At 67.3% G+C, this 57286-nt stretch carries 51 protein-coding genes, 1 tRNA gene and 2 pseudogenes (1 of these 54 cut by a window edge); 38 read left to right on the top strand and 16 right to left on the bottom strand.

Features of this window, described 5'->3' with window-relative positions; genetic code table 11:
* The 5 genes from A5747_RS12145 to A5747_RS12125 form a co-directional block, all read left to right on the top strand.
* Positions 1-5079, top strand: partial view of a non-ribosomal peptide synthetase gene (locus A5747_RS12145; RefSeq protein WP_076124496.1) — the 3' portion only. Its footprint begins 81 nt before the window's first position; 5079 of the gene's 5160 nt are visible here — the last part of the coding sequence; its start codon lies beyond the left edge, outside the window; the stop codon is at positions 5077-5079.
* Positions 5076-9422 (top strand): non-ribosomal peptide synthetase, encoded by a 4347-nt coding sequence (locus A5747_RS12140; RefSeq protein WP_198938175.1) that lies wholly within the window; start codon positions 5076-5078, stop codon positions 9420-9422. Before A5747_RS12145 ends, A5747_RS12140 begins: the two co-directional genes overlap by 4 nt.
* Complete coding sequence (gene mbtG, locus A5747_RS12135; RefSeq protein ID WP_076124411.1) at positions 9419-10720, top strand: NADPH-dependent L-lysine N(6)-monooxygenase MbtG; 1302 nt, start codon at positions 9419-9421, stop codon at positions 10718-10720. The genes A5747_RS12140 and mbtG overlap by 4 nt, the downstream gene beginning before the upstream one ends.
* A gap of 96 nt (positions 10721-10816) precedes the next feature.
* Entirely contained in the window at positions 10817-11359 is a 543-nt protein-coding gene (locus tag A5747_RS12130) for a hypothetical protein (RefSeq protein WP_076124408.1), read from the top strand.
* Positions 11360-11449: 90 nt separating this feature from the next.
* A complete protein-coding gene (locus tag A5747_RS12125; protein ID WP_076124405.1) occupies positions 11450-11971 on the top strand; it encodes a hypothetical protein in 522 nt (173 codons plus the stop codon).
* On the opposite strand, the gene A5747_RS12120 is transcribed toward A5747_RS12125, so the two are convergent.
* The 3 genes from A5747_RS12120 to A5747_RS12110 form a co-directional block, all read right to left on the bottom strand.
* The gene (locus tag A5747_RS12120; RefSeq protein ID WP_076124403.1) at positions 11965-12843 is read right to left on the bottom strand and encodes a sigma-70 family RNA polymerase sigma factor; all 879 of its coding nucleotides are present in this window, start codon (positions 12841-12843) and stop codon (positions 11965-11967) included. The two genes, A5747_RS12125 and A5747_RS12120, sit on opposite strands and share 7 nt — an antisense overlap.
* Complete coding sequence (locus A5747_RS12115) at positions 12840-13448, bottom strand: carboxymuconolactone decarboxylase family protein (protein WP_076124400.1); 609 nt, start codon at positions 13446-13448, stop codon at positions 12840-12842. Before A5747_RS12115 ends, A5747_RS12120 begins: the two co-directional genes overlap by 4 nt.
* Positions 13449-13525: 77 nt before the next feature.
* Positions 13526-13840: a type II toxin-antitoxin system VapB family antitoxin gene (locus A5747_RS12110; protein WP_076064663.1), complete on the bottom strand. Its 315-nt coding sequence runs from the start codon at positions 13838-13840 to the stop codon at positions 13526-13528.
* A 153-nt stretch (positions 13841-13993) separates the two neighbouring features.
* Between A5747_RS12110 and hrcA the strand changes: the two genes are divergently transcribed.
* The 3 genes from hrcA to A5747_RS12095 are packed head-to-tail and all read left to right on the top strand — an operon-like array spanning position 13994 to position 17017.
* On the top strand, positions 13994-15025 hold the full coding sequence (hrcA, locus tag A5747_RS12105; protein WP_076124397.1) for a heat-inducible transcriptional repressor HrcA: 1032 nt from the start codon (positions 13994-13996) through the stop codon (positions 15023-15025).
* A 58-nt stretch (positions 15026-15083) separates the two neighbouring features.
* Positions 15084-16232: a molecular chaperone DnaJ gene (gene dnaJ / locus A5747_RS12100; protein ID WP_076124395.1), complete on the top strand. Its 1149-nt coding sequence runs from the start codon at positions 15084-15086 to the stop codon at positions 16230-16232.
* 23 nt (positions 16233-16255) lie between these two features.
* Positions 16256-17017 (top strand): 16S rRNA (uracil(1498)-N(3))-methyltransferase, encoded by a 762-nt coding sequence (locus tag A5747_RS12095; protein WP_076124393.1) that lies wholly within the window; start codon positions 16256-16258, stop codon positions 17015-17017.
* 76 nt (positions 17018-17093) lie between these two features.
* On the opposite strand, the gene A5747_RS12090 is transcribed toward A5747_RS12095, so the two are convergent.
* Positions 17094-17837 (bottom strand): maleylpyruvate isomerase family mycothiol-dependent enzyme, encoded by a 744-nt coding sequence (locus A5747_RS12090; protein ID WP_076124390.1) that lies wholly within the window; start codon positions 17835-17837, stop codon positions 17094-17096.
* A gap of 115 nt (positions 17838-17952) precedes the next feature.
* Here A5747_RS12090 and A5747_RS12085 point away from each other — a divergent pair, with 115 nt between their 5' ends.
* The 6 genes from A5747_RS12085 (at position 17953) to era (ending at position 22784) form a co-directional block, all read left to right on the top strand.
* Entirely contained in the window at positions 17953-18567 is a 615-nt protein-coding gene (locus A5747_RS12085) for a TetR/AcrR family transcriptional regulator (RefSeq protein WP_369805074.1), read from the top strand.
* A 105-nt stretch (positions 18568-18672) separates the two neighbouring features.
* Positions 18673-19719, top strand: coding sequence for a PhoH family protein (locus A5747_RS12080; protein ID WP_076124386.1), 1047 nt, complete (start codon positions 18673-18675; stop codon positions 19717-19719).
* A gap of 7 nt (positions 19720-19726) precedes the next feature.
* Positions 19727-20260 carry an rRNA maturation RNase YbeY gene (gene ybeY / locus A5747_RS12075; RefSeq protein WP_076064668.1) on the top strand — a complete coding sequence of 178 codons (534 nt, stop codon included), beginning with the start codon at positions 19727-19729 and terminating at the stop codon, positions 20258-20260.
* On the top strand, positions 20257-21555 hold the full coding sequence (locus A5747_RS12070) for a hemolysin family protein (protein ID WP_076124385.1): 1299 nt from the start codon (positions 20257-20259) through the stop codon (positions 21553-21555). The genes ybeY and A5747_RS12070 overlap by 4 nt, the downstream gene beginning before the upstream one ends.
* Positions 21548-21868 carry a cytidine deaminase gene (locus A5747_RS12065; protein ID WP_076124383.1) on the top strand — a complete coding sequence of 107 codons (321 nt, stop codon included), beginning with the start codon at positions 21548-21550 and terminating at the stop codon, positions 21866-21868. Before A5747_RS12070 ends, A5747_RS12065 begins: the two co-directional genes overlap by 8 nt.
* 16 nt (positions 21869-21884) lie before the next feature.
* Positions 21885-22784 (top strand): GTPase Era, encoded by a 900-nt coding sequence (era, locus tag A5747_RS12060; protein ID WP_076124380.1) that lies wholly within the window; start codon positions 21885-21887, stop codon positions 22782-22784.
* 6 nt (positions 22785-22790) lie between these two features.
* On the opposite strand, the gene A5747_RS12055 is transcribed toward era, so the two are convergent.
* Positions 22791-24263 (bottom strand): amidase, encoded by a 1473-nt coding sequence (locus tag A5747_RS12055; RefSeq protein WP_076124377.1) that lies wholly within the window; start codon positions 24261-24263, stop codon positions 22791-22793.
* A 61-nt stretch (positions 24264-24324) separates the two neighbouring features.
* Between A5747_RS12055 and recO the strand changes: the two genes are divergently transcribed.
* The 3 genes from recO to A5747_RS12040 are packed head-to-tail and all read left to right on the top strand — an operon-like array spanning position 24325 to position 26460.
* A complete protein-coding gene (gene recO / locus A5747_RS12050; RefSeq protein WP_076124375.1) occupies positions 24325-25122 on the top strand; it encodes a DNA repair protein RecO in 798 nt (265 codons plus the stop codon).
* Positions 25115-26032 (top strand): decaprenyl diphosphate synthase, encoded by a 918-nt coding sequence (locus tag A5747_RS12045; protein ID WP_139333394.1) that lies wholly within the window; start codon positions 25115-25117, stop codon positions 26030-26032. The genes recO and A5747_RS12045 overlap by 8 nt, the downstream gene beginning before the upstream one ends.
* Positions 26032-26460 (top strand): hypothetical protein, encoded by a 429-nt coding sequence (locus A5747_RS12040; RefSeq protein ID WP_076124370.1) that lies wholly within the window; start codon positions 26032-26034, stop codon positions 26458-26460. The genes A5747_RS12045 and A5747_RS12040 overlap by 1 nt, the downstream gene beginning before the upstream one ends.
* Here the strand turns inward: A5747_RS12040 and A5747_RS12035 are convergent.
* From A5747_RS12035 to A5747_RS12025, 3 genes are all read right to left on the bottom strand, one after another.
* Positions 26457-27440 carry an alpha/beta fold hydrolase gene (locus A5747_RS12035; RefSeq protein WP_076064676.1) on the bottom strand — a complete coding sequence of 328 codons (984 nt, stop codon included), beginning with the start codon at positions 27438-27440 and terminating at the stop codon, positions 26457-26459. The two genes, A5747_RS12040 and A5747_RS12035, sit on opposite strands and share 4 nt — an antisense overlap.
* A 100-nt stretch (positions 27441-27540) precedes the next feature.
* Positions 27541-27933, bottom strand: a complete 393-nt coding sequence (locus A5747_RS12030) for a Fur family transcriptional regulator (RefSeq protein WP_076064677.1) — start codon at positions 27931-27933, stop codon at positions 27541-27543.
* Positions 27930-28328 carry a metalloregulator ArsR/SmtB family transcription factor gene (locus A5747_RS12025; protein ID WP_076124367.1) on the bottom strand — a complete coding sequence of 133 codons (399 nt, stop codon included), beginning with the start codon at positions 28326-28328 and terminating at the stop codon, positions 27930-27932. The genes A5747_RS12030 and A5747_RS12025 overlap by 4 nt, the downstream gene beginning before the upstream one ends.
* Before the next feature lie 186 nt (positions 28329-28514).
* On the opposite strand from A5747_RS12025, the gene A5747_RS12020 reads away from it, so the two are divergent.
* The 3 genes from A5747_RS12020 (at position 28515) to A5747_RS12010 (ending at position 31624) form a co-directional block, all read left to right on the top strand.
* A complete protein-coding gene (locus A5747_RS12020; RefSeq protein ID WP_198938174.1) occupies positions 28515-29912 on the top strand; it encodes a glycine--tRNA ligase in 1398 nt (465 codons plus the stop codon).
* Between the two features lie 150 nt (positions 29913-30062).
* Entirely contained in the window at positions 30063-31274 is a 1212-nt protein-coding gene (locus A5747_RS12015; RefSeq protein WP_076124365.1) for a PPE family protein, read from the top strand.
* A gap of 71 nt (positions 31275-31345) precedes the next feature.
* On the top strand, positions 31346-31624 hold the full coding sequence (locus A5747_RS12010; RefSeq protein ID WP_083700363.1) for a hypothetical protein: 279 nt from the start codon (positions 31346-31348) through the stop codon (positions 31622-31624).
* A 12-nt stretch (positions 31625-31636) separates the two neighbouring features.
* Here A5747_RS12010 and A5747_RS12005 read toward each other — a convergent pair whose 3' ends face one another.
* The gene (locus A5747_RS12005) at positions 31637-33586 is read right to left on the bottom strand and encodes a TPM domain-containing protein (protein ID WP_076124363.1); all 1950 of its coding nucleotides are present in this window, start codon (positions 33584-33586) and stop codon (positions 31637-31639) included.
* Positions 33587-33605: 19 nt separating this feature from the next.
* Between A5747_RS12005 and A5747_RS12000 the strand changes: the two genes are divergently transcribed.
* Genes A5747_RS12000 through dnaG form a run of 3 tightly spaced genes read left to right on the top strand, consistent with a single transcriptional unit; the run spans position 33606 to position 37449 of the window.
* Positions 33606-34874, top strand: a complete 1269-nt coding sequence (locus tag A5747_RS12000) for a deoxyguanosinetriphosphate triphosphohydrolase (RefSeq protein ID WP_076124360.1) — start codon at positions 33606-33608, stop codon at positions 34872-34874.
* 27 nt (positions 34875-34901) lie between these two features.
* Positions 34902-35507 carry a superoxide dismutase family protein gene (locus A5747_RS11995; protein ID WP_076124358.1) on the top strand — a complete coding sequence of 202 codons (606 nt, stop codon included), beginning with the start codon at positions 34902-34904 and terminating at the stop codon, positions 35505-35507.
* Between the two features lie 25 nt (positions 35508-35532).
* On the top strand, positions 35533-37449 hold the full coding sequence (gene dnaG, locus A5747_RS11990; protein WP_076124355.1) for a DNA primase: 1917 nt from the start codon (positions 35533-35535) through the stop codon (positions 37447-37449).
* On the opposite strand, the gene A5747_RS11985 is transcribed toward dnaG, so the two are convergent.
* On the bottom strand, positions 37424-37702 hold the full coding sequence (locus tag A5747_RS11985) for a hypothetical protein (protein ID WP_076124353.1): 279 nt from the start codon (positions 37700-37702) through the stop codon (positions 37424-37426). The two genes, dnaG and A5747_RS11985, sit on opposite strands and share 26 nt — an antisense overlap.
* 149 nt (positions 37703-37851) lie before the next feature.
* Here A5747_RS11985 and A5747_RS11980 point away from each other — a divergent pair.
* Both A5747_RS11980 and A5747_RS11975 read left to right on the top strand, forming a co-directional pair.
* Positions 37852-37924: transfer RNA gene (locus tag A5747_RS11980), tRNA-Asn, on the top strand.
* 602 nt (positions 37925-38526) lie between these two features.
* Positions 38527-38835 (top strand): hypothetical protein, encoded by a 309-nt coding sequence (locus A5747_RS11975; RefSeq protein ID WP_076124350.1) that lies wholly within the window; start codon positions 38527-38529, stop codon positions 38833-38835.
* Between the two features lie 197 nt (positions 38836-39032).
* Here A5747_RS11975 and A5747_RS11970 read toward each other — a convergent pair whose 3' ends face one another.
* Genes A5747_RS11970 through cysK form a run of 3 tightly spaced genes read right to left on the bottom strand, consistent with a single transcriptional unit; the run spans position 39033 to position 42318 of the window.
* On the bottom strand, positions 39033-40679 hold the full coding sequence (locus tag A5747_RS11970) for an NAD-dependent malic enzyme (RefSeq protein ID WP_076124348.1): 1647 nt from the start codon (positions 40677-40679) through the stop codon (positions 39033-39035).
* Positions 40680-40699: 20 nt separating this feature from the next.
* Complete coding sequence (cysE, locus tag A5747_RS11965) at positions 40700-41383, bottom strand: serine O-acetyltransferase (RefSeq protein ID WP_076124345.1); 684 nt, start codon at positions 41381-41383, stop codon at positions 40700-40702.
* A gap of 2 nt (positions 41384-41385) precedes the next feature.
* On the bottom strand, positions 41386-42318 hold the full coding sequence (gene cysK / locus A5747_RS11960) for a cysteine synthase A (RefSeq protein ID WP_076124343.1): 933 nt from the start codon (positions 42316-42318) through the stop codon (positions 41386-41388).
* 681 nt (positions 42319-42999) lie between these two features.
* Between cysK and A5747_RS11955 the strand changes: the two genes are divergently transcribed.
* From A5747_RS11955 to A5747_RS11905, 11 genes are read left to right on the top strand one after another with little or no spacing between them, the layout of a single operon-like run.
* A complete protein-coding gene (locus A5747_RS11955) occupies positions 43000-43767 on the top strand; it encodes an ABC transporter permease (RefSeq protein ID WP_076124341.1) in 768 nt (255 codons plus the stop codon).
* On the top strand, positions 43764-44612 hold the full coding sequence (locus tag A5747_RS11950) for an ABC transporter permease (RefSeq protein WP_076124338.1): 849 nt from the start codon (positions 43764-43766) through the stop codon (positions 44610-44612). Before A5747_RS11955 ends, A5747_RS11950 begins: the two co-directional genes overlap by 4 nt.
* Positions 44613-44617: 5 nt before the next feature.
* Positions 44618-45883: an MCE family protein gene (locus A5747_RS11945; RefSeq protein ID WP_076124336.1), complete on the top strand. Its 1266-nt coding sequence runs from the start codon at positions 44618-44620 to the stop codon at positions 45881-45883.
* 11 nt (positions 45884-45894) lie between these two features.
* Positions 45895-46911 carry an MCE family protein gene (locus A5747_RS11940; protein ID WP_369805073.1) on the top strand — a complete coding sequence of 339 codons (1017 nt, stop codon included), beginning with the start codon at positions 45895-45897 and terminating at the stop codon, positions 46909-46911.
* Positions 46908-48083, top strand: coding sequence for an MCE family protein (locus A5747_RS11935; protein ID WP_142245538.1), 1176 nt, complete (start codon positions 46908-46910; stop codon positions 48081-48083). The genes A5747_RS11940 and A5747_RS11935 overlap by 4 nt, the downstream gene beginning before the upstream one ends.
* Positions 48084-48085: 2 nt before the next feature.
* Entirely contained in the window at positions 48086-49402 is a 1317-nt protein-coding gene (locus A5747_RS11930; RefSeq protein ID WP_142245537.1) for an MCE family protein, read from the top strand.
* Positions 49399-50520 (top strand): virulence factor Mce family protein, encoded by a 1122-nt coding sequence (locus tag A5747_RS11925; protein ID WP_076124331.1) that lies wholly within the window; start codon positions 49399-49401, stop codon positions 50518-50520. Before A5747_RS11930 ends, A5747_RS11925 begins: the two co-directional genes overlap by 4 nt.
* The gene (locus tag A5747_RS11920) at positions 50520-51989 is read left to right on the top strand and encodes an MCE family protein (protein ID WP_076124329.1); all 1470 of its coding nucleotides are present in this window, start codon (positions 50520-50522) and stop codon (positions 51987-51989) included. The genes A5747_RS11925 and A5747_RS11920 overlap by 1 nt, the downstream gene beginning before the upstream one ends.
* 15 nt (positions 51990-52004) lie before the next feature.
* Positions 52005-52568: an Mce protein gene (locus A5747_RS11915; RefSeq protein WP_076124326.1), complete on the top strand. Its 564-nt coding sequence runs from the start codon at positions 52005-52007 to the stop codon at positions 52566-52568.
* Positions 52565-53155 (top strand): hypothetical protein, encoded by a 591-nt coding sequence (locus A5747_RS11910; RefSeq protein WP_142245536.1) that lies wholly within the window; start codon positions 52565-52567, stop codon positions 53153-53155. The genes A5747_RS11915 and A5747_RS11910 overlap by 4 nt, the downstream gene beginning before the upstream one ends.
* Positions 53156-53165: 10 nt before the next feature.
* Entirely contained in the window at positions 53166-53672 is a 507-nt protein-coding gene (locus tag A5747_RS11905) for a CAP domain-containing protein (RefSeq protein ID WP_076124324.1), read from the top strand.
* Positions 53673-53688: 16 nt separating this feature from the next.
* Here the strand turns inward: A5747_RS11905 and A5747_RS11900 are convergent, their stop codons facing one another.
* Positions 53689-53970 carry a hypothetical protein gene (locus tag A5747_RS11900; RefSeq protein ID WP_076124322.1) on the bottom strand — a complete coding sequence of 94 codons (282 nt, stop codon included), beginning with the start codon at positions 53968-53970 and terminating at the stop codon, positions 53689-53691.
* Between the two features lie 100 nt (positions 53971-54070).
* Between A5747_RS11900 and A5747_RS11895 the strand changes: the two genes are divergently transcribed.
* A complete protein-coding gene (locus tag A5747_RS11895) occupies positions 54071-54538 on the top strand; it encodes an LppP/LprE family lipoprotein (RefSeq protein ID WP_076124481.1) in 468 nt (155 codons plus the stop codon).
* A gap of 23 nt (positions 54539-54561) precedes the next feature.
* On the opposite strand, the gene A5747_RS11890 is transcribed toward A5747_RS11895, so the two are convergent.
* On the bottom strand, positions 54562-56505 hold the full coding sequence (locus tag A5747_RS11890) for an acyl-CoA dehydrogenase (RefSeq protein ID WP_076124320.1): 1944 nt from the start codon (positions 56503-56505) through the stop codon (positions 54562-54564).
* A 94-nt stretch (positions 56506-56599) separates the two neighbouring features.
* Between A5747_RS11890 and A5747_RS25465 the strand changes: the two are divergent.
* A pseudogene (locus tag A5747_RS25465) lies at positions 56600-57019 on the top strand (VIT1/CCC1 transporter family protein); the annotation flags it as partial.
* A 26-nt stretch (positions 57020-57045) separates the two neighbouring features.
* Here the strand turns inward: A5747_RS25465 and A5747_RS25760 are convergent.
* A pseudogene (locus A5747_RS25760) lies at positions 57046-57237 on the bottom strand (VIT1/CCC1 transporter family protein); the annotation flags it as partial.
* Positions 57238-57286: the final 49 nt, after the last annotated feature.

Here is a 57286-nt window from a genome sequence, read left to right as displayed (position 1 = left end):
CTTGCGTCCGACACCGAAGACACCGGCAGCAGTACCGACGACCAACTCTCCGACGGCCAGGCCCGGATGTGGTTCGTCCAGATGGCCGACCCCAGTGGCGCGCTGCTCAATGTCTGCGTCTCGTATCGGATTACCGGCGATATCGATCTCGCCCGGCTGCACGATGCCGTGGACGCCGTGTCGCGCCGCCACCGGATCCTGCGCACCACCTACGCGCTCAGCGACGAGGGGGATCCCCGGCCGACGGTGCACGACGATCTCCGTCCGGCGTGGGCGCAACACGACTTGACCGGGCTGTCGGAGCAGGCACGCCGGCTTCGCCTCGAAGTGCTGGCTCAACGCGAATTCACGGCGCCCTTCGACCTTTCCGCCGACGCACCACTGCGGATCACCGTCGTGCGCACCGCCGCGGACGAACACGTCCTGCTGTTCGTGGCCCACCACATCGCCTGGGACGACGGCTCGTGGCGCGTCTTCTTCGCCGATCTCACCAAGGCGTACGGCGGCGCCGACCTCGGACCGGAACGTTCCCTGCCGGCCCCATCCGGACCGGACACCACTGAGGCCGATCTCGACTACTGGCGCGCCGTCATGGCCGATCCGCCGGAGCCACTGGAACTCCCGGGGCCGGCGGGCACGACCATGCCGACCAGCTGGCGCGCCGCCCGTTGCACGATGCGATTGTCAAGCGACACCGCCCAACGAGCGACGGCGATGGCCCGCGACACCGGCTGCACCCCATACATGGTCCTGCTGGCCGCTTTTGGCGCGCTGGTGCACCGCTACACGCACAGCGATGACTTTCTGGTGGCCGCACCGGTGCTCAACCGCGGCGCCGGAACCGAGGACGCCATAGGCTATTTCGGCAACACGGTGACGATGCGGCTGCGGCCGCGCCCGGCGATGAGCTTCCGCGAGTTGCTCAAATCGACGCGCGACATCGCCACCGGGGCGTTCGCGCACCAACGGGTCGGCCTCGACCGCGCGGTGCGCGAACTGAACCCCGACCGCCGGCACGGCGCCGAACGGATGACCCGGATCAGCTTCGGATTCCGCGAGCCCGACGGGGGCGGATTCCGTCCGCCCGGTGTCGACTGCGTCCGCTACGACCTGCGCAGCAACCTCACCCAGCTGCCGCTGGGTTTCATGGTCGAGTTCGACGGCACTGGCGCGCTGGTCGAGGCCGAACACCAACTGGACATTCTCGAACCCGCCCTTGCGCGTCAGCTGTTGGAACACTTCGCCGTGCTGCTCGACGACGCGCTCGCCCGGCCGGAGCAGTCGCTGGCCGGGCTGGCGCTGACGGGCGAGGCCGACGCCGAGTGGCTACGCGAGGTGTCCCGCGGCGAGGCGTTCGGCACCCCACCCAGAACGCTCGCCGACCTGGTGTCCGAGCAGGCCGCGCGCACTCCTGAGGCGATCGCCGTCAGCTACGAGGGCCGCCGGCTCACCTATCGCGACATCAACGAGCAAGCAAACCGGTTGGCGCACTGGCTGATCGGGCGGGGGATAGGCAGCGAGGACCGCGTCGCCGTCCTGCTCGACAAGTCGCCGGATCTGGTCGTCACCGCGCTGGGGATCGCCAAGTCCGGCGCGGTGTACGTGCCCGTCGACCCCACCTACCCGAGGGACCGGCTGGAGTTCATCCTCGGGGACTGCGACGCGAAGCTGGTGCTGCGCGAGCCGGTGACCGACTTGGTGGCCCAGCCCGTGCACGACCCGACGGACGACGACCGGCTGCGGCCGCTGCGGCCGGACAACACCGCGTATCTGATTTACACGTCGGGGACCACCGGAGTGCCCAAGGGCGTCGCGGTGCCGCACCGCCCCGTCGCGGAGTACTTCGTCTGGTTCAAGGGCGACTACGGGGTCGACCACACCGACCGGCTGCTGCAGGTCGCCTCGCCGAGCTTCGACGTGTCGATAGCCGAGATCTTCGGCACACTGGCCTGCGGCGCGCGAATGGTGATCCCACGCCCCGGCGGACTCAACGACATCGGTTATCTCACCGCCCTGCTGCGCGACGAGGGAATCACGGCAATGCATTTCGTGCCGTCACTCCTCGGCCTGTTCCTGTCGCTGCCGGGCGTCAACCAGTGGCGAACGCTGCAGCGGGTGCCCATCGGCGGCGAGCCGCTGCCCGGAGAGGTGGCCGACAAGTTCCACGCCACATTCGACGCGCTGCTACACAACTTCTACGGTCCGACCGAAACCGTGATCAACGCCAGCCGCTACAAAGTGGAAGGCCCGCAGGGCACCCGCATCGTGCCGATCGGCCGGCCCAAGATCAACACCACGATGCACCTGCTCGACGACTCGCTGCGACCCGTGCCCGTCGGTGTGATCGGCGAGATCTACCTCGGCGGAACGCATCTCGCGCATGGATACCATCGCCGGGCCCGGCTGACCGCCGAACGATTCGTCGCCGACCCATTCAATCCCGGCGCCCGGATGTACCGATCCGGGGACCTCGCACGCCGCAACGCCGACGGCGACGTCGAGTATGTCGGTCGCGCCGACGAACAGGTCAAGATCCGCGGTTTCCGGATCGAGCTGGGTGACGTCGCCGCGGCCATCTCGGTCGACCCCACGGTCGGACAGGCCGTCGTGGTCGTCAGCGACCTGCCACGGCTGGGCAAGAGCCTCGTCGGCTACGTCACCCCCGCGGTGGGAACGTCCGAGGTCGATCTCGACCGCATCCGAGCCCGGGTGGCGGCGGCTTTGCCCGAATACATGGTGCCGGCGGCATACGTTGTGCTCGACGAGATTCCGATCACCGCGCACGGGAAGATCGACCGCGCGGCGCTGCCCGATCCTGAGGTCGGCTCCGGCGTCGAATTCCGCGAACCGGAAACCGCCACCGAGCGAGGCGTCGCCGAACTGTTCGCCCTGCTGCTCGGCCGGGACCGGGTCGGCGCCGACGACTCGTTCTTCGAGCTCGGCGGTCACTCGCTGCTCGCGACGAAATTCGTTGCGGCGGTGCGCAATGCGTTCGGCATCGAAATCGGAGTGCGGGAGATCTTCGAACTGGCGACGGTAGCGCGCATCGCCGCGCACCTCGACGCCACGGAATCGCCGGATTCGGCGAGGCCGCGATTGGCGGCGACAGTGCATGACGGGCCGGTGCGGCTGTCCTCGTCGCAGCTGCGAAGCTGGTTCACCTATCGCTTCGACGGACCCAACGCCGTCAACAACATCCCGTTCGCCGCGGCGCTTCGTGGCCCCTGCGACACCGAGGCCCTGGCGGCCGCCATCACCGACGTGGTGGCGCGGCACGAGATCTTGCGCACCACCTACCGCGAAATCGACGGCGTGCCACACCAGATCATCCACCCGCCCGCCGACGTGCCGGTCCGGCGCGCCGCCGGACCCGACCAGGACTGGCTGCAGGCCGAACTGGACGACGAGCGGCGCCACGTCTTCGATCTCGAGAACGAATTGCCGATTCGGGCGGCGTTGCTGAGGCTGCCGGACCGGAACGTCTTGTCCCTGGTGGCGCACCACATCGCCGGCGACCACTGGTCCGCCGGGGTGCTGTTCACCGATCTGCTGACCGCCTACCGGGCCCGCAGCGGCGGGCAGCCGCCGTCCTGGGAACCGCTGCCGGTGCAGTACGCGGACTTCGGCGTGTGGCAGGCGGCGCTGTTGGACGACAGCGCGGGCATCGCGGGCCCGCAACGCGACTACTGGATCGGCCAGCTGCAGGGGTTGCCGACCGACAGCGGCCTGCGCCCGGACTTTCCGCGCCCGGCGCTGCTCAGCGGCTCCGGGGACGCCGTCGAGTTCAGTCTCGCGCCGGCGACCCGCGCGAAGGTCAAGGACCTGACGCGCGATCTCGGGATCACCGAGTTCATGCTCCTGCAAGCCGCCGTCGCGGTGGTCCTGCACAAGGCCGGCGGCGGCGCGGACATCCCTCTCGGCACCCCGGTTGCCGGTCGCAACGAATCCGAACTCGACCGGCTGATCGGGTTCTTCATCAACATCCTGGTGTTGCGCAACGATCTGAGCGGAAACCCGACGCTGCGCGAGCTGCTGCGGCGGACCAGGGACATGGCGTTGGCGGCCTACGCGCACCAGGACCTGCCGTTCGACCAGGTGGTGGACGCGGTCAGCCCGGCGCGGTCACTGTCGCGCAATCCGCTGTTCGACGTCGTAGTGCACGTGCGGGACCAACTGCCACAAGACATCGTTATCGACAGCGGCCCGCGCGGTGACACCACTTTCAGCGCTTTAGAGCCGACGTTCGACGTCGCCCACGCCGACATGTCCGTCAACTTCTTCGCATCCGACGACGGCTACCGCGGCCACGTCATCTACCGCCCGGAACTGTACAAGCGCAGCACCGCGCAACGATTCGCCGACTGGCTGATCCGCGTCGTGGAAGCTTTCGCGCACCGACCCGATCAACCCCTGCGCGAGGTGGAGATCGCCAGTGCGCAAGAGCGGCAGCGCATTCTGGGCCGGTCCAACGCGGACGACGTATACCTGCTGGACGCCGCGCTGAACCCCGTCCCGACGGGCGTGGTGGGCGATGTTTACTACGGCGGCGGCCCGGCCGTCAACGCACGGCTGGCGCGACCCTCGCCGACCGCGACCCGTTTCATTGCCGATCCCTTTGCCGCGCAGCCCGGTTCGAGGCTCTACCGCACCGGCGAGCGCGGCGTGTGGGACGACGACGGACAACTGGAACTGTTGGGCGGCCGCGAAGCGGCGGTACGGCCCGCGCAGGCGGCGGACACACCACCCACCGAACCGCCCGCCACCGCCACCGAGCGCGCACTGGCGGCCATCCTCACCGAGGTTCTCGATGCCGGATCGATCGGGCGGCACGACGAATTTTTCAACCTCGGCGGGGACAGCATTTCCGCGGTGCGCGTGGCCGCACGGGCGCGGGATGCCGGAATGCCGCTCACCCCGCGGATGGTCTTCGAACATCCCGTGCTGCGGGAGCTCGGCGCCGCCCTCGACGCCAAGTCCGAAACCGAGCCCGCCGACCGGCATTACGCGCCGATGAGCGCGTCCGGACTTTCCGCCGACGAACTGGCGGCCCTGACGTCGTCATGGGACCACCAGCCGTGACGCGAGCCGACGAGCGACCGGCCATCGAAGACGTGATGGCGCTCAGCCCCCTACAGCAGGGGCTGTTCTCGATGGCCGCGCTGACGGACGAATCCGGTGCCGCCGACCCGTACGTCATCGCGATGGCCGCCGACGTGACGGGCCCGCTCGACGTGCCCCTGCTGCGCGAGTGCGCCGCGGCGATGCTGACCAGGCATCCCAATCTGCGCGCCAGCTTTGTCCATGGCGATCTGAGCCGGCCCGTGCAGGTGATTCCGAGCATCTTCGAGCTGCCGTGGCGGTGTGTGCGCGCCGATCCCGCGGAGGTGGCGGCGCTGGAAGCCGAGGAGCGCCGACGCCGTTTCGACCTGGGCCGCGGCCCGCTGATCCGCTTTCTCCTCATCGAATTGCCGGACCAGCATTGGCATCTGTCCGTCGTCGCGCACCACATCGTCATCGACGGGTGGTCGTTGCCGCTGTTCGTCTCCGAGCTGCTCGCCCTGTATCGGGCCTCCGGCGACATCGAAGCGCTGCCGCCGCCACCGCGCCCGTACCGGGACTACATCGGCTGGCTGACGGGCCGTGATCAGACCTACAGCCGCGCGGTTTGGGCCGAGCACCTCAGGGGCGTGGACGGACCGACGCTGCTGTCGCCGGCGCTGACCGACACCCCGGCGCGGGCCGGCATCCCGAGTCGAACCACGCTGCGGCTGGACCGCGATGCCACGACCGCTCTCGCCGAGGCCGCCCGCAGCCGCGGGGTCACGCTGAACACCCTCGTTCAAATAGCCTGGGCGATAACGCTTTCGGCGGTGACCGGCCGCCGCGACGTGACGTTCGGGGTGACCGTGTCCGGCCGGCCCGGCGAATTGCCCGGCGTCGAGACGATGGTCGGCCTGTTCATCAACAGCGTTCCGTTGCGGGTACGACTGGATCCCCGCGAGACGGTCGGGACGCAATGCGTTGCCCTGCAACGTGAATCCGCCGCATTGCGGGACCACGGCTACCTGGGGCACGCCGAATTGCGTTCGATCGCCGGCGTCGGAGAGCTGTTCGACACGCTGCTGGTATACGAGAACTTCCCGCCCGGCGAAGTCGTGGGGGCCAGTGAGTTCGTCGCGAACGGGGCGACCTTCCGCCCGGTGGCGCTGGAGAGCGTGTCGCATTTCCCGGTGACCATCGCCGCGCACCTGAGCGCCGGCCAATTCACCGTATTGGTCGAGGTGCTCGACGGCGCGCTGGGTGCGCTGACCCCGACGGACCTTGGCGGCCGGCTGCTGGCCGTGCTGCGTCGCTTGGTGGACAACTGGGACCGGCCACTGCGTGAGGTCGACATCCTGCACGACCGCGAGCGCGACTCGACGGGCTCGCCCGCCGCGGGCACAACCGGCGTCGCGGTGCACACCCGATTCGACGAAATCGCTGCGGCCCAACCCGATTCGATCGCGATCAGCTGGGTCGATGGTCGGCTGACGTACCGCGAACTCGACGCGCTCGCCGACCGGCTCGCCACGGGCCTGATCGGGGCCGGCGTGGGCGGCGAGACTCCCGTGGCCATCATGTTGCCGCGGGGTCCCAACTACGTCGCCGCGATGCTGGGGATCCTCAAAGCCGGCGGCATGCTCGTGCCGCTGGACCCGGCGATGCCCGACGAGCGGGTGGCCGAGATTTTGCGACAGACGTCCGCCACGATCGTCGTCGACGACGAGTTGTTCGCCGCTTTTCTCGCCGGGCCCGCCGACTACCGGGCGGCCGCCGTGGCATCCGACCATGCGGCCTATGCCGTCTTCACCTCGGGCACGACTGGCACGCCGAAGGGCGTCGTCGGCACCCACCGAGCGCTTTCGGCGTACGCCGACGACCACATCGAGCGCGTTCTTCGGCCGGCGGCCAGGCGACTCGGGCGGCCGCTGCGCGTCGCGCATGCGTGGTCCTTCACCTTCGACGCGGCATGGCAGCCGCTGGCGGCGTTGCTCGACGGCCACTCGGTGCACATCGTCGACGACGTCGTGCAACGCGACGCCGAGGCGCTGGTCGACGCCATCGCCCGGTTCGGGCTCGACATGATCGACACCACGCCGTCGATGTTCGCCCAGCTGTACAGCGCCGGGCTGCTGAGGCGGGTTCCGCTGGCGGTCCTCGCGCTCGGCGGCGAAGCCCTGCGCACCGCCGAATGGCAAGCGATCCAAGCGGAATGCGCGCGCACCGCGATGAGCGCCTTCAACTGTTACGGGCCCACCGAAACCACGGTTGAGGCGGTCGTCGCCGCCATCGAAGAACACGCGCGGCCGGCCATCGGGCGTCCGACCCGCACCACCCGCGCCTACGTCCTGGACCCCTGGCTGCGGCCCGTGCCCGACGGCGTCGCGGGCGAGTTGTATCTCGCGGGCGATCAGCTGGCCCGCGGCTACCTCGGACGCGCCGCCGAGACCGCAGCGCGTTTCGTCGCCGATCCCGACGGCCGCGGCGGGCGGATGTATCGCACCGGAGACGTGGTGCGCCGCATGCCCGACGGCGGTCTCGAATTCCTCGGGCGCGCCGATGACCAACTGAAGATCCGCGGTTTCCGCGTCGAGCCGGGCGAGATCGCCGCGGTGCTCAACGACCACGACGGGGTACGCGGCGCGCACGTGACGGCCCGCAACCACGCCCACGGGCCGCGCCTCACGGCGTATGTCGCGGGCGGGCCCAACCCACCGGCGGCGGCCGAACTGCGTTCGATGCTGGTCGATCGGCTGCCGCGCTACCTGATCCCGCATCACATCGTCGTCCTCGACGAGCTGCCGCTGACGCCCCACGGCAAGATCGACGAAAACGCCTTGGCGGCAAACGATTCCGTCGACGGTCCGGTGGTCCCGCCGGAAACGCCGACCGAGAAGGCGCTGGCCGACGCCTTCACCGATGTGTTGGGAACCGCCGACGTCGACGTCACGGCCGGCTTTCTGCAACTGGGACTGGACAGCATCGTGGCCCTCTCCGTCGTCCAGGCCGCCCGCCGCCACGGCATCGCGCTGCGGGCCAGGTTGATGATGGAGTGCGACACCATCCGCGAACTCGCCGCGGCAATCGACTCCGACTCCGCACGGCACACAGCTATCGATGACGCCGGTGAACCCATCCCGGTGTTGGCCGGCGTTCGTTGGCTCTACGAGTACGGCGAACCGCGCCGGCTCGCGCAGACCGAAGTCATCCGGCTACCCGGCACGATCACGCGCGAAGGCCTGGATGCGCTGCTGTCCGCCGTCATCGACGGGCACGAAGCGTTGCGGTGCCGGCTCGACCGCGACGCGATGACCCTTGTCGCACAACCGAAAACGGACATCCTCAGCGAAGCACGGGTCACCGGCGATCCCGCCGACGAGGTCGCCAAGCACACCCTCGACGCGTTGGAGCGGCTCGACCCGCAGGCCGGTCGATTGCTGTCGGCAGTATGGCTGCGCGGGCCCGACGGCCCGGGGGTGCTCGTGTTGACCGCCCACGTGCTGGCGATGGACCCGGCCTCGTGGCGCATCGTGCTCGGTGAACTGGACGCGGGCCTGCACGCCCTGGCCGCCGGACGCCGACCCGCGCCGGCGCGTGAGCACACCAGCTATCGGCAGTGGTCACGGCTGCTACACGAACGGGCCGCGGCCCTGGACACCGAAGGCTTCTGGGCCGCCGAACTCGAGGGCGCCGACCCGCCATTGGGCGCCCGCAGGCTGCGGCCGCGGACCGACCGGGCCGGTGACGTGGCGGTCAGCATCTCGACCTGCGAGACCGATCTCACCGCCCGGCTGCTGGCCAAAGCCTCAGCGGGACAGGCGATGGGCGAACTGCTCGTCACCGCGACCGCGCGGACGGTGACCGCGTGGCGCCGCCGACGCGGCCAGGACACACCGGCACCGTTGCTGGCGCTCGAGACGCACGGCCGCGCGGACGTCGACGTCGACGAGACGGCCGACACCAGCGACACGGTCGGACTGCTCAGCGCGATCTACCCGCTGCGAATCCACACCGACGGCCCCACCGACCTGGCCCGAATTCCCGGCAGCGGCATCGATTACAGCCTGCTGCGGTATTTGCGGCCCGACACGCGCCTGCGCGAACTCCCCGAACCCCAGCTATTGCTGAACTTTCTGGGGAGCGTCCACGTCGGCGTCGGCGAGTTGGACCTCGCCCGCGAACTGATGTCCGGCCTTGGGCACGTCCCGGAACCGGAACAGGCGGTGCGCCACGAGCTGACGGTGGCGGCAGGAATCGTCGGCGCCGGCGACGCGCGCGTGCTCGTCGCGCAGTGGCGAGCACTGCCCGACATCCTCGATGATTCGGATATTGCTGCGCTGCAAGAACTTTGGGTTCAAGCACTCGAGGAGTTGTCGACATGAGCACCCTTGCGGTCCTGGGCGCCGGAGCCAAGGCGGTGGCCGTCGCCGCCAAGGCGCATGTGCTGCGCGAAATGGGCGTCGACGTTCCCGACGTCATCGCGGTCGAACGCACCGGGGTCGGGGCCAACTGGCAGGCCAGCGGCGGCTGGACCGACGGGGCGCATCGGCTGGGCACCAGCCCGGAAAAGGACGTCGGGTTCCCCTACCGATCGGCGCTGGCGCCGCGCCGCAACGCCGAACTCGACGAGCGGATGACGCGCTACAGCTGGCAGTCCTATTTGATCGCCACCGCGTCGTTCGCCGAATGGATCGACCGCGGCCGGCCGGCACCCACCCATCGCCGGTGGAGCCAGTATCTGGGGTGGGTCGCCCAGCACGTGGGCCTGGACGTGGTGCACGGCGAGGTCGACGGGCTGGCCGTCAGCGGTGACCGCTGGGCGCTGCACACCCACGAGACCACCGTGCACGCCGATGCCCTGATGATCACCGGGCCCGGCCAGGCCGAGAAGTCGCTGCTGCCCGGCAATCCGCGGATGCTCTCGATCGCCCAGTTCTGGGACCGCGCCGCCGGCCACGACCGGATCAACGCGGAACGGGTCGCGGTGATCGGCGGCGGTGAGACGGCCGCGTCGATGCTCAATGAGCTGTTCCGGCACCGGGTTTCGACCATCACAGTCATCTCGCCGCAGGTGACGCTGTTTACCCGCGGCGAGGGATTCTTCGAGAACTCCCTGTTTTCCGATCCCACCGACTGGACCGCGCTGACGCTGGACGAACGCCGCGACGCGCTGGCGCGCACCGACCGCGGAGTGTTCTCGGCGAACGTCCAGGAAGCGCTGTTGGCCGACGACCGCATCCACCACCTGCGCGGCCGGGTCGCCCACGCGGTCGGGTGGGACGGCCAGATCCGGCTGACGCTGTCCACCAACCGGGGCAGCGAAAACCTGGAGACGGTCCACGGTTTCGATCTGGTCATCGACGGATCCGGCGCCGACCCGCTCTGGTTCAGTTCGCTGTTCAGCCAGGACGCGCTCGACCTGCTCGAGCTGGGTCTGGGTGGCCCGCTGACGGCTGACCGCCTGCAGGAGGCGATCGGCTACGACCTGGCTGTCGCGGACGTCGCCCCGAAGCTGTTCCTGCCGAACCTTGCCGGACTCACCCAGGGGCCCGGATTTCCCAACCTGAGCTGCCTGGGACTGCTGTCGGACCGGGTGCTGGGATCCACGACGAACCCGTCCAAATCCGCCCCGGCGAGACGCGAGCTTGGTCGTAACGTGACCGAGTCGAGACACAAATAGCGGTCACAGGGGGCAGAATTACACCACCTAACACAAGACGAACGGTGTGAGGCCGTCCGCCACATTCCAGGTGCAACTCAGGGGGAGGACCTGACCATGACAACCACTTTGACAACGACCTTGAAATCCGCCGCCACAGGCGTTGCGGCCGTGGCCGCCATCGGCGCCGCCGGCATTGGCGTGACGTCGGCCGCATTCGTCCCGGCTAGCACCGATCAGGTGCAGCTGGCCGCGGTCGGCGTGCCCCTGCCGCAAGACCCGCCGCCCCCGCCGCCGTTGCCGGGCCAACTGCCCACCCCGGAGCAGTTGTCCACGCTGTGCACCCAAGTAACCGACCCGGGCGTCAACTACAGGGACAAGGTCAACTTCGTTGAAAACGGCATCCCTCAAAACGAGGGTATGGTCGCCGACCACGACCTGAGGAAGGCCTACCGGAACGGGAACTTTCCGGAGACGTTCGCCGTGACCAACATTGCGCCCGCCGGCCCGAACATGGCCCAGGCCGACGTGGCCATCTCGGGTCCGAAGTTCGCCGGGCCGGTCACCAAGCACCTCGTGTTCATCAATCAGGGCGGCAACTGGGTCCTGCAGCATGACGCCGCGCTCGCTCTGATTCAGGCGTCGACCGCGACGGGCTAACGACACCGATTCTGGGCGTCTACACAGCCAGCGCATAGATTGGACACACATGCGCGGGCCTAAAGTAACCGTGCCCATGAAAGGGGGACGATGAAAACCGTCAAGTTCTTTGCCACCGGCGTGGCAACCGTGGCCGTCATCGGGGGAGCGGCGACCGCCATCGCTTTCGCCGCGGCGCCAAGCGATCTGGCCTCCGTCCGGCTGGCCGCGGTCGGTGCGCCGCTGCCGCAGGATCCGGCGCCTCCCGCGCCACCGGTTCCGGGTGCGAACGTGCCGACCGCCGACCAGTTGACCAGCGTGCTGACCAGCCTGGCCGATCCCAATGTTCCGTTCTCCAGCAAGAGCAATCTGGTTGAAGGCGGCATCAGCGGGATCGAAGCTCACGTCGCGGACAAGAAGCTGCAGAAGGCGGCGAAGAACGGCGACCTGCCGCTGTCGTTCGACGTGTCGAACATCCAGCCGACGGCGTCCGGTTCGTCCACCGCGGACGTTGCGGTCTCCGGACCCAAGCTGACGTCGCCGGTCACGCAGAACCTCTCGTTCGTCAGTCAGGGCGGCGGCTGGGTGCTATCACGGGCGTCGGCGATGCAGTTGCTGCAGGCCGTTCAGTGATCGCCGCCCAGCGCGCGTAGGTCGAGTTTGGCGAGGCGCGCCGGGTCGGCCAGCACATCGATGGCCGCGATGCGTCCGTCGCGCACCACGAATCCCATGATCGCCGTGGCGCGCCCGCCGACGAAGATCACCGCGCCTGCGGCGCCGTTGACGGTCGCGGCCCTCGCCTCGCGCTCGGGGCCCGCGTAACTGCGGGCCAGCCTGGCCACCGAGGCCGCGCCGTCGGCCCGGAAGCCGCGTGTCCCGGCGCCGAAGTCGCCGCGCAGCACGACGTCGGGATGCAGCACCGACACCAACCGGTCGAAGTCGCCGCTACGTCCCGCCGCAAAGAAGGCGTCGACGGCTTCGCGTTGTGCGGTGAGGTCGCCGTCGGGAACCGGGTCCGCCTGCTCGATGCGCCGGCGTGCCCGGCTGGCCAGCTTGCGGGTCGCCTCCGGCGTCCGGTCGACGATGGGTGCGATTTGGTCGAACGGGACGGTGAAGACGTCGTGTAGCACGAACGCCAGCCGCTCCGCCGGCGGCAGCGTATCGAGCACCACGAACAGGGCCAGGCCCACCGCGTCGGCCAGCATCGCGCGGTGTTCGGGATCGGACTCGCCGACCGGATCGACGATCGGGTCCGGTAGATGGGCGACCAATTCCTCCCGACCGCGGGAGTGGCGGTCGCGCAACATGTTCAGGCAGATGCGGGCCACCACGGTGGTCAGCCAGGCGTCGAGGTTGGCGATGCCGTCCGCGCCGCTGCGACGCAGCCGCAGCCACGCTTCCTGCACCGCGTCCTGGGCGTCGTCGATCGAGCCCAGCATGCGATATGCGATGGCGCCCAGCTGTGGTCGGGCTGCCTCAAAACGTTCCGTCAGCGACGCGGTCACGTGCGACCGGTGTCCCGCTGTGTGTCGGGCAGGGCGCACACCCGGTTGCCGGAAAAGCCGGACGACCCGATGCCGAGCGCGATGTTGAATCGGGCGCGAAAGTTGCCCAGGTTGATCACGTGGGTGAGCGCGACGAGTTGGGGCGTGTCGAAGTGGGCGCGCAGCGCATCGAAAAGCTCGTCGCTGACCTCGACCGGGGTGCGGCTGATCGCGGTCGCATACGCCAGGATCAGCTTGTCGACGTCGGAGAAGCACGAGGCGTTCTGGTAATCGGCCATCGCGAGCAGCTCCTCGTCGGTGATTCCCCACTGGCGTGCGATCTGCGAACCGAGGTCGATGCAGTACTCGCAGCGCACAGTAGTCGCCGCCTTCAGCTCGGCCAGCGCACGCTCGCGCGGGCTGAGGATATCCAGCTTGGACTCGGCCATCTCGAGCTTGCCGATGGCGCTGAGCAGCCGCGGGATGTGCGCATACATTCGCAGCGGCTCTAGCATCCCGGCCGTTTCCAGGCCGGTCATCTGAGCCAGCTTGCGTCTGGTGAAGAAGAAAGCGATCTTGGCGCCCGGGCCGGCGTCGCGGTCGGACACTCCCTTGAGACGGGGCATGGCGGTCCTCCTTGAATGTCGTCCTTACTAGGTCGACACCTGGCGGCGCTCGAACGTGACCGGGCCCCCTTTAACGGCTAGGTCTGCTGGCTCAGCGGCAAATCCATGTCGAACACCCGGGCATGCAGCACGGTGCGATTCCGCAGCGCGGCGCGCACCGCGCGATGCAGGCCGTCCTCGAGATAGGTGATGCCTTTCCACCGCACCGCGTGCGGGAAAAGGTCGCCATAAAAGGTGGAGTCCTCCGACAGCAGCCGGTCCAGTGCGAGCACCGTGGTCGTGGTGACCAACTCGTCGAGCCTGATCTGCTGCGGGGGAATCTGGGACCACTCCCGGTACGAAAGCCCGTGCTCGGGATAGGGCTTACCGTCCCGCACGCCCTTGAAAATCATTGGTGGATCTTCCGCGACGCGTCGCCCCGGCCCGACGAATGCATGTTGGACAGGCTAGCCGGAAAATCGTCGGCGGCTGGCGCCGAGGCCCGCTCTTGGCAGTTCGCGCCTCTCGAGACCGTAAAATGGACGCGATCAAGGAGGTGGACGTCGATGGGAAGCGCGGACGAGCGTCGCTTCGAGGTGCTGCGTGCCATCGTCGCCGACTTCGTCGCCACCAAGGAACCGATTGGCTCTAAATCATTGGTGGAACGCCATAACTTGGGCGTGTCCAGCGCGACGGTCCGCAACGACATGGCGGTGCTGGAGGCCGAGGGCTACATCGCCCAGCCCCACACCAGCTCCGGACGGGTGCCCACCGAGAAGGGATACCGCGAGTTCGTCGACCGGCTCGACGACGTCAAGCCGCTGTCGTCGGCCGAGCGGCGCGCGATCCAAAGCTTCCTCGAGTCCGGCGTCGACCTCGACGACGTGTTGCGCCGTGCGGTGCGCCTGCTGGCTCAGCTGACCCGGCAGGTGGCCGTGGTCCAGTACCCGATGCTGTCCACCTCGACCGTGCGCCACCTCGAGGTGATCGCCCTGACGCCCGCGCGGCTGTTGATGGTGGTCATCACCGACTCCGGCCGGGTCGATCAGCGAATCGTCGAACTCGGCGACGTGATCGACGATCACCAGCTTTCGCAACTGCGTGAAATGCTCGGCCAGGCGTTGGAAGGCAAACGGCTGGCGGCGGCGTCGACGGCGGTGGCCGATCTTGCCAGCCATCTCGAGGGTTCCGGAGGCTTGGGCGACGCGGTGGGCCGTTCGGCGACCGTGTTGTTGGAGTCCCTGGTGGAACACACCGAGGAACGTCTGGTGATGGGCGGCACCGCCAACCTGACCCGCAACGCCGCGGACTTCGGCGGTTCGCTGCGGTCGATCCTGGAGGCCCTCGAGGAGCAGGTGGTGGTGCTGCGGTTGCTGGCGGCGCAGCAGGAAGCCGGCAAGGTGACGGTGCGCATCGGTCACGAGACCGCGGTCGAGCAGATGGCGGGCACCTCGATGGTGTCCACCGCCTACGGCACCACCGACACGGTGTATGGCGGGATGGGTGTGCTGGGACCCACCAGGATGGATTATCCGGGAACTATCGCCAGCGTGGCCGCGGTTGCTCTCTATATCGGTGAGGTCCTGGGTGCTCGATGACTGCGCACCCAAACAATTTGTGGATAGCCGCATAGGCGCGGCGTAAGAAAGGTCAGGCGTGGCACGCGACTACTACGGGCTGCTCGGCGTGAGCAGAAACGCCAGCGATGCGGACATCAAGCGCGCGTATCGCAAGCTGGCGCGCGAACTGCATCCCGACGTCAACCCCGATGAGGCCGCGCAGGCGAAATTCAAGGAGATCAGCGTCGCCTACGAAGTGCTCAGCGACCCGGAGAAACGCCGGATCGTCGACCTGGGTGGGGATCCGCTGGAGAACGCCGCCGCCTCGGCCGGAGGGTTCGGCGGCGGTTTCGGTGGTTTGGGCGATGTCTTCGAGGCCTTCTTCGGCGGCGGCTTTAGCGGGGGCGCCACATCGCGCGGACCCATCGGCCGGGTGCGGCCCGGGTCGGACTCGCTGCTGCGGATGCGGCTGGACCTCGAGGAGTGCGCCACCGGCGTGACCAAGCAGGTCACCGTCGACACCGCGGTGTTGTGCGACCGCTGCCAGGGCAAGGGCACCAACGGCGATTCCGCGCCGATTCCCTGCGACACCTGCGGCGGCCGCGGAGAAGTCCAGACGGTGCAGCGTTCGCTGCTGGGCCAGATGGTGACGTCACGGCCCTGTCCGACCTGCCGCGGTGTCGGCGTGGTCATCCCCGATCCGTGCCACCAGTGCATGGGCGACGGCCGGGTGCGCGCCCGTCGGGAAATCAGCGTCAAGATCCCCGCCGGCGTCGGCGACGGCATGCGCGTCCGGCTCGCCTCCCAAGGAGAGGTCGGGCCCGGGGGAGGGCCGGCGGGCGACCTGTATGTCGAGGTGCACGAGCAGGCCCATGACATCTTCGTTCGCGACGGCGACGACCTGCACTGCACGATCTCGGTGCCGATGGTCGACGCGGCGCTGGGCACCACAGTCACCGTTGACGCCATCCTCGACGGCATGAGCGAGATCACCATTCCGCCTGGCACACAACCGGGTTCGGTCATCACGCTGCGTGGGCACGGGATGCCGCACCTGCGCTCCAGCGCCCGGGGCAATCTGCACGTTCACATCGAGGTGGTGGTCCCGACAAGGCTGGACCATCAGGACAGCGAACTGCTGCGCGAGCTGAAGAACCGCCGCAGCCGCGAGGTGGCCGAGGTCCGCTCGACGCACAGCGGCGGTGGGCTGTTCAGCCGGCTCCGCGAGACCTTCACCGGGCGCTAGCCACAGTCCCACGGACCGCGCACATGGTGGCGACCCTGTTCTACATCGACGCACTGCCTGACGCCGGGGCGCTGGCCGTCGTCGACGGCGAGGAAGGATTTCACGCCGCCACCGTGCGCCGGATCCGTCCCGGCGAGCAGCTGGTGCTCGGCGACGGAGCCGGCGGCCTGGCCCGCTGCGTGGTCGAGCACGCCGGGCGCGACGGGCTGTGTGCCCGGGTGCAGGAGCGCTGGTGCGTCGCGCCCGCGCGGCCCACCGTGACGGTGGTGCAGGCCTTGCCCAAGTCCGAGCGCTCGGAGTTGGCGATCGAATTGGCCACCGAGGCGGGCGCCGACGCGTTCCTGGCCTGGCAGGCGGCTCGGTGTGTGGCCACCTGGCGAGGCGCGAAGGTCGACAAGGGTCTGCGCCGCTGGCGCGCCGTCGCCCGATCAGCGGCCCGCCAATCCCGTCGGCCGCGCATCCCGGCGGTCGACGGCGTGCTGGCCACCGCGGCTTTGACGCAACTGATCCGCGACGAGGTGACGGCGGGTGCAAAGGCGTTGGTGTTGCATGAGTCGGCGACCGAGGGGCTCGCGGATGTCGCTGTGGGACAGGCTGATTCGGTGTTGCTTGTGGTCGGCCCGGAGGGCGGTATCGCGCCCGACGAGCTTGCGGCGTTGACGGTCGCGGGCGCGGCGGCGGTTCGGCTCGGCCCGCAGGTGCTGCGGACGTCGAGCGCGGCCGCGGTGGCGCTGGGCGCGCTGGGCGTGCTGACCGGCCGATGGGACGATCCCGCGAGCCTGTAATTTTGCAGGCCCTCACTCGCACTTTCCCTGCGAAATTACAGCCTCGCGATAGCGGGGTCAGCAGCAACGGATCGCGTCAGAACACTCTCAGCTGACGCGCGAGTTCCAGGTTGGACTTGCTCCCTTCGGCCTGCACGCCGAGGGCTTCCCAGGTGCCGCGTTGGGTGACCCACTGCACGAATGCGTCTGAGTCCGAAGTGATCTGAGCCGTCACGTCGCCATCGCCGAGGCGAAGCGTGCGGTTACACGCGCCGGTGACGTGGATCTCCATCGCGTCATCGATGCGTTCGAGCAGGGCCGCATTCTGCTGGGGCAACGATGCCTCGATCCAGTCCAGAGTTGGTTCAAGCCGCAATCCGTCGGAGGCGGGGGGTTGTGCGTGCAGCGGGCCGTGCGGCTCGAACAAGTCGTATCTGATGTGCACGTAGTGCTCGAAGGCGAAAGCCGTTGGAATCACCGACGACTGATAGGTCCCGACGTCGCCAAGCGGTACCTCGAAGTCCTGGCCCTCCGCCGCGGCGAGGACCTCGAGGCCCTTCGCGCTGACCGATTCGTAGTCGGCCACGATTTCTTGGGTAGTCATGGAGCGACGCGACTCGACATACAGGTCTGCAGCACGCTCCGCGGGCCGGCCTGCGGGATCGGGCAACCGCGACGGGTCCACAGCCAGCCAGAAACTGCATGCCATGTGAGACACCACGTCCTGCACCGACCACCCCGGACAGCCGCTGGGCTGCGCCCAGGCCGAGTCCGTTATCAGCGGGAAAATTGCCAGCAGCGCCGTGCGGTCCGCCTCGACGGCTTGTATCGCGGAACTCATCTCACCGCGTTCCTTTCCTTGACTCGATCTCGCGCATCCAACTGCTATCTTTGGGACCGAAGATTCATACGGTATGTACGAACCTACATACGGTATGTATGAAAGGCAAGATGAATTGAATGACGACCGCCGAACTCAAGCCGCGCGTTCCGCGGAAACACGGGAGGCGCTGGTCGCCGCGGCGCGGCCGTTGTTCGCGGCGCAGGGTTTCGCCGAGGTGGCTTTGGAGGCGATCGTGCGCGCCGCGGGCGTTACGCGCGGTGCCCTGTATCACCATTTCGCCGACAAGACCGAGTTGTTCGCGACCGTATTTGAGCAAGTCGAGGGCGAAGTCGCCGCCCGCATGGGTGAAGCGATCGCCGCGGCCGGCGAAACCGACCCGGTAGAGGTCCTGCGCCTGGGCGCCGCATTCTGGTTGGACGCCTGCTCCGATCCCGAAATCCAGCGCATTGTGCTGGTGGACGCCCCGGCGGTGCTCGGTTGGACGCGGTGGACCGAGATCGGCAATCGCTACAACGCCGGGATGGTGCGCGCGCTGCTCGCTAACGCCGTCGAGACCGGCCGCATCCCACCGCAACCCATCGAGGCGACCGCGCTGACGATGCTGGGCGCCATGCGAGAGGCGACGCTCTTCGTTGCGCGCGCAAGCGATCCTGCTCAAGCGCGCCGGGAAGCCGGCGCCGTCATAGAACGGTTGATCCGGGCCCTTGCCGCAAGCGACGATGGCTAGGGTGCACGCCGAGACTCTGAGAGCTGACCATCCGGGACGCCGGGCGTAGACTGAGTCAGCTGAGCAAGCCCCTGACAAGCCGAGGAAGCAGGTATCGGAAACCACGTGACGCCACGCGAGACCAGCGCCGCTGACGCATCGGCCTCTGCTCAGGTTCGCAGCAGCATCGATGTTCCGCCCGATCTCGTCGTGGGCTTGTTGGGTTCGGCCGACGAGAACCTGCGGGCATTGGAACGGATGCTCAACGCCGACCTGCACGTGCGCGGCAACACCATCACCCTGTCGGGAGAACCCGCCGATGTCGCGCTCGCCGAGCGCGCGATTTCCGAGCTGATTGCGGTCGTGGCCAGCGGACAACCGTTGACGCCGGAGGTGGTGCGCCACGGCGTCGCCATGCTCGTCGGGACCGGCAACGAGTCACCGGCCGAAGTGCTCACGCTGGACATCCTGTCGCGCCGCGGCAAAACGATCCGGCCCAAGACGCTGAACCAAAAGCGTTACGTCGACGCCATCGACGCCAACACCATCGTCTTCGGAGTGGGCCCGGCGGGCACCGGGAAGACGTACCTCGCGATGGCCAAGGCCGTCCACGCGCTACAGACCAAACAGGTCAGCCGGATCATCCTGACCCGGCCGGCCGTGGAAGCCGGTGAGCGCCTTGGCTTTTTGCCCGGCACACTCAGCGAGAAGATCGATCCCTATCTGCGGCCGCTGTATGACGCGCTCTACGACATGATGGAAGCCGAGCTGATCCCAAAGCTGATGTCCGCCGGGGTGATTGAGGTTGCGCCGCTCGGGTACATGCGCGGTCGCACCCTTAATGACGCGTTCATCGTCCTCGACGAGGCGCAGAACACCACGGCCGAGCAGATGAAGATGTTCCTCACCCGGCTGGGCTTCGGGTCTAAGGTCGTCGTCACCGGGGACATGACGCAAATCGACCTGCCCGGGGGCGCCAGGTCGGGCCTGCGATCGGCGGTCGACATCCTCCAAAGCGTCGACGACATCCACATCGCCGAGTTGACCAGCGCGGACGTGGTGCGTCACCGGCTGGTCTCCGAAATCGTCGACGCCTACGCCAGGTACGAGGAGCCCGGCTCGGGGCTGAACCGGGCGGCTCGGCGGGCCTCCGGCGTCCGCAGTCGTCGATGATGGTGCCATGAGCATCGAGGTATCCAACGAGTCGGGCATCGACGTCTCCGAAGCGGAATTGGTCAGCGTCGCACGATTCGTCATCGCCAAGATGGACGTCAACCCCAGCGCCGAGCTGTCGATGGTGCTGTTGGACACCGCGGCGATGGCCGACCTGCACATGCGCTGGATGGACCTGCCCGGTCCAACCGACGTGATGAGCTTCCCGATGGACGAGCTCGAGCCCGGCGGCCGGCCCGATGCGCCCGAGCCGGGGCCGTCGATGCTGGGCGACATCGTGCTGTGCCCGGAGTTCGCCGCCGAGCAGGCGGCCGCGGCGGGACACAGCCTCGGACACGAGTTGGCGCTGCTGACCATCCACGGTGTGCTGCACCTACTCGGCTACGACCACGCCGAACATGACGAAGAAAAAGAGATGTTCGCCTTGCAGGAGCGGCTACTCGAAGAGTGGGTCGCCGAACAGGTCGAGGCCTACCAGCAGGACCGCCAGGAGGAGCGTGACCGCCGGTTGCTGGACAAGTCAAGGTATTTCGACAATTGACCGGTTTGTCTCAGCTGTTCGGCGCGATCGCGCTGATCGCGCTGGGGGGCCTTTTCGCCGCAATTGACGCAGCGATTAGCACGGTATCGCTGGCCCGGGTGCAGGAGCTGGTGCGCGACGAGCGGCCCGGCGCGGTCGCGCTTTTCAGGGTGATGTCCGAGCGGCCGCGCTACATCAATCTGGTGGTGCTGCTGCGGATCATCTGTGAGATCACCGCGACCGTACTTCTGGTGGTATTCCTCTACGACAACTTCGGCATCAAGTGGGCGCTTTTCGGCGCGGCTACCACGATGGTGGTGACCAGTTTCGTCGTCATCGGGGTGGGTCCGCGCACCCTCGGCCGCCAGAACGCGTATTCCATTTCGTTGGCGACGGCCCTTCCGCTGCAAGCACTCTCGTGGCTGCTGATGCCGCTCAGCCGGCTGCTGGTGGTCTTGGGTAACGCGCTGACCCCGGGTCGCGGGCTGCGCAACGGGCCGTTCGCGTCGGAGATCGAACTGCGGGAGGTCGTCGACCTCGCCCAGCAGCGCGGTGTGGTGGCCGCCGACGAACGCCGGATGATCCAGTCGGTCTTCGAACTCGGTGACACCCCGGCGCGTGAGGTGATGGTGCCGCGGACCGAAATGATCTGGATCGAAAGTGACAAATTCGCCAGCCAAGCTACGAACCTGGCGGTCCGTAGCGGGCATTCCCGCATACCGGTGATCGGTGAGAACGTCGACGACATCGTCGGCGTCGTGTACCTGAAAGATCTTGTCCAACAGACGTTCTTGTCGGCCGACGGCGGACGGGACACCAAAGTCTCGCAGGTGATGCGCCCCGCGGTATTCGTGCCGGACTCCAAGCCGCTGGATGCGCTGCTGCGGGAAATGCAGCGCGACCGCAACCACATGGCGCTGCTCGTCGACGAGTACGGCGCCATCGCCGGCTTGGTCAGCATCGAAGACGTGCTGGAAGAAATCGTCGGGGAGATCGCCGACGAGTACGACCAGGAAGAAACAGCGCCGATAGAAGACCTGGGGGACAAGCGGTTTCGGGTTTCCGCGCGGTTGCCGATCGAGGACGTCGGCGAACTCTACGATCTGGAATTCGACGACGATCTCGACGTTGATACCGTGGGCGGCCTGCTGGCGCTGGAATTGGGCCGGGTTCCGCTGCCGGGCGCCGAGGTCGTCACACATGGCCTGCGGCTGCGCGCCGAGGGGGGACCCGATCATCGCGGACGGGTCCGGATCGGCACCGTTCTGCTGAGCCCGGCCGAACCCGTCGAGCAGGAAGGCGAACAGGATGGCTGAACGGCTGGACGACGAGGACGCCAAGCTGGTGGTGTTGGCGCGGGCCGCGATGGCCCGCGCCGAGGCTGATGGCGCCGCCGCCGTGCGCGACGTCGATGGCCGCACATACGCGGCCGCGCCGGTGAGCTTGTCGACGTTGCGGCTGACCGGTCTGCAGGCCGCGGTGGCCGCCGCGGCATCCAGCGGGGCGACCGGCCTGGAGGCCGCGGTGCTGGTGGCCGCGTCCGCCGACGATCCCGGCATCGCCACGGTCCGCGAATTGTCCCCGACGGCGGTGGTCATCCTCACCGACCGCGACGGGAACGTGTTGTGACGGCGCGCGCTCGCCCATGACTGAATTCCATTCCGGTTTCGTGTGTTTGGTCGGCAGGCCGAACACCGGCAAGTCGACGCTGACGAACGCTCTGGTCGGCACCAAGGTGGCGATCACCTCGAAGCGGCCGCAGACCACCCGCCACACCATTCGCGGCATCGTGCACCGGGCGAGCTTTCAGATCGTTCTGGTCGACACTCCCGGCTTGCATCGGCCGCGCACGCTGCTGGGCAAGCGGCTCAACGACCTGGTCCGCGAGACCTACGCCGAGGTAGACGTCATCGGGCTGTGCATCCCGGCCGACGAGGGGATCGGCCCGGGAGATCGCTGGATCGTCGAGCAGATTCGTTCGGTCGCGCCGAAGACCACGCTCGTCGTCATCGTCACCAAGATCGACAAAGTGCCCAGGGACCGGGTGGCCGCGCAGCTCGTCGCGGTCAGCGAACTGGTCGACGGTTCGGCCGAGATCGTCCCGGTGTCGGCGGCGACCGGCGCCCAGGTCGACGTCCTGACCGACGTGCTGGCCGCCGCGCTACCGGTCGGCCCGGCCTACTACCCCGACGGGGAATTGACCGACGAACCCGAAGAGGTTCTGATGGCCGAGCTGATCCGAGAGGCCGCCCTCGAGGGAGTTCGCGATGAGCTACCGCATTCGTTGGCCGTGGTGATCGACGAGGTCAACCCCCGCGAGGATCGTGACGACCTGATCGACGTGCACGCGCTGCTCTACGTCGAGCGGGACAGCCAAAAGGGCATTGTCATCGGCAAGGGCGGCGCCCGGTTGCGGGAGGTGGGCACCGCGGCGCGCGCTCAGATCGAGAAGCTGCTCGGGACGAAGATCTATCTCGACCTGCGGGTCAAGGTCGCCAAGAACTGGCAGAGCGACCCCAAACAGCTTGGCCGGCTTGGGTTTTAGCGCCGCTCAATCGCGTGACGGCGGCCCGTGCTGCCACCAGACCGTGGGTTGCTTGCTCGCCCATCCGCAGACGGCCTCCAGCTCGGCCGCCAGCGAGATCAGCATGCCCTCGCTGTTGGCCGGGCCCATCAGCTGCACACCGATCGGCAGGCCGTCGGAGGTGAACCCCGCGGGCACGTTGATCGACGGCCAGCCCAGCACGTTCCACGGCCAGGTCAGCGGGCACGCCGCGATCATGGCGCGGTCCGTGCCCCAGCCGCTCAACCGGTCGAACGCGCGGGCCAACGGGGGCGGCTGCGCGGTCGTCGGTGCCAGCACCACGTCGACGATGTCGAAGATTGAGCCCACCCGGCGCTGGGCCGCGGCCTCATGGAGGCGCGCGCTGCGCAGGATCGCCTGCCCCAGCACATGGCCCATCCGCATGTTGGCCAGGGTGCGGGGGTCCCAGTTGACGCCGTCGCCCAGCCGTTCTTCCCAATCCCGAAGGCCCGCGGTGGAGCGGGCGAGGAAGTCCCACGACAACCGCAGCCCGTAGTCCGGGTTGCCGGTCTGCACGCTGTGGCCCAGCAGCTCGAGTTGCCTGGCCACACTCCGGGTCGCGGCCAGGATGTCGGGGTGCAACTTGGGCCGAAAAGCGGTGTAAGGGAACCGGGTTGACACCGCGATGTTCAGCGGACCCGGTGCGATCCCGACGTAGTCCGACGCCTTGATCGGGGGCGGCTTGTGCCGGTCGCCGTCGACGTTCCCGGACGCGGCATCGAGCACCAGCGCGGCATCGGCCACGGTGCGTGCCAGCACGCCGTTGACCGTGATGCCGTTGAATGCCTCCGGCAACGGCCAGGTGGAGATCCGGCCGCGCTGCGGCTTGATGCCCACCAGGTGGGTCCACGCGGCGGGGATCCGGATACTGCCGGCGCCGTCGGAGCCGATGGCTGCGGTGACGAGTCCCGCGGCCACCGCGGCTGCGCTGCCGCCGGACGACCCGCCCGGGGTGTGCCGCCGCGACCAGGGGTTGCGGGTGTGTCCGAACCCGGGTCCGCTGGTGAACGGCCACTGGCCCAGTTCACAGGTGTTCGTCTTGCCGACGATCACCGCGCCGGCCGCCTTCAGGCGGCGCACCACCTCGGCGTCCTGGGTGGCCGGCGGGACATACCCCTCGGTGCCGAAGGCGGTCGGCACCCCGGCAACGTCGACGTCGTCCTTCACCGCGATCGGGATGCCCAGCAATGGCGCGGTGTCGCCGGCGGCCCGCCGCCGATCGGCCTCGGCGGCGTCGGCCAGCGCCGACTCGGTGAGGACCACGCGGAACGCGTTCAGGGTGGACTGACTGAGATCGATGGCGTGCAGGGCGCGGCGCACCAATGTGACCGACGTCACCGAGCGGCTGGCAAGCTGATAGAGCAGGTCGGTCAGCGTGGGCAGGCGCTGGCTGCGGGACCCGTAAGCGGACCCGGAAACGGACTCAGAAGCGCCGACCACGGGGTACGAGACTAACGGCGCGGATCCCCGCAATGTCGCGGCGGGGTGCAAAACTATTGTGATGCTGCTGTATCGAGACCGGGCTGTTGTGCTGCGCCAGCACAAGCTCGGCGAAGCCGACCGGATCGTGACCCTATTGACACGCGATCACGGGCTGGTTCGCGCGGTGGCCAAGGGAGTGCGGCGCACCCGCAGCAAATTCGGCGCACGGCTGGAGCCCTTCGCGCACATCGATGCGCAGCTGCACCCAGGGCGCAACCTCGACATCGTCACCCAGGTCGTTTCCATCGACGCGTTCGCCACCGACATCGTCAGCGACTACGGCCGATACACCTGCGGATGCGCGATGCTGGAAACCGCCGAACGCCTCGCCGGTGAGGAACGGGCCCCCGCCCCGGCCCTGCACCGGCTAACCGTGAGCGCGCTGCGGGCGGTGGCCGACGGGCACCGCCCCCGTGACCTGCTTTTGGACGCCTATCTGCTGCGTGCCATGGGCATCGCCGGGTGGGCACCGGCGCTGACCGAGTGCGCCCGGTGCGCCACCCCGGGCCCGCATCGGGCATTTCACATCGCCGCCGGAGGCAGCATTTGCCCGCAGTGCCGCCCGGCCGGTGCCACCACACCGCCGCTGGGCGTCCTGGACCTGATGTCCGCGCTGCACGACGGCGATTGGGAGGCCGCCCAGGCGGCGCCGCAATCCCACCGAAGCTATGCCAGCGGATTGGTCGCCGCGCACCTGCAATGGCATCTGGAGCGGCAGCTCAAAACGTTGCCGCTGGTGGAGCGCAACTATCAAATCGACAGGCAGATCGCCGAACGGCGCGCGGCGCTGATCGGGCAGGATGAGGCCTGTGGTTAAGTACCGGGTCACCGGGTCCCGGCGAACGGCCGAGCGCAAGCACAAGTTCAGCGACTTCCCGCAGCTGCCCCCCGCGCCCCACGACTACCCGACCTTTCCCGACAAGTCGACATGGCCGGTTGTCTTCCCGGAGCTGCCACCCGCCGCCGACGGCGGCCCGTGCCGGCCACCGCAGCACGTCTCGAAGGCGGCCGCGCCGAGGATCGAGGCCGACCGATTGCCCAATCACGTCGCCATCGTGATGGACGGCAACGGCCGCTGGGCAACCCAACGCGGGCTGAACCGCACCGACGGCCATAAGGCGGGCGAGGCCGTCGTGATCGACATCGTCTGCGGTGCAATCGAACTCGGCATCAAATGGCTCAGCCTGTACGCCTTCTCCACCGAAAACTGGAAGCGTTCCCCCGAGGAAGTCCGCTTCCTGATGGGATTCAACCGCGACGTGGTGCGCATGCGCCGCGTGAACCTCAACACGATCGGGGTGCGGATCCGCTGGGTAGGTTCGCGGCCACGGCTGTGGCGCAGCGTCATCAACGAATTGGAGATCGCGGAGGCGATGACGCGCGGCAACGACGTCATCACGGTCAACTACTGTGTGAACTACGGCGGCCGCGCCGAAATCGCCGATGCGACAAGGGAAATAGCACGCCTCGTGCAGGCGGGCAGGCTGAACCCCGAGCGGATCAGCGAGGCGACGATCGCGCGTCACATGCAGCGGCCCGACATCCCCGATGTCGATCTTTTCCTGCGCACTTCGGGGGAACAGCGGTCCAGCAATTTCATGTTGTGGCAGGCCGCCTACGCGGAGTACATCTTTCAAGACAAGCTGTGGCCCGATTATGACCGCCGCGACTTGTGGGCGGCCTGCGAGGAATACGCGGAACGCAACAGACGGTTCGGGAGCGCGTAATGCCATCACTGCAGGAGCGCCTGGCGTCCATCCTCCGCGACGTGCTGCCCGTCGAGGACGAAGCCGACGGCGCATTGACGGTGCACCACGGCGGCACCTTCGCGTCGCTTCGGGTGGTGAACATCGCCGAGGGCCTCGACCTGGTGTCGCTGACCCAGATCCTGGTATGGGACCTGCCGTTGACCAAGAAGGTCAGCGATCTGGTGGCCAAGCAGGCGCACGAAAGCAACTTCGGCACCGTGACCCTCGTCGAGAAGGTCAGCGACAAGGCGGTGCAGCGCAACTCCGGCAAGGGCGCGGCGAAGACCGCGGATGTGATGCTGCGGTACAACTTTCCCGGTGCGGGCTTGGCCGACGACGCCCTGCGCACCCTGATCTTGCTCGTGTTGGATACCGGCGCCGAGATACGGCGCTCGCTGACGTCCTAGGACACCGCCGCTGCGGTGGGCGCGACATCTTCGAAAGCGCCGCTCCGCAGCAGCGTGCCCAGCAGTTCTTGGTCGTGGTACGCCGGCCGGGTCGTGTCGATGAACCGTTCGACAACCTCGACGAAGCGGTCGGGATGGTCGTGATGCGGCTGGTGTCCGGACTTTTCGAAAATCTCCAGGCGCGAACCGGGCATCGCCGCGTGGGCCGTGTGGGCATGGTCCACCGGGATGATCAAGTCGTCTTCGCCCCAAATGATCTGCACCGGAACGGTTTGCATGAGGTAGCTGCGATCCAGCATGGTGACGAACTGGCCGCGGCTGTCCACCACCGATCGCAGGGTGCGTGCGAACGCCGCCAGCGCGGCGGGGTCCTGGAAGCCCTCGAGCAGGTTCACGGTATCGACGGCGTCGCGCCCGAATTTGGTGGAACCCAACAGGGTTTGAATGGCGCGGCCAACGACTCGCATGACGGGCAGCGCGCCCGGCAAGCGCACCATCGCCAGCGCCTCGCTGCCCATCGGGCTCGCCGCCAACCGCAGCGCGAAGCTCACGTCCTGCGCGACGCCGCCGGCACTCACCAGCACGATGCGCTCCACCAGCTGGGGATACTGATAGGCGAATTGCGCCGCGACGCCGCCACCGAACGAATGGCCGACGACGGTGACGCGGTCGATACCAAGCACGGCGAGCAGGTCGCGCATGCCGTTCGCGAAGGCCGCCAACGAGTAGTCGGCGCGCGGCTTGTCGGACTCGCCGTGGCCCAGCAGGTCCGGCGCGATGACCGTGAACCGTTGCGCAAGCTTGGCGTGCACCGGCCCCCACGACGCGGATTTGTCGCCGACGCCGTGGATGAGCAGCAGCGCCGGTCCCGACCCCGCGATCCGGAAGGCGCGGCGGTAGCCATGGATCGTCCGGAACTGCAGTGACGGCGTCTCGACGTCGCGCACCGGCCGCAAGTGGGGCGATAGCTGGTTCCGCATCGTGTGCTCACTTCCCTTGAGGTGATGTCTCGGCCCGTGGGCCGCTCATGGGTAGGAGCACGCGGCGGACGCGTGGCGGACACTTTTTTGCCGAACTTTTTTAGGAGCGGCACTCCGAGCAGGTGCCGAAGATTTCGATGGTGTGGCTGACCTCGGAGAAACCATGCTTGGCGGCCACCTGCGCGGCCCACTCCTCGACCTCGTGGTCGCCCACCTCGACGGTGGTACCACAGCCGCGGCAGACCAGGTGATGGTGATGATGCTCCGAGCACCTGCGGTAGACGGACTCGCCGGTGTCGGTGCGCAGCGTGTCGACCAGTCCCGCCGCCGCCATCGACTGCAGTGTCCGGTACACGGTGGTCAGCCCGATGTTTTCGCCGCGGCGGCGCAGCTCGTCGTGCAGCTCCTGGGCCGATCGGAATTCGTCGAGCGTCTCCAACAGCGTGGAAATCGCCGCCCGCTGGCGGGTGGACCGAACGGTCGCTCCCGTCACTGCGTGTCCTCGCTCGCGTGCGCAACCGCATCGACGACGATGTGCGCGAGGTGGTGGTCGGCGAGGCGGTAGAGCACTTCGCGGCCGGATCGCTCCCCGGCGACCACGCCCGCCGCTTTGAGGATTTTCAGATGCTGGCTCACCAGCGGCTGCGGCACCCCCAGCGCGTCGACCAGTTCGTGGACGCAGCGCTGGGATTGGCGCAATTGCAGCACGATCGCGATCCGCACCGGTGCGGCCAGCGCACGCAGCAGCTCGCCGGCGGCGTCGAGGATCTCCCGCGGCGGCGGCACGGGGTAATCGCCGAAGTCGGTGTGCCCATGGGCAACCGCGCCGAGATCCGCGGTCGACGACGAGCCGTCGGCCGCCGTCGGCGTTGAGGAGGACATCACCATGGGAGAATCATCACCTCGAGAGGTCTCGGGTCGTAGGAGCGCCTGCCGGTGGAAGGGCGATAGGCTTCCTCCACTGTCACATGCATGATGATGCATGTCAAAGACCGCGGGGCTGGTCGATACCATGACTGATGTTTTGCGCGCGGCGTTCGATCGCCGCACGCGTCCGCCCGACCCGGAAAGGGAGTGCACCACCCCGTGGCGTCCGTCATCGACACCGTAGTCAACCTGGCCAAACGGCGCGGCTTCGTCTTCCCCTCGGGTGAAATCTACGGCGGCACAAAATCGGCGTGGGACTACGGGCCGCTGGGCGTGGAACTCAAAGAGAACATCAAACGGCAGTGGTGGCGGTCGGTGGTCACCGGTCGCGACGACGTCGTCGGAATCGATTCGTCGATCATCCTGCCGCGGCAGGTCTGGGTGGCCTCCGGCCACGTCGAGGTGTTCCACGACCCGCTGGTCGAGTGCCTGAACTGCCACCACCGGCACCGGCAGGACCACATGCAGGAGGCCTACGCGGCGAAGAAGGGGGTCGACGACCCCGAGTCGGTGCCGATGACCGAGATCGTCTGCCCGGACTGCGGCACCAAGGGCCAGTGGACCGAGCCCCGCGAGTTCAACATGATGCTCAAGACGCATCTGGGGCCCATCGAGACCGAGGAGGGGCTGCACTATCTGCGTCCCGAGACCGCCCAGGGCATCTTCATCAACTTTGCCAATGTGGTGACCACCGCCAGGCGCAAGCCGCCGTTCGGCATCGGTCAGATCGGTAAGAGCTTTCGCAACGAGATCACCCCGGGCAACTTCATCTTCCGCACCCGCGAGTTCGAGCAGATGGAGATGGAGTTCTTCGTCGAGCCGTCGACCGCGCCGGACTGGCATCAATATTGGATCGACACCCGCCTGCAGTGGTATGTCGACCTCGGCATAAATCCGGACAATCTGCGCCTATTCGAGCACCCCAAGGACAAGTTGTCGCATTACTCCGATCGCACCGTCGACATCGAATACAAGTTCGGATTCGTCGGCAATCCGTGGGGCGAGCTGGAAGGCGTGGCCAACCGAACCGACTTCGACTTATCAACGCACGCAGAACATTCCGGCGCCGATCTGTCTTTCTACGACCAGGTCACCGATACCCGGTACACGCCGTATGTCATCGAACCGGCCGCGGGGCTGACCCGGTCGTTCATGGCGTTCTTGATCGACTCCTACACCGAGGACGAAGCCCCGAACGCCAAAGGCGGGATGGACAAGCGGACGGTGCTGCGCCTGGACCCGCGGCTGGCACCGATCAAGGCCGCGGTGCTGCCGCTGTCTCGGCACGCCGACTTGAGCCCCAAGGCGCGTGACTTGGCCGCCGAATTGCGCAAAAACTGGAACATCGATTTCGATGACGCGGGCGCCATCGGGCGCCGTTACCGCCGCCAGGACGAGGTCGGCACGCCTTTCTGCGTGACGGTGGATTTCGACTCACTCGAGGACAACGCCGTCACCGTTCGCGCGCGTGACGACATGACACAGGAGCGCATTGCGATGGACGCCGTTGCCGATTACCTGGCTGTGCGGCTCAAGGGCAGCTAAATCCGCAATTAATTGCCGAAAGTCCAGCCATTCTGGCGGCGGAGTGCTTTACGATCACCTGTGGCGGGTTTCACATGTGTCTAGTTGCCACGGGTGGGTGTCGAGCTGTGTGCAAGGCGTTGATGCGGTGGACGTGTTGAGGGTGTTGTGATGCTCTTCCCCTGGTTGCCACCGGAGATCAACTCGGCGCTGATGTTTGCTGGCGCGGGTCCGGGGCCCCTGCTCGCGTCGGCGACGGCCTGGGACGCGTTGGCGGCGGATCTGTCGGGGGCGGCGGCGTCGTTCGATTCGGTCGTTTCGGGGCTGACCGGCGGACCGTGGACAGGTCCGGCGTCGTTGTCGATGGCGGCAGCGGCGGTGCCGTATGTGACGTGGCTGAACGCGGCCGCGGCACAAGCCGAGGCGGCGTCCGCCCAGGCCTTCGCGGCCGCGGCGGCGTTCGAGACCGCGCAGGCGGGCACGGTCCCCCCGGCCGCAGTGGCGGCGAACCGGGCGCTGTTGCTGTTGCTGATCGCGACGAACTTTTTCGGTCAGAACAGCGCTGCGATCGCGGCGACCGAGCTCGAGTACCTGGAGATGTGGGCGCAGGATGTGGCGGCGATGACGGGGTACCACGCCGGGGCGATGTCGGTGGCGGCCACGTTGCCATCGTTCAGCGCACCCCCGGTGGGCCTGGCGGGGCTGGGCGCCGGGTTGGGAAACATCCTGTCCTCGTTCTTGTCCTCGTTCGTCTCCTGGTTGTCGGGCCTGCTGCCGGTCGGAGGGTTGGCGGGATTGGCCGGCCAGGTCCAGACCTTCATAGCGGGCATTCCTGCCGTGCTCATCAATGCCGTGACTCAGCTTCCGACGACGTTGTCGGTGGTGCCGCTGACGTCGTTGGCGTCGGTAGCGCAGGTGGCGCAGGTGGGGATGGTTCCGGCGAGCATGGTTGCGTCGCCGATGATGAGCCTGGCGCAGGTCGCAAACGGCGCGGGGTTGGCCAGTTCCGCGGCGACCGGGATGGCTGCGGTTCCCCAGTTCGTCGGTTCGAGTGTTCCCCCAATGAATGTGCTGGGCGCCGCTACCGGCCTGGGGCCAGTCGGCGCCGGGTTGGGTAATGCGCGGTTGGTGGGGGCGATATCGGTGCCGTCGACATGGCCGGGGTCGATGCCGATGCGCATGGCCACCCCAGCGCCGGCCGGGCTGGGTGCTGGGCTGCCGAGCGCCGCGGCGGCCGAGGCGGCCGAGGTCGCTCCTGCGGCCGGGACACCGATGTCGCCGATGCCCGTGGGCGTCAACGGTATGCCCGGCAAGACGGACCGGGCGAGTCCGCATGTGGTGCCGACGAGGCCCACGGTGGTGCCCCGGACCGGGGTCGGATAGGGATCGGTCAATTCCGGATATCGAGCTCGGGACTGGCCTACGATAAAAGTGCTTGTGCGAAAGGGGGCATCGTGCTATTGCCTCTTGGGTCCCCACTGCCGAACGACGCGGTGTTGGCGCAACGTGGCGAGTCGGGCCTGCTCGGTCGCTTGTCGGTTCCGATGAGTTGGGGCGTGGCCGTCCCGCCGGACGACTACGACCACTGGGCTCCGAAAGCCGAAGAGGGCGCCGATGCCGACCACAAGGTCAGCGACGGCGGCAATGCCGAGCCGGCTGCCGAAGAGGCCGAACCCCACTTCAAGGTGGCGCGGCAAACGGGTGTGGTGCCGCATTCTCCCGCGGCCGGTTGACGGCCAACACGCCTAGAATCGGCCGCCGCCACCAATAAAGCCGCCCGATGAGTGTGCGCTGCCGCCGAACGATGTGGGTCTCCATCCGCCGAATCCTCCCCTCATCGCGCCTGTGAGCAGGTCGCTGACGATGATTCCGCCCAGCAGCGCGCCGCTGTCGTCGCCCCTGCGGCGGGTATAGGCGCGCTGTGCCGACTGCACATCGGCGTTCGCCAACGACTGCGCGGTGGCGGCCAGCGTCGACGCCGCATTGGCGTGGGCGATCGCCTCGGCCGGACCGGCCGCCTGCTCGTGTGCGGCGGCCAGGTGCCGTCTGGCTTCGGCCAGCCGGGTCCGGGCCTCGGGCCCGACGCTCCCGCGCCGGGTGTCGATGTATTCGGAGACGCCGCGCACCCGCGACTCCGCGGTGAACAAAGCCTGCTCGAGTGATCGGTTGAGGCGATCCGCGCTCGCCCGCTCCTCGGCCAGGGCGGCCAAGACCCGGTTGAGCTCGGCGTCAGCCTTGCCCAGGCGGGCGAACGCGCCCAGTGGATCGGTGCCGGCGCGCGCGCTGTCGACGGCGCTGATGGCCGCGTCGCGCGCCGCGCGCAGCTCGCTCTTGGGGTTCTGGCTTTGCAGTTGCTCGTTGGCGCGCTCGATGCCCGCTTGAATGTCGGCCATGACCGACGGCAGCTCGTCGACGGCATGCCGGATGTCGCCGGCCGCGCTGTCGATCGCGTCGAGCAGCGACCGCGCCTGCCCGAGCGCCGATTCGGCGGCGCGGAAGGCGTCCACCAAGCCGCCCTGCTGTCCGCTCACGGGCCGGTCGGCCAGAGCGCGGGCCGCCCCGATGTTGCGGTCGGCGAACACCAGCCGCTCCTTGGCGGTCGTCACGTTCCCGGTAACCGAAGTCAGTGCGGCAGGGTCGAATTCGTTGCGCAGGTCGGCCAACCGCCGTTCGGCCGGGCCGATGCGGGCGGTGAGCTCGACGACCTGTTGGGTCAGCGCGTCGAGCCGCGATGCGGCGTTGATCACCAAATCGCGCAGTTCCTCGAACGCCTCGGTCTGTGACTCCAGCTCACGGTCGGCGCGTGCGGCCGACACGATCACGCGAGTGAGCAGTTCGCGACGTTGGGCCGGTGTCTCCGGTGTGCCGTCATCCAACTGCTGACGGACGGTGAACCCTTGGGACAGAGCGGTTTTGGCGTTGTCCACCGCCCGCGTGAACGGTTCGGTGCGCTGAGCGCCGAATTCGTCGACCGCGAGCGCGAGTTCGTTGCTGCTCGTGCGCAGCGCGTTGTCGACGTCCACCAACATGGCCCGGGACAGATCGTCGAGGGCTTCCAGCGGCACCGTGGCCAACGCATTCGCGTCGGTTGGGTCGACCTTCCGCGCCGCGGCCAGCGCGGCGGCGCGGCGGCGCCGGGTGCGATATCGCGTGACCCACACCAGAAGCACCACCACGATGGCGACGACGCCCAGCGACACCAGCAGGATGACCCGGCCCGACGACCGGGGCGTCGTGTCGAGCCCGTCGGCCGCGGCGACTCCCGCGCCGCTCCAGTCGCCGGCGTGCAGCGCGGGTTCGATCCGGTTGCGCCGCAGGTTATCCACCTGACCCGCGTTGATGGTCCTGATCGCGGACGGCACCAGGAAGGCGTATGCCCGGCCGGTCGTGGCCACCGCCAGCAGCGCGTCGTAGTCACCAAGGTCGCTGGCGCTATAGGTTCGCTTCGCCCAGTCCTCCGCGCTCTGTCCGGAGAAGTCGCGGACGTAGACCACCCACAGCCGGATGTGGCGATCGGCGTAGAGCTTGTCGGCGGCCGACGTCACCGCGGCGCGACCGGAGTCGGACAGGACCGCGGCGTTGTCGGTGACATACCCCGGCAGCGGAAACGGCGGTTGCGCGCCGGCCGATGGAGCCAGCAGCAGCCCAGCCGCGAGGATCGCCACCATCACACAGAACGGGCGAGCCGTGCGCATACTGGCAGACTGTGCCTCGGTGACCACGAATCAGCAAGACCCCTACGACGACTTCGACCGTCAGCGACGGGTACCCGAAGCGCCGAAGACCGCGGGTCTGCCGGGTACCGAAGGCCAACAACACCGCACCGACTTCGCGCGGGATCGCGCCCGCGTGTTGCACAGCGCCGCGCTGCGCCGGCTAGCCGACAAGACGCAGGTCGTCGGGCCCCGCGAAGGCGACACCCCGCGCACCCGACTGACGCACTCGCTGGAAGTGGCGCAGATCGGCCGTGGCATGGCCGTCGGCCTGGGCTGCGACCCCGACCTCGTCGAACTCGCCGGTTTGGCCCACGACATCGGACACCCGCCCTACGGTCACAACGGTGAGCACGCCCTCGACGAGGTCGCCGCCGAGTACGGCGGCTTCGAGGGCAACGCGCAGAATTTCCGGATCCTGACCAGCCTCGAACCCAAAGTGCTTGACGCACAAGGCCACAGCGTGGGCCTGAACCTGACTCGCGCGTCCCTGGACGCGGTCACCAAGTATCCGTGGACACGAAGCAAGGGCCGGGGCAAGTTCGGCTTCTACACCGAGGACCTCGAGCCGGCGGACTGGGTACGTCGGGAGGCGCCGGCGGACCGGACATGCCTGGAAGCACAGGTGATGGACTGGGCCGACGACATCGCCTATTCGGTGCACGACGTCGAGGACGGTGTGGTGTCGCAACGCATCGATTTGCGCGTGCTCGCCGACGACGACGAGGCCGCCACGTTGGCCAAGCTGGGGGAGAGCGAATTCTCGCGGGTGAGCGCCGACGATTTCATGGCCGCAGCACGACGGCTGTCCGCGCTGCCAGTGGTTGCCGCGGTCGGCAAGTACGACGCCACACTGGCCTCGTCGGTCGCGCTCAAGCGGTTGACCAGTGAACTGGTGGGACGGTTCGCTTCGGCCGCGATCGCAACCACGCGTGCGGTGGCCGGGCCCGGGCCGCTCGTGCGGTACCAAGCCGACCTGCAGGTGCCCGACCTGGTGCGCGCCGAGGTGGCCTTGCTGAAAATCCTGGCGCTGCAGTTCATCATGTCCGACCCGCGGCACCTCGAGACCCAGACCCGGCAGCGCGAACGCATCCACCGGGTGGCCCAGTGGCTGTACGCCGGCGCACCCGGAACGCTCGATCCGGTCTTCGCCTCGGCGTTCACCGCGGCCGCCGACGACGGCGCCCGGCTACGGGCCGTCGTCGACCAGATCGCCTCCTACACCGAAGGCCGGCTGGAACGCGTCGACGCCCGGCAGGGCAGTCCGTAGCCATACCTCGGGGGCTAGGCTCCCGATATGACCAAACTCACCGCCGTTGCCGCCCTGCTGTCGCTGCCCGTGATGGCCGTCAGCGCATGCAATTCGCCTCAGCAAGCGAGCACGCAGCCGGGCACCACGCCGCCCGTCAAGAGCGGTGCACCGGATTCGTCGACGACGGCCAGCCCGTCGCCCGGCGGCGCGTCGCTCAGCGCCCAACTCAACGCACCCGACGGTCGCTCCGTGGCCACGGCGACGTTCGATTTCACCGGCGGCTACGTCACCGTCACCGTCAAGACCGTCACCGGCGGAATTCTGGCGCCCGGTTTCCACGGGCTGCACGTCCACGAGATCGGTAAGTGCGAGCCGAACTCGGTTGCGCCCAGCGGCGGGGCGCCCGGGAATTTCCTGTCCGCCGGCGGTCACTACCAGGCACCCGGGCACACCGGGAAACCCGAAAGCGGCGATCTGACCTCACTCGAGGTGCGCCAGGACGGCTCCGGCTACCTGGTCACCACCACCGATGGGTTCACCCGGGATCAGCTGCTGGCGGGCAACAAGACCGCGCTGATGCTGCACGGCCCCGACGGCACCGACATGGCCATGGACCGGGTCGCGTGCGGCGTCATCGGCCCCGCCAGCTGACTCGCCGGGGCTTTAGACTGGGCCGATGGCTGGCCGCATCTCCGATCGCGATATCGCCGCCATCCGCGAAAAGGTCCGCATCGAGGATGTCGTCGGCGACTACGTCCAGCTGAAGCGCGCCGGCGCCGACTCGCTGAAGGGCCTGTGCCCGTTCCACAACGAGAAATCGCCGTCGTTTCATGTGCGCCCGAATCACGGTCATTTCCACTGCTTTGGCTGCGGCGAGGGCGGCGACGTGTATGCGTTCGTCCAGAAGATCGAGCACGTCAGCTTTGTCGAGGCCGTCGAGCTACTAGCCGACCGGATCGGGCACACGATCAACTACACCGGCGCTGCGGCCACCAACGTGCAGCGCGATCGTGGCAGCCGCAGCAGGCTGATCGCGGCCAACGCCGCCGCGGCCGAGTTCTACGCCGCGGCCCTGGAGTCCGACGAGGCGGCCCCGGCCCGCCAGTATCTGACCGAGCGGAACTTCGACGCCGAAGCGGCCCGTCGTTTCGGCTGCGGATTCGCGCCGTCGGGCTGGGAGACGCTGACAAAACACCTGCAGCGCAAGGGGTTTGAGTTCAAAGAGCTCGAGGCCGCCGGCCTGTCCCGGGAGGGACGCCGTGGCCCGATGGATCGTTTTCACCGGCGTCTGCTCTGGCCGATCCGCACGTCGGCCGGCGAGGTGATCGGCTTCGGCGCCCGGCGGCTGTTCGACGACGACCCGATGGAAGCCAAGTACATCAACACCCCCGAGACACAGCTGTACAAGAAGTCGTCGGTGATGTTCGGCATCGATCTGGCCAAGCGCGACATCGCCAAGGGGCACCAGGCGGTTGTCGTCGAGGGCTACACAGACGTGATGGCGATGCATCTGTCCGGGGTCACCACCGCGGTGGCGTCGTGCGGCACCGCGTTCGGCGACGAGCATCTGGCGATGCTGCGCCGATTGATGATGGACGACAGCTTCTTTCGCGGCGAACTGATCTATGTGTTCGACGGCGACGAGGCCGGCAAGGCCGCCGCGCTCAAGGCTTTTGACGGCGAGCAGAACCTGGCCGGGCAGTCCTTCGTCGCGGTCGCCCCGGACGGCATGGATCCGTGTGACCTGAGGCTGAAGTCGGGCGAGGGCGCCCTGCGCGATCTGGTCGCGCGGCGAACCCCGTTGTTCGAGTTCGCGATTCGCAGCGCGATCGCCGAGATGGACCTGGACAGCGCCGAGGGCCGGGTCGCCGCGCTACGCCGCTGCGTCCCCATGGTGGGCCGGATCAAGGACCCCACGCTGCGCGACGAGTACGCCCGCCAACTCGCGGGCTGGGTCGGCTGGGACGATGTCGCGCAGGTCATCGACCGGGTGCGGAGCGAGGCGAAGAAGTCCAAGGCCCCGGCCCAGGGCGGTCGGGGACACGATGCCCCCCGCCGCGTCGCCCAGCAACCTCGGGCCACGGCCGAACCCGCTGCCCGGCCCGACCCGCGTGACCCGACGCTGTGGCCCCAGCGAGAGGCGCTCAAGTCGGCGTTGCAGTACCCGGCGTTCGCCGGCCCGGTGTTCGACACGCTGACGGTCGAGAGCTTCACCCATCCCGGGTATGCGGCCGTGCGCGCGGCCATCGACGCCGCCGGCGGTACGTCGACGGGCGCCACCGGGGCGCAGTGGATCGAGGCGGTGCGCCAGCGGACCACCTCGGAGCTGACCGCCGGCCTCATCAACGAGCTGGGGGTGGAGGCCATCGCCGTCGACGACGAGAAGCTGCCGCGCTATATCGGCGGGGTGATGGCTCGTCTGCAGGAGGTGTGGATGGGCCGGCAGATCGCCGAGGTGAAGTCGAAATTGCAGCGCATGTCGCCCATCGAGCAGGGCGACGAATATCACGCGCTGTTCGGCGACCTGGTCGCGATGGAGGCCTATCGACGCAGCCTGTTGGAGCAGGCTAGCGGCGACGATCTGACGGTGTGAGGGCCTCGTCGGCCTGTCGCTCGGCGGGGCGTTCGACGATCGCCGTCTGGTCGTCGATCTCGGCCAGCGTCACAAACCCGGCGTCGGGCGAAATCCGATTGGCGATCTTGCGGCGGCCGCCTTCGATCATCGACTTCGCGACGGGGCTGCTGGTCAGCGCCCGATAGGTGCCGGCGATCTGCTCGTATCGGCGGCGCCCGGCCTTCGAGCCCAGCACGTAACCCAGCGCAAGCACCACGACATACCGGATCAAAGCGTTCCTTCCCGACGATCGATGGCTCCATCCTGCCTCACGCGGCCGGGTGCTCGCCTGCCCGCTCCCCGTCCTTCTAGTTGGGTGCGGCCGGGCCAGTACGCTAGAGTCGTCCCGCGATCTGCGCAGATTCGCGCGGGACGGGTTAATCCCCTGTAGCTCAATTGGCAGAGCGTTCGGCTGTTAACCGAAGGGTTCCTGGTTCGAGTCCAGGCGGGGGAGCGTAACTGCCACTGACGGCTTATTCGCCGGAAAATGGCCGCAGCCTCATCGCCTACCGCAACGGCGCGGCCAGTATCTCGGGACCTGACGCCAACGTCCCCGACATGCGGAGGGCACATCCGCGGGATCGCGGGAAGGCTATGGAACAGTGATTGAACGCCCGAACGCGGGGAACTGCTACTGCTAGTGAGCGCAGGCTGGCGATGTCCAGCCTCGAGCAAACCTTAATTGAAGATCAAAATAACCGATGACTACGGAAATCTATTAGAATGTTGTCTAACAAGCATAGAGCCTCAGCAAACAAATTGCGGCAAAAGCAAAAATTAATGTCGCCCGATTGCAATCCGAGCCACAAATACATTCAACAGTGTCCTGAATGCGATGAGATACACGAAACGCGCAGGCAGAACGACGAGTACTGCATTCAATGTAAAGACAACAAAATGACTGCGTAGACCCGCTGGGGGTCTACCCGGTTCCGTCGCGCAGCGATGGACGGACCACCGGTCGGTGTTCTGCGAATTTTGGGTCTAGCTTTCGATGGCATTCGGGTGTTGGCTTGCCCTGTGGCAAACAGCCACAACGGTTGAGGAGGCACCACCATGACCATCGTCTCGTTCGTAACAATCCACCCAAATCCGGGCGTCCAGTGGGACGAGGTGCAGAAGCAACTCAAGAAGACAACTGACCTAGCCCGCAAGCACGGCGCCGAGAACATCACCGTGCTTGCGACCATGGTCGGCGGTCCGGCGACCAACACCATCGGCCTGCTCTCCACCGCCGAGGATTGGGCGCGGTACGGCCAGATCCAGCAGGACTTGATGGGCGATCCTGAGATGCAGGCCGCCTTGATCGAGGCTGGCCAGATCGCAACGTGGGAGACGTACGTCAGCCAGACGATCGAGGTGTAACGCGCCACGTTGCAAGTAATCGAACCATCACATTGGATCGGACCGGCCCGGTTTGGGCCGGTCCGATCACTATTGCCACAAGGCCACCGCACTCAGATCGGCGTCCGCGATCTCGAATGTGCCGCGACCACAACATATTTCAGGCGCGCCGACGAGGTGACGCCGCTGACCCCCCACCCGGACGACCCGGGTACGGGTTAGTCGTAGACCGGCCGCCACATCGCGTCGTGCACCGCCTGCCGAACATCGTCGTGCTCCCTGGTGGCCACCCCGTCTTCGACGGCGGCGCGGTAGACGGCCTCCGCGACCGCCGCCGAGATGTCACGCAGGTTCTGCACATCCGGCAACAGCGAATCGCCGGGATTCACCGGACTGGCCTGCCGCACAATGGCTTTCGCCGCCGCCTGCAACATGCCCGGGGTGAACAGCCGGGCCCGGCTGACGATGATGCCCAGGCCGATTCCGGGGAATACCAGCACGTTGTTGGCCTGGCCAATGGTGTAGGTGGTGCCGTCGTACTCGACTGGGGCGACCGGGGTGCCGGTGGTGATCAGCGCCCTGCCCTTGGACCACTGCAGCACATCGGCCGGCATAGCCTCCATGCGCGAGGTCGGGTTGGACAGCGGGAAGATCATCGGCCGTTCGCAGGACGCGGTCATCGCCTCGACGACCTCCTGGTTGAACGCGCCGAACACCGTCGACGAACCCAACAGGATGGTGGGTGACGCCAGCTTGATCGCGTCCACCAATCCCACCCGGGCCCCGGCGGCCACACCGAGCCGCTGGCGGTTCTTGGCATAGGGCACCTGGAAAGCGCGCAGGTCGTCCATGTCGTCGAACAGCAGGCCCTGCTTGTCGATCGGCCAGATCTGCGACCTGGCTTGCTCGTCGGTGGCGCCGTCGGCGACCATCGCATCCCGGATCTGATCGGCGACACCGATGCCGGCGGTCCCGGCCCCGAAGACGATCGCTTTCTGGTCGCGCAGCGGAACACCGGTGATGTGGCAGCCGCCGTAGACGGCGGCCACGACCACCGCCCCGGTGCCCTGGATGTCGTCGTTGAACACGCAGTAGTCGTCGCCGTAGGTCTGCAGGATCTTCCGGGCGTTGAGCGGGCCGAAGTCCTCGAAATGCAGGATGGCATGCGGAAACATCGCGTGGGCGGTCTCGATGTAGCGCCTGATGAACTCGTCGTACTCCTCGCCGCGGCGCCGGGCGTGGCGGTTGCCCAAATAGAACGGGTCTCGCAATAGCTGTTCGTTATCCGTGCCGACATCGAGTGACACCGCGATGCAACGACGGGGATCGACGCCGCCGCCGGCGGTGTAGAGCGCCAATTTGCCGACGGCGATTTGGATTCCGCCCACACCCCAGTCGCCGATACCCAGAATGGCTTCGGCGTCGGTGCAGACGATCAGGTCGACGTCGTCCGGTTGCAATCCGAACGTTTCGAAGGCCTCGCCGATCTCGTCGGGCTCGTCGATGGTCAGAAAAAGCCCGCGCTGCCCACGGTATTCGTCGGAGAAGCGCTGAATGGCCTCGCCCACGGTGGGCGTGTAGACCACCGGCATCAGCTCGGTCAGATGGTCTTCGAGCACCTTGTAGTACAGCAGTTCGTGACGGTAGTGCAGCTGCTCGAGGAGCAGATTGCGCCCCAGATCCGTTGCGAGGCTTTGCAATTGACGCCACACGCGATCGGCTTGTTGATCGAGCGTGAGCACGGCCGACGGAAGGCGGCCGGTGAGGCCCAAGCGTCGCCGCTGCTCGTGGGTGAAGCCCACCCCGCGATTGAGGCTCGGCGCGGCCAACGCGGCCGGGATGTGCGGCGTGCAGGGATCGCTCATCACAACCTCCAGGCCTGGTGTCAGATGGAGAAGTCCTCGCCGTGCCACACCCCGGCTTCGGGTGGCCGGATCACGCGGCCGTTCTGCGGGCCCTCGCCCGAAGCCTCCAACTTGGCCACCCTGGTGAGCAGGGATTGCAGGCTGACCCCGACGAGGTCGGGCATCATCGAGTCGTCCGGGGTGCCCCGGCCGGCGCGGCTGATGACCTGCCCGGGGACCCCGACGACCACCGAACTCGACGGCACCGGCTTCACCACCACCGCGTTGGCCCCGATCCGGCTGTCGTCGCCGATTTTGATCGCGCCGAGGATCTTGGCGCCCGCGCCGATGGTCACGCGGTCGCCGACGGTGGGATGACGTTTCCCGGTATCCGCGCCGCTGCCGCCGAGGGTGACGCCGTGGTACATGTGGACGTCCTCGCCCACCTCGGCGGTTTCCCCGATCACCACCCCGGTCGCGTGGTCGATGAACAGGCCGGGGCCGAGGGTCGCGGCGGGGTGGATGTCGACCCCGGTGAAAATGCGGGTGAGCTCGGCGAAGGTCCGCGCCGCCAATCTCGCGCCCCTGTTCCACAGCCAATGGCTGATCCGGTGGCCCCAGATGGCGTGCACGCCGGGGTAGGCGAAGATGACCTGCAGCGTGGTGGGCCTCGCGGGATCGCGCTCCCGGGCCGCCCGTATATCGCGCCGCATCGCTGCGAACATGGCTAGTCCGCCACGTCGGCGAACAACGGCGTGCTCAGGTAGCGCTCGCCGAAGTCGGGGAGCACGACGACGACCAGCTTGCCGGCGTTCTCGGGCCGGCGCGCCACCTGCAGGGCCGCCACGGCGGCGGCCCCCGAGGAGATGCCGACCAGCAGTCCCTCTTCGGCGGCCAACCGCCGGGCCAGGTTCAGCGAGTCTTCGTTGCCGACCGTGATCACCTCGTCGACCAGATCCATATCGAGGACCGCCGGGACGAATCCGGCGCCGATGCCCTGGATCGGGTGGGGTCCCTTCTGTCCGCCGGACAGCACCGGCGACGCGGCCGGTTCGACTGCGACGAATTGCGCCGACGGCTTGCGTTCCTTGATGACCTGGGCGACGCCGGTAATGGTCCCGCCGGTGCCGATCCCGGCCACGAAGATGTCGACCTTGCCGTCGGTGTCGCGCCATACCTCCTCGGCGGTTGTCGCGCGGTGTATCGCCGGGTTGGCCAGGTTCTCGAACTGCTGTGGCACGAAATAGCGCTGGTCGGTCTTGGCCAGCTCCTCGGCCTTGGCAATCGCGCCCGGCATACCGTCCGGCCCCGGGGTCAGGACGAGTTCGGCGCCGTAGGCGCGCAGCAGCATCCGCCGCTCGATGCTCATCGTCTCCGGCATGGTCAGCACGCATCGGTAGCCGCGGGCGGCGCACACCATTGCCAGCGCGATGCCGGTGTTCCCGCTCGTCGGCTCGAGGATGATCGTGTCCGGCTTGATCAGGCCTGCCTTTTCGGCCGCATCCAGCATGGCCACCCCGATGCGGTCCTTCACGCTGTTGGCCGGGTTGAACGATTCCAGCTTGGCGACGACGTCGGCGACGGCGCCCTCGGTGACCCGGCGCAGCCGCACCAGCGGCGTGTTTCCGATCAGCTGTGTGACATCCTCGGCGATGCTCATGAAACTTCTTCCTTAGGCGACGGTGGTGCGGGACTGATCGGATCTGCCAGTTGACGATGCGCCCGGTGCCGGACGTAGTCCTTCAGTGACGCCGAGCGTCAATGGGATTGGCACCTGAAATGGTCCTATGAGTTCGGATTCGGCGGTTGCTTCGGTTGTTTTTGGGTTCGTCGATGTCCCGAAAGACTTTGCTCACCCACTGAGTAGGCAATTGTAGAGGTCTCGCTATTGGGTCTGGATTCCGGCTGCCGGCGGCCGGGCTGGCACCGCCTGCATCCCTTCGTGGGCGGCGCAATTGCGTTCACCCTGAATCGAACACTTGCTTTCGGCCTGACTTCTCCGAACTGTGAGCTTTGACAGCGACTGCCGAACGGTCGGCGGTCGCGGATGCGCGAGTAGGTTCCGACATGGCGGAAAGAAATCCGCACGGCCTTGCTGTGGTCGCCCGCGCGCCACCCGGTCTTGCGCAGACCCCATCTGAACGCGGCGGCGGACGTTCGCCGCATTGACCAGATTTCTTCTGATTGATTGCAACCCTGACGCCGGGCATCGCTTTGCCCGTAAGTTGCGGCAATGTTCCATGCGCGCAACAGACGATGCCGTCCGCATGTAAACAACGCTTACCCGTTACCGCGCAACTGATTACGAGCGGGTGAACGGTATTACGGAATTGGGGGACGGATGAACGCCACCGCCGTGGCAAGGCCCATGAATGCGCTGGGTCAGTTCTTCGTGCTCAGCATCGAGTCATTGGTTGCCGTGGTGCGAGGGCCGTGGGCGTGGCGCGAACTCCTGGAACAGATCTGGTTTGTCGCCAGGGTCTCGATCTTTCCGACGATCATGCTGTCGATCCCGTACACCGTGCTCATCGTGTTCGTCCTGAACATCCTGCTCGTCGAGATCGGCGCCGGCGATCTTTCGGGTGCCGGGGCGGCGCTCGCATCGGTGACCCAAGTTGGGCCCGTCGTCACCGCGATGGCCGTCGCCGGTGCGGGCTCGACGGCGATGTGCGCCGACCTGGGCGCGCGCACCATCCGCGAGGAAATCGACGCGATGAAGGTGATCGGCGTCAATCCCGTTCAGGCCCTGGTGGTTCCGCGGATCATTGCCGCGACGTTCGTAGCGTTGTTGCTGTACTCGGTGGTCGCCGTGACCGGCCTGACGGGAAGCTACATCTTCGTGGTCTTCGTTCAGCACGTCACGCCGGGCGCATTCATCGCCGGGATGACACTGGTCACCGGGCTTCCGCAGGTGGTGATTTCGCTCATCAAGGCGACGCTGTTCGGGTTGTCCGCCGGCCTAATCGCCTGCTACAAGGGCCTATCCGTGGGCGGCGGCCCCACCGGCGTCGGGAACGCGGTGAACGAGACCGTGGTGTTTTCGTTCATGGCCCTGTTCTTCATCAACATCGTGGTCACTGCGCTCGGGGTAAAGGTGACCGCGAAATGAGTGACCTCGCGGGCGAACCGACGTGGGTCCCCAACCTCGGACCCCGGCTCGTCGCCGCCATCCGGAGGCTGGGCGAACAGACGGCGTTCTACGGCCAATCCTTGGCCTCCACCGGTGACGCGGTACGGCGCTACCCGGGGGAACTGCTGAGGCTGATCGCCGACATGGGAATGGGTACAGGCGCTCTCGCGGTGATCGGCGGCACCGTCGGCATCATCGGCTTCCTCACGCTGACCACCGGCGCCCTCGTCGCCGTACAGGGCTACGACACCCTGTCCAACATCGGGGTCGAGGCGCTGACCGGATTCCTGTCGGCGTTCTTCAACGTCCGGATGATCGCGCCATGCACGGCCGGGGTGGCGCTGGCCGCCACCATCGGTGCCGGCACCACGGCGCAGCTGGGCGCGATGCGCATCAACGAGGAGATCGACGCGCTCGAAGTGATGGGGATCCGCTCGATCACCTATCTGGCGTCCACCCGGATCATCGCCGGGATCCTCGTCGTCATCCCCCTGTACGCGGTTGCCGTGCTGATGTCGTTCTTCGCGGCCAAATTCGGCACGATCTACATCTACGGCCAGTCGCGCGGCGTGTACGAGCACTACTTCTCCACGTTCCTGCGTCCCACCGACCTGTTTTGGTCGTTTTTGGCGGCGCTGACGATGGCCGCGGGCGTGATGGTCGTGCACACCTATTACGGCTTCACCGCGACGGGAGGCCCCGCCGGGGTGGGGGAGGCGGTCGGTCGGTCCGTGCGGTCGTCGATGATCGTCACCGCCTTTGTGTGCCTGATGATTTCGCTGTCTATCTACGGCCAATCCGGCAACTTCAACCTGTCGGGATGACTACGATGAGTACCGACCGCCGCAGGCATAGCAAGGGCAACAGCACCCGCCGGGGCAAGATCGACCCGATCTGGTGGGCGCCAACGTTGTTTCTTCTGGTCGCCGGACTGATCGTGCTTACCGCCGCGTCGTTCTCGGGCACGTTCCGCCCATCCATCCCGCTCACGCTGGAGTCGGACCGGGCGGGACTGGTCATGGAACCCGGCGCGAAGGTGAAGCTGCGCGGCGTACAGATCGGCCAGGTCGCGTCGATCGGCACCGACGTGAAAGCGGCCCAGCTGCGGCTGAAAATGGACCCGGGCCCCTTCAAATATCTGCCGAGCAACATCGAGGCGGAGATCAAATCGACCACGGCGTTCGGGTCGAAGTATGTCGATCTGATCGTGCCCGAGCACCCCAGCGCCGCGGCGCTGCGGCCCGGCGCGGTGCTGCGCTCACGCAACGTCACCGTAGAAGTCAACACGGTGTTCGAAAACCTGCAGTCCGTGGTCCAGGCGCTTGACCCGGCGAAGCTCAACGCGATCTTGTCGGCCTTCGCGCAGTCGGTGCGCGGCAAGGGCGACCGGATTGGGCAGGCGGTCACCGACGCGAACAACCTGCTGCTTGCCGTCAACCCCAGGATGGGAACGATCCAGCGGGACTGGCGGTTGTTCGGCAAGACATCGGCCGCCTATTCCGATGCGGCACAGGATATCCTGTCGATCCTCGACTCGGCGTCGACCTCGAGCGCCACCCTTACCGAAAACCAGCGGTCACTGGACACGCTGCTGTTGTCGGCGGTGGGCTTCAGTCAGGCCGGCATCAACGTGCTCGGCAACAGCGAATCCAACATCGTGCGTTCGGTCAACCTGCTCGATCCGACGACCGCGCTGCTCAACAAATACTCGCCGACCTACACCTGCTTGTTCCAGGGCGCGCAATGGTACGTCGACCACGGTGGCCGAGACGCGTTGGGCGGCAATGGCTATTCGGTGATCCTGGACGCGGCCCTCCTGTTCGGCGACGACCCGTACCGATACCCGAAGCATCTGCCGAAGGTCAATGCGACGGGCGGTCCCGGCGGCAGGCCGAGCTGCGGTTCGTTGCCCGATCCGAGTGCGAACTTCCCGGTTCGTGCTCTGGTCACCGACACCGGCTGGGGCGCCGCGCCGAACGAGATCCGCACCAACGTGGCCGCCGGTAATCCATGGTGGGCCAACTACTTCCCGACCACCAAGAACCCTCCCGAGGCGCCGCGCTACTTCTGGCGCGGGGGGCAGCCGCCGCCATGAGAAGACGAAAGATGTCCGCCGTGATCGTCCGGGTGGCGCTGTTCACGGTGATCTGCCTGGTATTCACGTTCGCGCTGATCGCGGTGTTCGGCCAGTTGCGTTTCGAGGACCGCACGGGCTATCAAGCGGTCTTCACCAACATCTCCGGCCTGAAGTCCGGCAATTTCGTCCGCATCGCCGGGGTCGAAGTCGGCAAGGTCGGCGACCTCACGCTGCATCACGACGGCACGGTGACCGTCGGTTTCGCGGTCGACAGGGGAGTGCGGCTCACGGAGGGCACCAAAGCCGTTGTGCGGTACGAAAACCTGATCGGCGACCGGTATCTCGCCCTCGAAGAGGGCGCCGGCGCGCCACGTCGGTTGACGCCCGGCGCGACGATTCCGATGGCGCGGACGTCGCCGGCACTGGACATCGACGCGCTGATCGGCGGCTTCCGACCGTTGTTCCGCGCGCTGGATCCCGATCAGGTGAACGCGCTGTCCGGTGAGCTGCTGCGCATTTTCCAGGGTCAGGGCGGCACCCTCGCCTCGGTGCTGGCGCAGACCTCGATGCTGACCTCCACCCTGTCCGGGCGCAGCGAACTGATCGGCGAGCTGATCACGAACCTGAACACCGTGCTGCACACCTTCGCCGCGCGCGACCACGAGTTCTCCGACGGCCTGGACAAGCTGTCGGCGCTCGTGGACGGCCTGGCGCAGCGCAAGACCGACATCTCCACCGGGCTGGCGTACATCAACGCGGCTGCCGGGTCGGTCGCCGACCTGCTGGTGCAGTCACGCCAGCCGATCAAGGACGTGGTGCGCGAGACCGACCGGATGTCCAACCAGGTGCTCTCCGACCGCGAGTATTTCGACAACCTGCTCAAGGAGCTGCCCGACATCTATCAGGTCCTGGCCCGCCAGGGCCTGAACGGCGACTACTTCGGCTTCTACTTCTGCGAAGTGTTGCTCAAGCTCAACGGCAAGGGCGGCAACCCGATCTTCGTCAAACTGATCGGCCAGCCGAGCGGGCGGTGCACGCCGCGATGAAGCGAATCAACATCAAACCGCTCAGCGAGCGCAATCCCGTCCTGGTCGGCATTGTCGGCACGATGATCGTGACGTGCGTCGTGATCGCCGCCTTCGAATACAACAAGTTGCCGTTCATCAAGAACACCAATGACTACTCGGCATACTTCTCCGAGGCCGGCGGCATCAAAACCGGTAGTACGGTTCGGGTTTCGGGCATGGGCGTCGGGAGGGTCTCGGAGATTCGCCTGGACGGCACCAAGGTCCGGGTCGGGTTCACCGTCCGTAAGGACATTCAGCTGGGCGACCGCACGGAAGCGGCGATCAAGACCGAGACCATTCTGGGCAGCAAGATGCTCGAGCTCACGTCGCGCGGCAACGGGAGCCTGACGGGACCCATCCCGCTGGAGCGCACCCGGTCGCCGTACGACCTGCCCGACGCGCTGGGTGACCTGACGACCACCATCAGCGGTTTGGACACCGCCCAATTATCGTCCGCGCTAACGACATTGGCGAACACCTTCAAGGAAACCCCACCGGATCTCAAACCCGCGCTGCAGGGGGTGGCCAGGTTCTCGGAGACCCTGAACAGCCGCGACGCGCAATTGCGCAGCCTGCTGGGGAATGCCAACAAGATCTCGGCGGTGCTGGGCAAGCGCAGCCAACAGATCGCCACCCTGGTCGCCAATTCCAACGCCCTGCTGGCGGCGCTGCTGGACGAACGGGATTCACTCGACGCTTTGATGAACAACCTCACCGCGGTGTCACACCAGATCTCGGGACTGGTCAACGACAACAGGACTCAACTCAAGCCGGCCCTCGACAAGCTCAACGGGGTGCTCGAGGTCCTCGACAACCGCAAAGAAGACCTGCAACGAACCCTGCCCAAGTTCAAGCGGTACGCGATGTCGTTTGGCGAATGCCTGGGTTCCGGACCATTTTTCAAGGCCTATGTGGCGAACCTGATTCCCGGCCAGCTCAGCGGCCCCGTTCTCGACGCCGACATGTATGACCGGGTCTTGGATCCGAACCAGAAGCTGCCGTCGGAGGCGGTCGACCCGCCGACCGGGACTCCACCCGTGCCGCCGGAGAACGCCCCGGTCCCGTTGTGGTCCCAGCCGCCGTCACCGCCGCCGTCGACACCGCCGGTCCGGATCGTCCCCCCGCCCGCCCACCAGCCCGACGGGCCGTGAACATGAACCGTCGCAACTTACAGATCCTGGCCGCCGTCAGCCTTGCGGCCACGCTGACGATTTCTTCGGTGATCGTCGGCGTGAAGCTCTGGAGCACCGTCGAAAAGAGCACGTACTCGGCATATTTCGCCGAGACCAACGGCCTGTTCGTGGGCGACGAGATCCGCATCCTGGGTGTCGCGGTCGGTGTGGTGGACAAGATCGAGCCGCAACCCACCAGTTCCAAGGTGACGTTCTCGGTCGACAAGCAGTATGCGGTGCCCGCCGACGCCCGCGCCGCGATCCTGTCGCCGTCACTGGTGACCTCGCGCGCGATCCACCTCGTCCCGGCGTACTCCGGCGGGCCCAAACTGAGCCCCGGCGCGTCGATCCCGCTCAACCGCACCGCGGTACCGGTCGAATGGGACGACTTTCGCAAGCAGCTGGAAAAACTGACCGGCGCGCTGCAACCGACGGCCCCGGGCGGCGTGAACTCGGTGGGCGAATTCATCAACTCCGCCGCCGACAACCTGCGCGGCGAGGGGGACACCGCCCGCGACACCGTACTCAAGCTCTCCGAAGCGATTTCGGCGCTCGGCGATCACGCCGACGACATCTTCAGCACGGTGCGCAATCTGCAGCTGCTGGTGTCGGCGCTGTACTCCAGCAGCGACCTGTTGGCCTCGTTCAACCAGAACCTCGCCAGCGTGACGACGGTGCTGTCGAACACACCCAACGAGGTCGCCAACGCGGTGAAGGGACTCGACCAGGCCCTGGGAGATGTGCGCGACTTCCTCGCCGAAAACCGGGAAACAATGGGTGTCACGTTCGACCGGATGGGTTCCATTACCACCGCGCTGAACGACAGCCGTGGTGACATCAAGCAGATCCTGCACATCGCCCCAACGGTTTTCCAGAACTTCCTCAACATCTATCAGCCGGCCCAGAGCGCGATGACCGGCATCATCGCGCTGAACAACTTCGCCGACATCCCGCAGTGGATCTGCAGCTCGATCGAGGCGGCGTCGCGCGCGCGGCTGGCCCGGGTGTCAAAGCTGTGCCTGCAGTACGTGGAGCCGGTCATCAAGAACCGCATCTACAACTACATCCCGGCGGGGCTCAACCCGTTCGTCGGGACGCAGGCCCGGCCGGACGAGATCACCTACAGCGAGGACTGGCTGCGGCCCGGCTACACGCCCCCCGCGGCGCCCCCACCGCCCGAGGCGCCCGCATCGCCGGACGCGGCGCCGCCCGCCGAGGCGCCGCCTCCACCGCCGAACGGCACGATCAGCTCGACCCAGGTGCTGCAGAACCTGATGCTTCCGGCGGGGCCATCATGAGACGCGCGATAGCCGCGGGGCTGGGAGCGATATGCGTTGCCGCGCTTGCGGGTTGCGGATGGCGGGGCTTGAACTCGTTCACCCTGCCCGGCACCGCCGGCGGGGGCCCGCGCTCCTACACGATCCAGGCGCAGATGCCGGACGTGGTCACCATCCAGGAGAACACCCGCGTTCGCGTCGACGACGTCAACGTCGGCAACGTCACCAAGATCGAGCTGCAGGACTGGCATGCGCTGGTCACCATGCGCATCAACGGCGACGTCCGCCTGCCGGCCAATTCGACCGCCAAGCTCGGGCAGACCAGCCTGCTCGGGTCGATGCATATCGAGCTCGCGCCGCCCAAGGACGAGCCGCCGTCCGGCCAACTGACCAACGGATCGGTCATCCCGCTGGCGCGCGCGAGCCTGTATCCGAGCACCGAGCAGACGCTGGCCTCGGTGTCAATCCTGCTCAACGGCGGGGGAATTGCGCAGTTGCAGGAGATCAACCAGGCAATCGCCAAGGCGTTCGCCGGCCGGGAAAACGACATGCGCAGCCTGCTGGGCCAGTTGGACGAGTTCATCGCGCGCACCAACGATCAGACCGACGACATCATCGCCGCCGCCGAGAATCTGAACTCGCTGGCGGGTCAGGTGGCCGACAAGGATCCGGTTGTCGACAAGGCGTTGACGACGGTGCCCAAAGCCCTCGCGGTGCTGGCCGACCAGCGCACCAAGATCGCCGACGCGATCGATCAGCTGGGCAAGTTCAGCGCGTTGGCGGCCGACACCATCCACCAAAGCCGGGAATCCCTGGTGAACAACCTGCGCAATATCGAGCCAGTGCTGCGCTCGCTCGCCGATGCGGGTCCGGCGCTCACCAGGGGTCTGGACGGCTTGGCGGCCTACCCGTGGCCCGCGTCCACCGTGCGCAATTGGTTCCGCGGTGACTACGCCAATCTCACCCTGGTCGTCGATTTGACGTTGAGCCGCATCGACCAGGGGCTGTTCACCGGGTCACGATGGGAAGGCAATCTCACCCGACTCGAACTGCAGTGGGGACGCACGATCGGCATGCAGCCGAGCCCGGCCACCGCCGGAAACCCGCTGACCTATCCCTACCACAGCGGGGGATACTGATGCTGCGCCTCAATCGCAGGACCTGGATCCAGTTGGCCGCGTTGTCGCTGGTGACGGTGTTGTCGTGTGGCGCAATGGCATTCAACTTCATGAAGTTACCCGCGACAGTGTTCGGGATCGGGGAATACACCGTCACGGTCGATCTGCCCCAGTCGGGCGGCCTGTATGAGACTTCTGTTGTCACCTACCGGGGCACCGACGTCGGTCAGGTCAAGTCGGTCGACGTCACCGCCTCCGGGGTGCGCGCGGTGCTCGCTCTGCGATCCGGGGTCGAGGTGCCGTCCGACGTCCAGGCGTCGGTGCACAGCCGCTCGGCGATCGGTGAGCAATACATCGAACTGACGCCGCAGCCCGGCAGGGACGGCGAGCATTCCCGGTCGCTGCGTGCCGGCGACATCATTCCCGCCGGGCGGGTCGACGTGCCCGTCGACATCGGGCACCTGCTGGACCTGACCAACCGTGCGCTGCAGGCGATTCCGCGCGATAACCTGCGCACCGTGATCGACGAGAGCAACCGGGCGGTCGCCGGCCTGGGGCCCGAGCTGTCGCGGATCGTCGACGGGTCGACAGCGCTGGCCATCGCGGGAGGCCGGACCGTCGACCCGCTCGCCACCCTGATCGACCAATCGCCGCCGGTGCTCAACTCCCAGGTCCAGACGGCGGGCGCCATCGCAAGCTGGGCCGATCGCACCGCCGCCATCATGGCGCAATTCAAGGCGCAGGACGCCGCGGTGCGAGATCTCCTGACGCAGGGCGGTTCCGGGCTGGAGGAGGGTCGCGCGCTGCTCGACCGCGTGGCACCGGCGGTTCCGGTGTTGTTCGCCAACCTCGCGAGCCTCGGTGACATCGCGGTCGTCTACCGCCATGACATCGAACAGCTCCTGGTGCTGTTGCCGCAAGGCATCGCGGCGATGGCGGCGATCGTGGTGCCGAGCTCCAACACCAAACAGGAGTACCGGGGCGCCCAGTTGGACTTCAACCTCAACATGAACCTGCCGCCGCCTTGCACCACCGGGTATCTGCCGCCGACCCAGCGTCGCTCACCGGCCAGCGTCGACGCCCCGGACCGTCCTGCGGCGGACTTGTATTGCCGCCTGCCGCAGGACTCGGAGCTCAATGTCCGTGGGGTACGGAACATTCCGTGCGAGGCCAAGCCGTGGAAGCGGGCCCCGACGGTCGAGCTGTGTGAGAGCGACGAGGAGTACGTGCCGCTCAACGATGGCTATAACTGGAAGGGCGATCCGAACGCCACCACGACCGGCCAGGGCGTACCGCAGTATCCGCCGGGCCAGGACCCGCGGCTGCCACCGCCGCGCGGCACCGCGCCGTCGGCTCCGCCGCTTGCCGTCGCGACGTATGACCCGGCGACCGGCGACTACGTGGGACCCGACGGACGCCGCTATACCGAATCCGACCTGGCGCACCCGCGTGCCAAGAACTGGCAGTCGCTGTTGGTGCCGCCACCGTGAGAATGAAGGAGCAAGATGACCGACGAACCTGAAACCGCCGACGAAACGCAATCCGAAGGGCGGCTTTCCCGTTGGCGGAACCGATTCACCGGGCGGCGGCTTTCGGGTGCCGCATCGGTGTTGGTGGCGAGCGCGGTGATCCTGGCGACGCTGACCGGATTGGCCGGCTGGCTCGGGTACCGCGCGTACGAAAAGCACGAGGCCCAGGCGCAGCGCGACCTCTTCGTCCAGATCGCTCGACAGGGCGCGGTGAACCTCACCTCGATCAACTACACCGAGGTCGACGCCGACGTGCAGCGGATCCTCGATCTGGCCACCGGAGCGTTCCGCGATGACTTCGCTCAGCGATCCAAGCCTTTCATCGAGGTCGTCAAGGCGGCGCAGTCGAAATCCGAAGGCACGGTCACCGATGCCGGGCTGGAATCCCAGCGGGGCGACTCCGCCCAGGTGCTGGTGGCCGTCGCGGTGAAGTCGCGCACCGCCGGGGGCGAGGAGGCGCCGCGGGAATGGCGCATGCGAATCGAGGTCCAGGCGCTCGGCGACGACGCCAAGGTGTCGAACGTGGTGTTCGTGCCATGACGACCCTCAGCGACAAGATCGAAGACACAGTCGTCGATATCGACGAACCGGAAGCCGTTGAGATCGACGAGGTTTCCGATGAAGAGCCCGACACCAGACGCCCGATCGCGTGGACGCGAGTGCTCGCCTACGGTGTGTTCCCCGGGCTGGCATTGCTGCTGGCGCTGGCGGCGGGCTATTTCAAGTGGGTGAACGGGTCGGCCGACGCCCTCGCGCTGGCCCGCACCGAATCGGCCCGGGTCGCAAGCGAAGACGCGGTCGCCCTGTTGTCGTACCAGGCGGATTCGGCGGACAAGGAGCTCGGCGCGGCGCGGGACCGGCTGACCGGCGAGTTCAAGGACGCTTACACCACGCTGACCCGCGAGGTCGTCATCCCTGGTGCGAAGGAAAGGCACATCTCGGCGGTCGCCAAAGTCAGCGCAGCAGCCCCGGTTTCGGCGACTGCCAACCACGCCGTCGTCCTGTTGTTCGTGAACCAAACCGTGACCATCGGCAACGGCGCACCCACCGACACCCAACCCGTCATTCGGGTGACGCTGGACAAGGTCAACGGGCGATGGCTGGTTTCGCATTTCGATCCGGTGTGATGAGGGCCCCATGATCGTGTGGAAGCGCGGTAGCGCGGGGACGCTGCCGGTGGCCGTGATCCTCTGGGGAATAGCGGGATTGGCGACGCCCACCGCACACGCCGACAACAAGCGGCTCAACAGCGCCGTCGTCTCCGGCGTCTACACGCTGCAGCATCAGGCGGGCTGCACGAACGATGTCGTCAGGAACAACGCGCTGACGTTGGCCGCCGAGTGGCACGCGGATGACATGCTCAACAACCGGAATATCAACGACGACACCGGATCCGACGGATCGTCGCCGCAGGACCGCGCCAACGCCGCCGGCTTCCAGGGCAAGGCCGCCGAGACCGTGGCGATCAACCCGGCGATGTCGATCAGCAGCCTCGAGCTGATCAACCAGTGGTACTACAATCCCGATGCCATGGCGATCATCCGCGACTGTGCCAACACCGCGATCGGGGTGTGGTCGGAGAACAGCTTGGACCGCAGCGTCGTGGTGGCGGTGTACGGGCAGCCGGCGCCGCGTAACCGCTGACACGCCAAGGCGGCATTTACGACGTGACGTAGTCCTTCGCCGCGTCGAGGTCCTCCACGACCTCGGCCGTGACTTCGCAGACGCACACGTGCTCGCCGCGGGGCAACCATCGGCGCAGCTGGGCATGGCGCTTGCGCAGCAGATGCTGTGCGTAAACCTTGTCGCATTGCGCCTGGGAAAACGCCATGTCCAGGTTGGTCGGCAGACCCGCCCAGTCCACCCGGTCGCGGCTTACCGCGCCAAGCCGCCGCCCGCACTGCAACGGGCAGGCGGTCTTGTTGGCGTCTCTAGCTGCCACATCCGAAATGCTGCGACGGGGATGTTTCGGCCGAATGCGCCGTACGTTTCGGGCATATTACGGCTTTGGCTAAGCTCGCGCTGTGCGTCGTCGGCTGATCGTGATGCTGCTGATTCTGCTGACGTCGGCTTGCGGCTCGAACGCTCCGGCACCCCGCGCGACGCCGGGTCAGAACTGCAAGGACTCCGACGGGCCCACGGCCGATACGCTGCGGCAGGCCATCGCCTCGGTTCCGATCATCGTTCCCGGCTCGACGTGGGTCGAAATCGCGCGCGGGCACACCCGTAAATGCCGGCTGTACTGGGTGCAGATCGTCCCGACCATCGCCAGCGAAAACACGCCCCAGCAGTTGCTGTTCTTCGATCACAACACGCCGCTGGGCCCCGCGACGCCAAACCCGAAGCCGTACATCACCGTGCTGCCGCCCTCGGACGACACGATCACGGTCCAGTACCAGTGGCAGAAGGGCAACGATCAGCCCTGCTGCCCCACCGGAATGGGCACGGTGAAATTCCAGATCGGGCCTGACGGAAAGCTACGGGCGCTCGGGAAGATCCCCAACGAATAGCGTTGCCGCCCAAGCTCGGCGCCCTAGGAATCCGGCAGGTTCTCGGGATGCAGCATCTCGGCGTATCGCAGCGGTTCGGGGATGCCGAACCCGTCGACGAGTGTCTCGGCGTGCGGGCGCAGCGCGCGGCAGCGGTCGTTGATCCCCCGGGTGACCGCCTTGGCTCGGCCGGTGGACAGGTACCCGTGCTCGACATACCAGGCCTTGTCGTCCTCGATCACCGACAACGCGTAGAGGTCGCACACGAGCTCGAGCAGTTCGCGGGCGTCGTCGTCTTCGCACGCGTCGATCCCGGCGACGAAAGCTTCCAGCACCACCCGGTCGATGTGTGCGCTCGCGGCGTGCAGCACATGATCCTGCACGGCGTTGAACGCGTCGAACGCGGACATGTCTTTCGATTTGTCGCGCAGCCGGCGCGCGACCGATGACAGCAAGTAGTCCTCGCGCTCTTCGAACATGTTGACCTGGGTGCCGCGGTTGAACAGGCTGCCCTCTTCCTCGCTGTCCTGCCGGGCGTCCACGATTCTTTGCATAATCGCCTCGGCCGCAGTGCGTTTCATCACCCGCTCACCGACGGTGTTCGCGGCGAACCGCACCCATTCGACCGGGCTCATGCTGCGGATGTCGTCGGCGTAGGCGGTCAGCAGTTCCTTGGCCACCAGTTGGGTCAGCACATGGTTGTCGCCCTCGAACGTGGTGAACACGTCGGTGTCGCCGCGCAGCGCGATCAGCCGGTTCTCGGCCATGTAGCCGGCGCCGCCGCAAGCCTCGCGGGCCTCCTGAATGGCCTGCGACGCATGCCAGGTGTTGGCCGCCTTCAGCCCTGCGGCGCGGGCCTCCAGTTCGCGCTGCTCGTCGGCGTCGGGGTCATCCGCGGTCTGGACGTCGTGGCATTTGCTGACGAGCTCGTTCTGGGCGAACTGCAGGGCGTATGACTTCGCGATCAACGGAAACAGCCGGCGCTGATGCACCAGGTAATCCATGATCAGGACCTCGGAGTCGTCGTCGGGTGCGCTGAATTGCCTGCGCTGCAACGCATATCGGGTGGCGATGTCCAGCGCGACGCGGGCCGCCGCCCCGGCGCTGCCGCCCACCGTGATGCGGCCGCGAACCAGTGTGCCCAGCATGGTGAAGAACCGCCGGTTGAGGTTGTCGATCGGGGAGCTGTACGTGCCGTCGGGGGCGACGTCGCCGTACTTGTTCAGCAGGTTCACCCGCGGGACCCGGACGTGGTCGAACACGATGCGGCCGTTGTCGACGCCGGGCAGCCCGCCCTTGTATTCGCAATCGGAGGTCGTGATCCCGGGCAGGTCGTTGCCTTCGGCGTCGCGGATCGGGACCATCACGCAGTGCACGCCGTGGTTGACCGGCTTGCCGTCCTCGTTGGTGATCAATTGCGCGAAAACCGCTGCCATGGTGGCGGTTTGGGCGGCACCGCCGATGTAGTCCTTGCGGGCCGTCGGACTCGGGGAGTCGACGACGAACTCTTCGGTCTCGGGGTCGTAGGTGGCGGTGGTCTCCAGCGCCTGAACGTCGCTGCCGTGCCCGGTCTCCGTCATCGCGAAACAGCCGCGCAATTCGAGGCTGATGATCTGTTTGACGTAGGCCTCGTGGTGGCGCTCGGTGCCCAGGTTTTCCACGGCGCTGCCGAACAGCCCCCACTGCACCCCGGCCTTGACCATCAGCGACAGATCCGACATCGCGAGCATCTCGATCATCGTGATGGCCGCGCCGATGTCGCCGGTCCCGCCGTGCTCCTTGCGGAAGTTGTCGGCGGCGACACCGAACGCGGCCATGATCCTCATCTGCTCGGCAACCTTGGTGCGGGCGATCACCGTGTTCGGCGTGTAGTGCGGGCGGAACAGCTCCTCGGTCAGCGTCCCGCGCATGCGGTTCTTCACGTCCCGCCAACGCCCGTCCAACGTGTTGCGCAGATGTTCGGCAGTGCTACTCATGTCTGGCGCCATAGTGCGACGGTAACCCGCTGCTCGGGCCTTCGAAACAAGTCGGGAGACGCGGGCTGCCTAGCGCTGCGTCAGGGCCCGCCGCTTAGATGGCGTCATGGCCCAGCCGGATACCCCGTCACAGCAACCCGACCCGGCGTACGACGTCGGGCACACCCATCCCGACATCAGCGGAGGCTGGTTGCGCGCGGCCACCTTTGGTGCGATGGATGGGCTGGTCAGCAACACCGGCCTGATCGCCGGCGTGGCCGCGGGCGAAAGTGCTCACGCCGTCACCGTCGCCGGTGTGGCCGGTTTGCTTGCCGGGGCATTTTCCATGGCACTCGGCGAGTACACGTCGGTGACGACGGCCAACGAGCAGATCGAATCCGAGGTCCACGTCGAACGCCGCGCGCTGCGCACCCGCCCGGAAGCCGAACGGGCCGAGCTGATCGGCATGCTCGTCGACCTCGGCCTGACCGAGAAAACCGCCCAGCTCGCCACCGATGAGATCCATCGCGACGAGAACCGCGCGGTCAGGCCCCCGGCGACGAGCAGCCCGGCCGCGCCGCACGCCATTCCCGTCGCCAGCGACCCATACCCGAGAAGGTAAGGGATCAGGGGAATTAGCGCGCCGACGGCGAACATGACGAACGAGGAACTCGCGGCTACCCAGGCCGACGGCTTCTCGTCCGGATTGATGCCGGTCTCCCGCACCAGATGGACGTTGACCGCGCGGTTCTCGTCGCGATGGATCTCATCGGTGGCGAGCTGGGCGGTTTTCTCGGTCAGGCCGAGGTCGACG

It is taken from the genome of Mycobacterium sp. IS-836 (assembly GCF_001954275.1).
GTDB lineage: Bacteria > Actinomycetota > Actinomycetes > Mycobacteriales > Mycobacteriaceae > Mycobacterium.
Note: the sequence above shows the minus strand (reverse complement) of the source record. Positions and strands in the feature narration are given on the sequence as shown.

Excerpts from the sequence above, each read along its gene's own strand:
- A5747_RS11920 (WP_076124329.1), top strand. The coding sequence starts at position 50,520 with ATGCTGCGCCTCAATCGCAGGACCTGGATCCAGTTGGCCGCGTTGTCG.
- A5747_RS11945 (WP_076124336.1), top strand. The coding sequence starts at position 44,618 with ATGAGTACCGACCGCCGCAGGCATAGCAAGGGCAACAGCACCCGCCGG.
- era (WP_076124380.1), top strand. The coding sequence starts at position 21,885 with ATGACTGAATTCCATTCCGGTTTCGTGTGTTTGGTCGGCAGGCCGAAC.
- A5747_RS12115 (WP_076124400.1), bottom strand. The coding sequence starts at position 13,448 with ATGCCCCGTCTCAAGGGAGTGTCCGACCGCGACGCCGGCCCGGGCGCC.
- A5747_RS11970 (WP_076124348.1), bottom strand. The coding sequence starts at position 40,679 with ATGAGCGATCCCTGCACGCCGCACATCCCGGCCGCGTTGGCCGCGCCG.
- A5747_RS12065 (WP_076124383.1), top strand. The coding sequence starts at position 21,548 with ATGGCTGAACGGCTGGACGACGAGGACGCCAAGCTGGTGGTGTTGGCG.
- cysE (WP_076124345.1), bottom strand. The coding sequence starts at position 41,383 with ATGTTCGCAGCGATGCGGCGCGATATACGGGCGGCCCGGGAGCGCGAT.
- A5747_RS11910 (WP_142245536.1), top strand. The coding sequence starts at position 52,565 with ATGACGACCCTCAGCGACAAGATCGAAGACACAGTCGTCGATATCGAC.
- A5747_RS11975 (WP_076124350.1), top strand. The coding sequence starts at position 38,527 with ATGACCATCGTCTCGTTCGTAACAATCCACCCAAATCCGGGCGTCCAG.
- A5747_RS12095 (WP_076124393.1), top strand. The coding sequence starts at position 16,256 with ATGGTGGCGACCCTGTTCTACATCGACGCACTGCCTGACGCCGGGGCG.
- A5747_RS11995 (WP_076124358.1), top strand. The coding sequence starts at position 34,902 with ATGACCAAACTCACCGCCGTTGCCGCCCTGCTGTCGCTGCCCGTGATG.
- ybeY (WP_076064668.1), top strand. The coding sequence starts at position 19,727 with ATGAGCATCGAGGTATCCAACGAGTCGGGCATCGACGTCTCCGAAGCG.
- hrcA (WP_076124397.1), top strand. The coding sequence starts at position 13,994 with ATGGGAAGCGCGGACGAGCGTCGCTTCGAGGTGCTGCGTGCCATCGTC.
- A5747_RS11930 (WP_142245537.1), top strand. The coding sequence starts at position 48,086 with ATGAACCGTCGCAACTTACAGATCCTGGCCGCCGTCAGCCTTGCGGCC.
- A5747_RS11950 (WP_076124338.1), top strand. The coding sequence starts at position 43,764 with ATGAGTGACCTCGCGGGCGAACCGACGTGGGTCCCCAACCTCGGACCC.
- A5747_RS11940 (WP_369805073.1), top strand. The coding sequence starts at position 45,895 with ATGTCCGCCGTGATCGTCCGGGTGGCGCTGTTCACGGTGATCTGCCTG.
- A5747_RS12005 (WP_076124363.1), bottom strand. The coding sequence starts at position 33,586 with ATGCGCACGGCTCGCCCGTTCTGTGTGATGGTGGCGATCCTCGCGGCT.
- A5747_RS11925 (WP_076124331.1), top strand. The coding sequence starts at position 49,399 with ATGAGACGCGCGATAGCCGCGGGGCTGGGAGCGATATGCGTTGCCGCG.
- A5747_RS12040 (WP_076124370.1), top strand. The coding sequence starts at position 26,032 with ATGCCATCACTGCAGGAGCGCCTGGCGTCCATCCTCCGCGACGTGCTG.
- A5747_RS11890 (WP_076124320.1), bottom strand. The coding sequence starts at position 56,505 with ATGGCGCCAGACATGAGTAGCACTGCCGAACATCTGCGCAACACGTTG.
- cysK (WP_076124343.1), bottom strand. The coding sequence starts at position 42,318 with ATGAGCATCGCCGAGGATGTCACACAGCTGATCGGAAACACGCCGCTG.
- mbtG (WP_076124411.1), top strand. The coding sequence starts at position 9,419 with ATGAGCACCCTTGCGGTCCTGGGCGCCGGAGCCAAGGCGGTGGCCGTC.
- A5747_RS12035 (WP_076064676.1), bottom strand. The coding sequence starts at position 27,440 with ATGCGGAACCAGCTATCGCCCCACTTGCGGCCGGTGCGCGACGTCGAG.
- A5747_RS11915 (WP_076124326.1), top strand. The coding sequence starts at position 52,005 with ATGACCGACGAACCTGAAACCGCCGACGAAACGCAATCCGAAGGGCGG.
- dnaG (WP_076124355.1), top strand. The coding sequence starts at position 35,533 with ATGGCTGGCCGCATCTCCGATCGCGATATCGCCGCCATCCGCGAAAAG.
- recO (WP_076124375.1), top strand. The coding sequence starts at position 24,325 with ATGCTGCTGTATCGAGACCGGGCTGTTGTGCTGCGCCAGCACAAGCTC.
- A5747_RS12125 (WP_076124405.1), top strand. The coding sequence starts at position 11,450 with ATGAAAACCGTCAAGTTCTTTGCCACCGGCGTGGCAACCGTGGCCGTC.
- A5747_RS11905 (WP_076124324.1), top strand. The coding sequence starts at position 53,166 with ATGATCGTGTGGAAGCGCGGTAGCGCGGGGACGCTGCCGGTGGCCGTG.
- A5747_RS11935 (WP_142245538.1), top strand. The coding sequence starts at position 46,908 with ATGAAGCGAATCAACATCAAACCGCTCAGCGAGCGCAATCCCGTCCTG.
- A5747_RS11955 (WP_076124341.1), top strand. The coding sequence starts at position 43,000 with ATGAACGCCACCGCCGTGGCAAGGCCCATGAATGCGCTGGGTCAGTTC.
- A5747_RS12130 (WP_076124408.1), top strand. The coding sequence starts at position 10,817 with ATGACAACCACTTTGACAACGACCTTGAAATCCGCCGCCACAGGCGTT.
- A5747_RS12015 (WP_076124365.1), top strand. The coding sequence starts at position 30,063 with ATGCTCTTCCCCTGGTTGCCACCGGAGATCAACTCGGCGCTGATGTTT.
- A5747_RS12110 (WP_076064663.1), bottom strand. The coding sequence starts at position 13,840 with ATGATTTTCAAGGGCGTGCGGGACGGTAAGCCCTATCCCGAGCACGGG.
- A5747_RS12090 (WP_076124390.1), bottom strand. The coding sequence starts at position 17,837 with ATGAGTTCCGCGATACAAGCCGTCGAGGCGGACCGCACGGCGCTGCTG.
- A5747_RS12025 (WP_076124367.1), bottom strand. The coding sequence starts at position 28,328 with ATGGTGATGTCCTCCTCAACGCCGACGGCGGCCGACGGCTCGTCGTCG.